This is a genomic window from Agrobacterium sp. ST15.13.015, assembly GCF_027871645.1.
Classification (GTDB): domain Bacteria; phylum Pseudomonadota; class Alphaproteobacteria; order Rhizobiales; family Rhizobiaceae; genus Agrobacterium; species Agrobacterium leguminum.
The window spans coordinates 57,672-113,212 of the sequence record NZ_JAQAHF010000013.1 but is presented as its reverse complement, the minus strand read 5'-3'; the positions used below and the strand labels follow the sequence as shown (position 1 = coordinate 113,212).

Sequence of the window (55,541 nt, the reverse complement as noted above, 5' to 3'; positions counted from 1 at the left end):
GCTTGAATGTACGGGTCGACTCCGGGGCAAACGACACCGTCTTCGGCACGAAGCGGTTCGCTCGCCATGCGGTTCGGTTGCTCGACTCTGACGGTAAGCTGTCCTTCGAGATCGACACGTTGCGGGTTGCCGCCCGCTCGATGCTGGTCGATGTGCTCTCTTGCCGCCGCGGCATGTCGAACAGCGGGATCGTGTCACGTATCGCCGGCGAGGCCATCGGCGCCGATGGATATCTCCCGAACATGGGCACCGAAGATTTCCTGCTTTGCCTGTCGCGGGCGGCGCTTGAGGCGTCGTGCAAGGACACCCCGGTTCTGCCGCGCCCGAAGGTCCGCGAGACCCGCGCAGCACTCGTCGAGCACTTCAAGGAAGGGCACTTCGTCCACCCGGCAGCCCTGTTCGCGCCCGATCCGAAGGAACTTGCCGACCTGATCAAGAAAGGCGAGATCGTCGAAGAGGAGGACAGCGTCACCACTGAAGAAACGAGCGATGGTCTTGGCGAACTCGCGGACGACAGCGCCGCCGGCGAGGCCGCCGAACTTGACGCCCCCGATCCGGAGGCCGACGACGGGGCTCCTGACGAGGACGAAACCGCCTACGGCATTGCGGCCGAATAGCCTCCCTTCCCTTCTCATCCGATCGACAACCGCCGCCGGCCATCACCGGCGGCGGCTTCGTTTCCATGAACCGCAGAATTCCAAGGAGATGTCTTATGTCTGCGTCCCTGATCTACGACCTCGCCCCGATCGGCTCCATCGTCGCCTGGTCCGACGGCAGCCCTCGGCCGCCCGAGCGTTTCAAGAAGAAGCTGGCGGCCTGGCAAACCCGCAACAGCAAAGGCCGCCTGATCCGCAAGGAGGGTCCGCGCCAATCCGGAAATTACGCCTCGCCCGGGCATTTCACGCTGCATGAGGCTGATTTCGGCGGAAAGAATACCGTCGTCATGCGCATTCACCGAACCTTCGGTCTCGATTCCGATCTCGCCTTCAAGGTTCTCGAACGCCCCGCACTCGGTTCTATCCGCCTCTTCGATCGCGCCGGTGCGAACGCGGAGCTTGTCCATCTCGCCGGCAATCACGAGGCGGCGGTGGCCTGGCTGAAAGAGCATGGATACCCGAATGCCATCCTCGAAGAGGTGACCGCCGACGAGGTCGCGGCGGCTCATGTCGAAGGGAGGGTTGCCGCATGAGCACGCCCGATCTTCAACACGACAGGGTTCCTACCGCCGACGACTCCGCGGTGAAATTCGGCGTCAGCGCGGACGGCTTTCCGGTCGCCCGGATCGCCGATACCTTCCTGGCAATGGTGCCGGCGCGCGATGGCGCCAGCTTCCTCGCGAGCGCCTGGCGCCTCACTCGCCCGCTGTCAGAGCTGACGCGGGAGGATTTCCACGGTCACGAAGGGCGCCTCGAAGATGAGACAGCGTTCCGCGCGCGCGTGTTCGAGACCGCGCGGCACAGCCATGAACTATCCGCGCTCGGGCGGATCCAGAGCCGCATGGCAGCGACTACGCCATGGGGTCTGTCGCAGCTCGCGACGATCTACGCCGAGGGGATCGTCTCCCATATGACCGCCGGTCATGGCGGGTTTCATCTGTCGGCCGAACGGAATGCCCGCGTCCTTCCGATGCTGCGAAAGTCCTTGCCCTGGTACGAGGAGGACGCAGAATGGGCGATTGTCGCCCTCACCTTCCCAGATCTCTTCACGTCCTACGAGCGCAAATGTGCCGATGAGACGATCCGCAATAGCTGGCCGTCCGCCTGGGAGGCGATCCACGGCCGCGAACTCCAGCCCGGCCAATCCTGGACAAAGGACCGGGAAGCCTTCGAGCGCAAGCATGCCGGCGACTGGATCGTGATCTCCGCGATCTTTTCCAGCCGCCATGCCGACATGACGGAGGTCATCGCCACGCGAGGCGGCCGGCGCGATGGGCGGGTGGAGGAGATGCGCTTTCTCGTGCCCCGCGCCGAGTATGCCGCGCGCGACCGCTTCGGTTTCGTCATCGATCCTGACCGTCATAATCCCTGTGACGGTCCTTCCAGTTTTGTGGGGTGGCAAGGGAGGGATGCGTGATGGCTGCAATGCCAATCCACCATGCGCAACTGGCGCGTATGGAAGAAGCGCGGCGGCAGACGCAGCGCCAGCTCGAACTGATCGATCGCCAGGTCTTGCGCCGGATAACATCGATCCTGCCACAGCTCGCGCGCCGGCAAACCGGATATCGGCGCGGAAAGGCGCCGGATACGGGCTTCTTCCTCGAACGTTATCGCAACAATCTCGCCGCCCTGACAGCGGAGCGTCAGCCGGAAGTTGACGCGCTGACACGAAAGTTGGCTCGGCAGGATGCAGCGATAGCCGCCTTTCGCAAACGGTTCGAACCCGTTGGCGACGCGGCTCAGCCACGAGCGGAGGTCTAGCGACATGGGTACGATCGGAGACCTCGAACGGAGCGCCGGCATTGGGCCATCGTCCGCGGAACGCACCGCGTTCTGGCAGCAGTTCCACCACCTCAACGGAAAGGCGTGCCTCGACGCGGGCGTTGCGGAGCTTAAACGAATGATCGCCGCGAGGGAGGAACAGGCTGACGTTGCCTCGAGTAAGCAGCGCGCTGTTCCGAAGCGCGAAAGACTTCCTCCTTTGAGCGGTGAACAGGAAGCCGCGCTCCAGGCCTATGCCGCAAGACACGGGCGTCGCTGGAAGAGCATCCTGAACAACGTCTGGATGGGTGGCGCGCCCTATGACGATGGCGGGACACTCCGCGGTCTTCGAAACACGCACGGTCCGAGCTGGCTGCAATATTATCGGCTGCCCAAGCCGAAACCCTCGGCCGAGACCATCATCGCGCCAATTGAGCGTGCGGCGAGTTCGGGAAGTGACGACGTATAGCGTCCCGGCAGCCATCTTCCTTTCAGTACCTGGTTGGACCAGACCCCGTGCCGATTTGCCCTTCGGTTTTGCTGCGGTCTGAACCAGCGGCCGTTCGCTTCAAGGCCGCTATCCGCGCCGCCCGGCGGCCGGAGGCGCCGTCCCTCACGGAGCAGGCTTGCGGGCCTCGCAGGGCAGGATGCCCCGCTTGCCCGCAAACCGGCTCCGCTCAGCCTGTCGTCTCCGGACCTTGAAGCGCCCGTCTTCCGCCGGTTCGGGGCGACCGCACCGAAGGGCAAATCGGCACGGGGCCGGAGCCGCTTCGAGGTTGAAAGGAAGAAATCATGGCAAAGCCCGCTACCTCCCCTCGTCAATCCGCTCGCGTCGTGGCTCTGCGCAAAGGCGCAACCGTCGAAATGGTCCGGCTCACATGCCCCGACAGTGCCCAGGCGCTGAAGATCGCCGAGAGCTTCGGAACCGCGATCGTCGACAGCGACGGAATCCGCGATCTCCATGAGCGTCTGATCTCCGAGACGGCCGATGCTCTGAGCGATGGTCTCGGCGAAAAGGCCATGCAGATCCATCTGCAGCGGATCGTCGGCGCCTTCGTCGGCTCGGCGCACGGCGCAGGCCAATTCTATAGCCGCGCCGTCACCGAGGCACGCGATGCCACGGCCAAGGCTGCCAACGACGCCCGCGACGAGGACCTCGACGGCCCTGTCGGCTACGACAGTGCTGCCCAGCGCAGACGCGAGTTTGCCGCCGACATGGGCGTGCAGGCTCATGCGCTTCGGGTGGCCGCGGAGGGCGCCGTTGCAGCCTACAAGCAAATCGTCGGTGAGGCCTGGAAACCCTTCGATCGGCCCGTCGAAAACCCAGGTCACTCTCTTGATCGCAAGGCGGCCGAAGCACAGATGTCGGCCTTCGACTGAGCGCTTTCGGGCGGGGCTCCGGCCCCGCCTTTTTCCATGTCGGGAAGCAAGCGTGCCTACGGCCTTGGAAAAGGTCGCCCGATGATCTACATTATTTTCGAGATTTATCTACATGGAGACGACCCATGCCGATCAACGTCAACAATCCGGAAGCGGACGCGCTGACGCGCAAGTTCGCCGAAATGGCCGGCGTCGGCATTACCGACGCCATCGTCATTGCCATGCGGGAGGCGATCGAGCGTCGCAATCGCGCGGAGACGCCACTGCAGACTGCTGCGCGGCTGCGGGAAAAGCATGGGGTCGCGATGAGCGACGACGTCCGCAAGCCTCTTCCTCCTGAAGCCTTCGACGAAATGTGGGATGACGCCTGATGTTCGTCGATGCCTGCGCCATCATCGCGCTTCTCTCTGATGAGCCGGAAGCGGCGCGCGTCTCCGACGCCGTTGCTTCTGCCAGACATCCCTTCACATCTCCGGTCGCCATTCTCGAAACAGTCCTCGGCCTTGCACGGCCCGACAAGTTCAATCTTCCAGTGCCCGCGGTCGAAACGATCGTGATGGAATTCCTCGAAGCGCGGGAAATCGAGATTCGCGATCTTCCGCCCGCATCCGAGACGACGAGGCTCGCCCTTGTCGCTGCTCACCGCTATCGCAGCGGCCGCCATGGCCTGAACCTCGGCGATTGCCTGCATTATGCCTGTGCCAAATTCCATGGCGTGCCGATCCTCGCCACTGCGGATGAGTTCAGGTCGACCGACCTCGAAACAATTCCTTGAATCTCCTGAAGCAGTGACGCCGAGATCGGCCCGTCGCGAACCCGTCCGGCTTTTGGTCCTGGCGGAGCGAGGCGTTCGGGCAACGGCTTCGCCGTCCTCCACGTCCGTTCCGGCCTTTCGGTGCCCTCACCCCTTTCCGCTCCGCACTTTGGACCGCCGTGACGGGGTCGCGATCGGCGCGACCTCCTTGAATTGGAGGTTTGAAATGAGCAGGAAGGACGAAGGCCAGCGGGCCGACATCTACACGCGGATCACTGACAAGATCATCGAGGATCTGGAGAAAGGAGTTCGCCCATGGATGAAGCCATGGAACGCCGCGAACACGAACGGTCGTATCACCCGGCCGCTTCGCCACAACGGTCAGCCCTATTCCGGCATGAATGTGCTGCTGCTTTGGTCGGAGGGCCTGGCCCGTGGATATTCCTCGCCGATGTGGATGACATTCAAGCAGGCGCTTGAACTGGGATCGGCCGTGCGGAAGGGCGAGACCGGCTCGACCGTCGTGTTCGCGAGCCGCTTCACGAAGTCGGAGACCGACCGCAACGGCAACGATGTCGATCGGGAAATTCCCTTTCTGAAGGCGTACTTCGTCTTCAACGTTGACCAGATCGACGGTCTGCCGGACCACTATTACCATCGGCCGACACCGGTCCTCGATCCGATTGAGCGGATCGAGATTGCCGATCGCTTCTTCCGCGACACTGGCGCCGTCATCCGGCATGGCGGATCGCAGGCATATTATTCGCCGGTGACCGACCACATCCAGATGCCGCCGTTCGAGACCTTCCGGGATGTGGAGTCCTACTACGCGACCCTTGGACATGAGGAAATTCATTGGGTTGGAGCCAAAGATCGTCTTGATCGCGATCTGTCGCGCTACGCGAAGGACCGGACGGAGCGCGCCCGCGAGGAATTGATTGCCGAACTCGGCAGCTGCTTTCTCTGCGCGGACCTCGGGATTGCTCCAGAGCTGGAGCCGCGACCGGATCACGCCTCTTACCTTCAGTCGTGGCTCACCGTTCTCTCAAATGACAAGTGGGCGATCTTTCAGGCGGCAGCGCATGCGCAGCGTGCAGTCAGCTATCTTCACGGTCTGCAGCCGTCCGCGGAAGGTGCCGACAAGGCGGCGGCATAGGCGTGCTTTGAATCAGGGACGGTCGCCAGTACCGACGGCCGTCTCTCTGATTGGCTCTGGTTCGGTTTGCGGATGCTGGTTCAGGGTGAGGTCCAACGTGCCCCAGATCGATGACTTCGTGGCATCGGACTTGGGTTTGCGAGACGGCTTCCTCTCGACGATGAACGGTTTTGTCTGCTGACGCATAAATCCTCCTGGGCGACGAATCGCGCCTGAACGATATCGCGCACGCCACCGAACACAACAGGCTGTCATTCCAAGTTTCATACCGACGGTTTCGACGGCATGCCGTCGCCATTCGCGACAAAAGGATTCCCACCCTCCCCCGCCTGTCCAGGTTGTTTGTAAGGAAAACACTTCGCCACATGGGTTGTTGCGGAATGCTGCGTCGCACAAATATAGGATGCGAGGATATCAACTGGAAGGGGCAGGCTGTGGAAAAATACGTGGGCGCGAAGCTGCATGGCATTCGAGTGACCGACGCAAAGCTGAACTACCACGGCTCGATCACGATCGATGCGGACTTCTGCCGGGAGGTCGGTCTGAAACCGCTGGAATATGTGGAAATCTGGAACAAGATGTCCGGAGCAAGGATCAGCACTTACGTGCTCTACGGTGATCCGGGCTCCAGGTGCTGCATTCTTAACGGTGCGGCCGCTCGCACGTGCCAGCAAGGCGATGAGATTATCATCGCGTCCAGCGTCTTTTGCGAAATCGATGACATCATCAAGCTCAAGCCACGCGTGCTGGTCTTCGGAGAAAACAATGAAATCGTCGACAGGATCACCTACGAGGTCTTTCGCCGTGCAGACAATTCTCTCGACATGGCCGTGAGCTCCGAGCTGCCCGACAACAGCTACGGATTTCCGGCCTCCATTTCCGGATAGCCTGATGCAGTCGGACGGCGTCCCTGGACGTTTGCCGATGTGGATTGCCACGACACCGTTTTCGCCTATTGCCGTTGCCCTTCAGGGGAGCCATTGTCCCGTCCCTTTACCTGACGTTAGCGGCGCTCCATTTGCGGGCTCGATGAGGCATGTCTGACCGGAGAGCGGCGTCGCCTCGATCGTCCTCCCGCAACGGCCATTCGAAACTTTCTTCCCCTGCCGACTTCGTCGCCATTCCTCGCGCGACAACAAAGTTGCTCCCGGCCGCCCTCCATTTCATTTCGGCCCTCTGGGTGCGGTCCGATCGTCCCCGGTCCTTGCGACAGCCATCGAGGCCGCAATGGAGCGGCCCGAAACAGCAAAAGGAACTTGGACAATGGCTACCATCGGCACCTTCACCTCCACCGAAAACGGCTTCTCCGGCTCGATCCGCACCCTCGCCCTCAACGTCAAGGCCCGCATCGCCCGCGTCGAAAACCCCTCCGACAAGGGGCCGCACTTCCGCATCTACGCCGGCAACGTCGAGCTCGGCGCCGCCTGGCAGAAGACCTCCGAGCAGGGCCGCGACTATCTCTCGGTCAAGCTCGACGACCCGAGCTTCCCCGCCCCGATCTACGCAACGCTGGCCGAAGTCGAAGGCGAAGATGGCCTGCAGCTGATCTGGTCACGCCCCAACCGCGACTGAGGTTCTCGAGGCTCCGCCGATCCGGCGGAGCCTCTCCCGCCAAAGTGAGAAGCCGGCACCAGGCATCGAGCCAGGTTCCGGCTTTTTGGTGCCATGCGGAAACGGGGATAGCCGCTCAGATTTCCTGATGGTGCCGGGCCGGGCCGACGGCATCAAGGACGAGCGGTTAACCCCCAAATTTCAGGCCCGGTCCTGCGGCCCGATCCAGAAATTCGGCTCCCCCACTCGCCGCCTCCGGCGGTCGCTATCGCGATCCCTGACCCCGCCATCCCGTCCCGCCCTGCGAGCTCGTCTTTCACGAACTCAAGGAGATGAGATCATGACGATCGAACAGCACATCGAAGAACTGCGGGCCGAGCTGAACAACGCATGCGACGCGGCCGAGCGCCGCCAGATCGAGGGCGAGCTTGAACTTGCACGGGCCGAGCTCGCCGTGCAACTGGCCGAGCAGGTCGGCACCATCAAGGCCGAGCCGCCCTTCTGAGGCGGCTTCTCTTCTCATTTCAGAGCCGAGCTTCGTCGGCGATCACCGTCTCCGATTCCAGCGCTTTCCGCCCGAGGAACAACCGCGCCATCGCATCTCTCCTTTCGACACAGCTGTCATCTACGTCAGGGGATGTTGCAGTCCTCGCGTCACGCCGCAACCTTGCGCCACCAGAATTTTCCCCACCGCATGCGGCTCCTCGCCCAGTCAAAATTCAGGCGGCTCCAGGTTCTCCGCTCGCGCTTCGACCGTTCCGGTGCGGCCCTCCTCCGAGGTCTGCTTTCGATCCCCGCGATATCAGCAATTCGAAAGGAGAACCTACCATGCAACAACTCGCAAAGTTCCTTGCAGCCACCGGCCGCCGGCTCGGTAATCTCGGGAGAGTGATCTGTCACTTCTTCCGCAAGGGAAAGCTCGGGCTGAAGCTCGCGATCAAGATTCCGTTCTTCGTCGAGATCGAGCTCAACTTCGAGACCGACTGGAATAGGCGCGAATGACGCGCCATGGCCGCCCTCGGCGGCCCTTTTCCTTCGTTCCGGCTCGGGCGTCATCGTTGGTCAGCTGAGAGGACGCTGGGCAAAAGTCCTCGGTCGATAGCCGCGAGCTCGCTTCTGCCGCGTCAGGTCGAGGAACAGTCTGACCGCTTCTTCCTCCCGCCCGAAATGGTGCACCATCATTTGTCCAGAGGTCCCGATCCGCCCCCAGCGTCGCGTCAGGCAGGTTTCCCCGAAAAGCGATATGGAAATCTGCATGGCGTAAAAGCGGGCCATGTTCTTCGCCGTGTCGGTTCGCTCGATGTAGAGCTGGTAAGGTTGCGTGACCATGTTCGCAGAGTCGCCGATCCGTGCCCGAGCGTCCAACGACAGTTTTGAATCGTTCGAGGCCAACCGATTCATTGCGGTGATGTTTCTCAAAACCTGAGCGATTGTCTGGGCGAGTCGGCGCAGCCGCACGGCTCTAGTCGCTGTGGCTCCCGGAGCCCAGTCGGTCTCCGCGCATTCGCGTGACGATCCTCTCGCGGATGGCACAGGGCCAACCTCGCGCGATCAGTTGCAGTATCCCGAGCGCTCCGGACATGGCCGTGCAAGTCATCCGAGAGTGGATCCGACGACTTCATTCAAACTTTAATTTAATTTTCATTCTCTCTGAATAATTATTATTGCAATCAGGTTCAACTAGGCAAAGCACCTGCGGATCAGGCACTGCAGCGCAATGAGAGAAAGTCAGAGACATGGCAGAAATTATCGACTTCCCCTTGGAGCGCAGCCTCAGCACCGAACAACGTGCACTGATCGACCAGATGGAAGAAGAAGGCGGCCGCTTTCTCAAGGCGACGGAGAGCCTGCTTGGCGTCCTGCGGCAAGCTGAACGTACGCAGAAGGCAATTCTCGCCTACCAAGCCGAGATCAAAGGCCGGAGCGGAGGAACGGCGCAGGTAGCCAGTCGCGAAGCGGGCGACGGTTCCGCAGCTGGCGACTATCGCGGCAGCACTATCCGATATGCATCCGATGACTGAAGTTTTTCGAGTGGGTGACGATCGTCGCCATCGTGGCCATACGTGAGGGGACAGACCGTGCTTGGGTTCGCAAAACAAAAACAATATGCTCTCCTCTTGGGAGCAGCACTCCTCCTTGGCCACAGCGCAAGAGCGCAAGACATAGACTTGATGAACGGGGTGGTAGCCCGCCCTGGTGACAAGGACACAATACCCGCAGAAAAATTCAAGAAGGCGAGCCCCTGGAAAATCGGGATGAGCCACTTTGGCGTCAACGCCAACACATGGGCTGCCCAAATGGCCGCTGAATCGCAAGCCGCTGCCAAGAGTGATCCGCGCATTTCTCAGTTCGTGCTGCTCGACGCCAATCTCAGCCAGGCCAAGCAGATCGCCGATATCGATGAGCTGATCGCCCAGAAGGTCGATGCCATCATCGTGACACCGGTCTCTCCGACCTCCGCAGATGCTGGTATCGAAAAAGCGGTCAATGCCGGCATTCCCGTCATCGTCCATACGGGCCTTACCAAAACCGACAAATTCACCGTCGATATTCAAGGCGGCGGCGAGAACTTCGGAAAGGTCTCGGGAGAGTTCCTGGTCAAGGAACTCGGAGGCAAGGGCAATATCTGGGTCCTGCGCGGACTGCCGACTCATCCCGAAGACATCAACCGCTACAAGGGCCTGCTCGAAGCCATCAAGGGCACCGATATCAAGATCGTGGCCGAAGATGCCGGTCTCTGGTCGTATGATTACGGCCACAAGGTTTGCGAGACCTTCTATCTCGAAAACCCGAAGGTCGACGGCATCTGGTCATCGGGCGCCGACATGAGCCGCGCCTGCATGGATGTCTTCCAGCAATATGGCGCGAAGGTTCCGCCGATCACCGGTGAGGTGAACAACGGATTTCTCCAGAAATGGATCGACAGCGGGGTTGATGCCATCGCCACCGAATACGGGCCGGAACAAGGGGCCGCAGCTGTTCGCGCTGCCGTCGCGCTGCTCGATGGCAAAGCCATTCACAAACGCTATGTCTATGAGCCCGACGGCTGGGACATCCAGAAGGCAAAGGCGAATTACCGCGCTGACCTGTCGGAGAAGTTCTGGATGCCAAGCAGCCTGACCGACACCGATCTTAAGGCCCTGTACGGCAAGTAAGACAAATGCCTGCCCCGCGTTACCGCGGCTCGATGAACGTCAGAAGTCGATGTCATCACGAAACTATTCGAACCACCCCAGCGAGCGTGGCGTGATCAAAGCGCCCACTGTCGCCCCGAATCCAAGGAGCCGTCTTCGATGACACCAGCAACAGCGAAATCCAACGACCGACGTAATTTCGGGATCGCCGGACGCTTGACGGCGGCATTTGTCGGCATTGCTGCCCTCGCCGCCATCGCCGGCGCCTCCTCGTCCTGGTATTCGATGAAAAGTTCCGGCATCGTCAAGGAACTCGGCGATCGAACCCTCCCAACCGTCACCGAATCCCTCGCCTTCGCGCAAGAAAGCGCCATCCTTCTCGCAGAGGCGCCCAATCTCGTCTATGAGCCGGATCTCGCTTCGCTCGACGCAAGTTCGAAGCGCCTGGAAGCCATCCTCGCCGGTCAAAGCGGTCGACTGACGGCTTTGCGCGACCTTGGCGTGGCGCCGGAACTGCTCGATTCGGTCGAGAAGACGAGCCAAAGCCTCGAACCAAAGCTCAATCAGCTGACAGCCATATCTTCCGACCGGATCAAGGCGAAATTCCGCATGCAGGAGGGCGTGGCTCGCGCTCTGTCCCGTTACAAGTCCCTGGCGTCAATGCTCCGCAACGCGCAGGTCGGAGCGGTGGACAGCAGTATCGAGCGATCGCGTGCCCTGACCGATCTCCAGATGGCGGCCGCCGAGATATCGACACTGATATCGGCGATACCGGATGCGTCAGACACCGAACTGGCCGCAGTCAAGGATCAATATGATGCGACTGGCAAGGAGATTGACAGCATCCTCGCGCGGCTGAAAGCTTCAGGCGGTAGTGCTGCGATGCAACAGCTTGTCACGGCTCTCCAGAATGAGGGTGGAGGTCCTGAAGGCCTGTTTGCGCTTCGATCCGCCCAGGCCAAGGTCAACGGTCAGATCGCAGATATGCTGAATGATCTGACGGTGACCTCCATCATCCTTGGCGTCGACGTCAAATTGATCGCGGCGAAGGAAAAGCAGGCCGCCCGAAATGCTGCGGAATTGTCTCGGGGGATGACCCAGCAGACTGTCGCCGTCAATGCGGCAACGAGCTTTCTGGTGATTGCAGCCGCGCTTGCCGCCCTGTTCTACGTCCGGCGTTTCGTGACGCGGCGGCTGATCAGGCTTGCGACGGTCATGGGCCGTATCGCCTCCGGTGATCATTCCACTCAGGTTCCCATGTCCGGTCGCGACGAGATAACGGACATGGCCGGCGCTGTCGAAGTGTTCCGCGCCAATGCGGTCGCCAATATTCGCCTCGAGCAGGAAGCGGAAGAACAGCGAAACCTGACGGAAGACGATCGTCGCCGTAAGGCTGAAAGCGATCGCCTCCGGGCAGAAGCCATGGCCCAAGCCACCCAAGGTCTCGGCAAAGGGCTCAAGCACCTTTCTGCGGGTGATTTGACGTTCCGTCTCTCCGAGCCCTTCGCGGATGAATTCGAGACGCTGCGCGCCGATTTCAATGGCGCGGCCGGCCAGCTTGCCGAGACGCTGCGCTCCGTCGCCGACGCGGCCAACGCCATCGATAGCGGCAGCCGCGAGGTTAGCATCAGCGCCGATGATCTCTCCAAGCGCACCGAGCAGCAGGCCGCGTCGCTGGAAGAAACGGCGGCGGCGCTCGACCAGATCACCGTGAATGTCGCCAATTCTTCCAAGCGGGCCGACGAAGCCCGCAGGATCGCCGCCCAGGCCAATACCAGTGCCTCCCAATCCGGCCAAGTGGTGGCGAGTGCTGTCGACGCCATGGAGAAGATCGAGCAATCGTCGAAGCAGGTCTCCAACATCATCGGCGTCATCGACGAAATCGCGTTCCAGACCAATCTACTTGCGCTCAATGCCGGCGTCGAAGCGGCCCGTGCCGGCGAGGCCGGCAAAGGCTTCGCGGTTGTTGCACAGGAAGTGCGTGAACTCGCGCAACGCTCCGCCAAGGCCGCCAGAGAGATCAAGGAGCTGATCCGCAACTCCTCCGTCGAGGTGGAGAATGGCGTGAAGCTCGTCAGCGAGACCGGGACTGCCCTGAAAACCATCGAGGGCTACATCGTCACCGTCAACCAGCATATGGACTCGATCGCGACATCGGCCCGGGAACAATCGGTCGGTCTCGCGGAGGTGAATACCGCCGTCAACCAGATGGATCAGGTCACGCAGCAGAATGCGGCCATGGTCGAGGAGAGCAATGCGGCGAGCGCGACCCTTGCCGGTGAAGCAGGACGGCTTCGCGACCTGATCAGCCAGTTCCAGTTTGGCGAAGCCATGCGCCGGCCGGCGTCCCTCACCGAGGCGAGCCCATCCAGCCGGCCGGTCGCATCGCCCGCGCGCCGGATCGTCGGCGCCGTCGCCAAGGCCTTTTCCGGCAACGCCGCCGTCAAGCAGACCTGGGAAGAGTTCTGAGCGGAGCTGAAGGTGCACTGACTGAAGGTCTTTTGGCCATCAGAGCTGGCAAGCGGTCGCGTCCTTTTCAGGACGCGGTCCTATCTCTCTCTGACGTCCTATCTTGCACCCGCCGTTCCGGCGTCAATGACATCGCGGCCCCTCCAATTTTCCCCGCACCGCAAGCGGCACAGAGAAAGTCGGTTCCTCCGCTCGCCGCACGGCGGCCGCGTTCAGCGGTCCCTGACCCCTCACGGACTTCGGTGCGGACACTTTTCGCCAGAAAACGAAAAGGAGACCCTGATGACACAGCATCACATCACACAGCCGGTTAGCGAAGAGCGGAAACTTGCGGATCAGCAGCCGACCGGGCTTGAACATCTGCGCAGCAGTTTCGATGCTGAAGTGCACCTTCCCGCCGATATCTCGCGCGAGTTTCTGTCTGCGGCGCTGCTTTGGGCCATCGACAACAAGGTCGATTTCGGTTTGTTCCACGAGCCCGGAAAGATCATCATCGCGCACTTCGGTGGTGATGAGATCTACCTCCCCTCCCGGTGGTCCGACAAACGATGGCACATCGGCCTTGAGGACAAGGAGCCTTTCGACCCGGGCGATTGAAGCCCAGACCAGAGGCGGCTTACCGCCTCTGGTCTTTGCCTTTCGCTTGAGCCGTTCCTGCCGGATCGACCAGCCGAGCCGGCTATGATCCCAAGCCCCATCTCTCTCTCCTGACAGCGGACGATGATGATGGTTGTCATTTCCCCTGGCACCAGCCATGTCGCGCGCCATCCCATGGCCGGGCAAGGCCTTCCTTGATCAAAACATCGCCCAGAGAATTGCCCGCACGCGATACGGTTCGAAGTTTACGTCCATACTTGTCCTCGTCGCGGAAGCCGGCCGACAGCGAAAACTTTCCGGCGTTGAGCAGCGTTAGTAGTCGCGACTTTGCCGCTTCACCTTTGATCCGTTCAGCTTCGCAGCGGGGCGGGCTGAGTTCGGGCGTATCGATGTCGGCGATGCGGATTTTCTTGCCCTCGAACCAGAAGGTGTCGCCGTCGACGACGCAGTTCGTGCGATGGCTGTCGCCGCAGATCACGAACGACGCCGATTGGCTGTCTTGCGCAGGCGCTTTGACGAAAGCCGCAGCGATGTCGAGATGGCCATTGCGATCAAGATAGAGCCAGCCCGCGGCGCCGATCACCACGGCCCAGACAATCGCGGTCGGAAAGCCTCGGCCGCGATCGTGACCATGACGACGCGGCGTCGATCGCGAGTCATTAATGCCGGGACGGTCGTTGGCGACCTTCCGATTTTTCCTGAACGGGATGACGTTCTTTTGCGCCAAGCTTTTCATTCCTCTTCGGCGGCAGAGGTTACAGCCGGTTTGGTTTCATAGGCGTTTACCGCAGACGCCGAATTCGAACCTTCCTTCTCCCTTCCGCCCATCGAATGAAACCGGTTCTCGCCGACGCAGGCTCTCATATCGTTGCGCCGGAACCAGATGGCGCGCCCGCATCTGAGCGGTGCATTGCCGGCCGTGAACACGATCTGCTCGTCGGCCCGCATGCGCAGAACCTCATGCGGCTGGATAAGCGGTCTGGCGGCAAGCTGCTTCGAGCGTGTTCGCGATGATCCCCTTGCCTGGGAACTGCGGCTGACCTGGTCGATCTCGACCGTGGTCATGCCGCAACGTTTCGAGATGTAGTCGGCGGTCTCGGGATCGTTAATTGCGGCGAACGAGATCCAGCTGGCACTCTCGAACCACTTGCTTGCCGCGTCGCGGCCGCCATAGGTTTCGCGCATCTGGCCGATCGACTGATAGATCATCGTCAGCGTGATTCCGTATTTGCGGCCGGCGTCGCGCGCAGTCTCGAGGATCCGCATGTAACCGAGGCGGGCGACCTCATCGAGAAGAAACAGCGCGCGCCCTTCAAGCTTTCCGTCGCGATTATAGATCGCGTTGAGAAGCGAGCCGATGACGACACGCGCAAGACCGGAATGAGTCTCCAACGTCTTGAGGTCGATGTTGATGAAGACGTCGGTATTTCCCGCGGCGATGTCGCTGGTCGAGAATTTCCGTCCGGACACCAGGGCGGCATAATTCGGATAGGAAAGCCAATGCGTTTCCTTGACCGCATTGGCATAGACGCCGGAGAAGGTTTCCGGCGTCATATTGACGAAGGCAGCGACGTTCTCCTTCACGAAATCCGAACCCGAATTGTCGTAGATGTCCTGCAGGCGCTTGCGCAAGGTCGGTTCCGGCTCCGACAGGTTCATGCGCACCCGGCGAAGCGTCTGGTCCTTCTCGTCCATGTGACCGGACAGGCAGACATCGGCGATGAGCGCGGTGAGCAACTGCAGGGCTGACGCGCGAAAGAAGTCGTCACGGACACCGCGCGCGCCGCCGCTGTCGCTCATGATCCACGATGCGACAGAGGCAATATCCTCTTCCTTCGTTCCGCCGAAACGGCCGACCCAGTCCAGCACGTTGAAGCCCATGTCCGACTTCCTCGGGTCGAGGACGAACACGTCCCTTCCCGCTCCGCCGCGATGCGCGGAGACCATCGGGGCGACCTCGTTCGACGGATCGAGCACGATCAGCGTGCCGCCCCATTTGAGTGCCGTCGGGATGGTCACCGACGTCGTCTTGAAACCACCGGACCCCGCAAAGACGATCCCGTGCGACGAGCCGAATGAGCCATCGAAGCACAGCAACGGCGACTTGCCGCCGGCGCCCCAGGTCTCCGCGCTATCGGCTCGAAATGCCAATGCCGCGACGCTGTCCTTGTCGACCCGATAGCGCTCGCCGATGACGATGCCGCCGGAATCGGAAAACAGCTTCGCCGCCTCTGGCGGCTTCATCCAGTCGGCTTCGCCATGCAGTGCCCTCTTGCCCTGAATGCGCTTTGGCTCGGCCCTTGCGAATGCCGCATTGCCGATGAACGCAACGCGGAGTGCGAAGCAGGCACACATGAACGCTGCGCCTACTCCAATCGACGTTGCCGGATCGAGATAGGCGAAGACCGTCTTGCCGGTTGGCAGCGTCTTCGTGAAAGCGGCAAGGCGTATGGTTTCGCGGGTAGCCGCGATCAGGATCGTTCCACTGCATCCCGCAACGACGCCCCAGCCTGCCTGCTTGATGCTGATCGCGCCGGCACTTGCGAACAAGAACACGATACCGATCGCCGCGCTGGCGACATAGGGCAGCGCGATGCCCGCACGCCCCCATGCCAAGCGTGCGGCCTCGGTCTTCCCGAAGCCGGAAATCCACTGCTCGATCCCCGTCATCCCGATGACGACCAGGATCATCAGCGCCGCCGGCCCGACGACGAGCGCAATCCTATTGATCGTCATTGCCAAAGGCCTCCGCGCCGATTGCCGTGAGCCTGGATCGCTCGCCCTCATCACCCTTGATTCGGCGGGCGACATCGATCAGCGCGCCCAGCAACAGCGCGCGCTTCTCGTAACGCAGCCCGGCCTTGACGATCAGGCCGCCGAGCTCGATCTTTTCCCGCGTTTCCTTCTTGCGGGCGTCGGATGTCATCGTCCTCGCCATACGCTCAAGCCTCGCCAGTGCTGCCCGCGCCCGCACCAGAGGAGTCCGCCGGCGTCGACGTTGCGCCGCTGCTATCGCCGGCACCCTTTTTCCCTCCGTTCGTAGCGCCCTTCCCTCCCCCTTGGCCTCCGCGAAACCGCGTCGCCACTTCCTCGAAAGCGGCCTGCAGCTCCCCTTCCTCAATCTCGATCTCGCCAAGGCCGGCCTTGAGCGCGATCCGGCCGATCCGCTCGGCTTCTCTTGTCTCGGCGACCTTGAGCTGCTCCTGCAACTTGGCGATTTCGTCGCGGATTTTCGAGGCAGGTTTTTTCATGTCCGATCGTCTCCATGGCTGAGAAAGCTTGTCTTTCGAAGCCAGTCTTTCCGAACGGAGTGCGGAACGCACTACTGTGAATCCTACAATCGCCAAGGGCGATTCTTTGGTGAATGATCCCGGCCGTTCCGAAGGAGCGGCTTCCAAGGGCGCAATTATACGTCGCTCACGCGACGCCCTTGCTTGGTCCGGCCTCCCGCTCCCGACGAACCCGTTGATTTCGTTTGCAACCGGGAAAGAACTCCGCCGTGGCCGTCCCCCATTTCTCCGTCAGCGTCGTCGCCCGCGGCTCCGGCCGCAGCGCTGTCCTGTCGGCGGCCTACCGGCACTGCGCGAAAATGGAATACGAGCGGGAAGCGCGAACGATCGATTACACCCGCAAGCTGGGGCTGTTGCACGAAGAGTTTGTGATTCCGGCAGACTCGCCCGAATGGGTGCGCAGCATGATTGCAGATCGCTCAGTCGCGGGAGCATCCGAAGCCTTCTGGAACAAGGTGGAGGCATTCGAGAAGCGATCCGATGCGCAGCTCGCCAAGGATGTCACCATTGCCCTGCCGCTCGAGCTGACATCCGAGCAGAATATCGCTCTCATGCGCGACTTTGTGGAGAGGCACATCACGGCGAAGGGGATGGTCGCCGACTGGGTCTATCACGACGCCCCCGGCAATCCGCATGTCCACCTGATGACGACATTGCGGCCGCTCACCGAAGATGGGTTCGGTTCGAAGAAGGTCGCTGTGCTCGGTCGGGACGGCAAACCGATCCGCAATGATGCAGGCAAGATCGTCTATGACCTGTGGGCCGGTAGCACTGAGGACTTCAACGCTTTCCGCGACGGCTGGTTTGCCTGCCAGAACAAACATCTGGCGCTCGCCGGCCTCGATATTCGCATCGATGGCCGCTCCTTCGAAAAGCAGGGTATCGACCTCGAGCCGACCATTCACCTCGGCGTCGGCGCCAAAGCCATCGAGCGCAAGGCCGAGCAATCCGACGGGAAGCAGGAGACCGCGCCTCCCAAACTCGAACGCATCGAGCTTCAGGAAGCTCGTCGTAGCGAGAATGCACGCCGCATCCAGCGCCGCCCCGAGATCGTGCTTGAGCTGATCACGCGGGAGAAGAGCGTCTTCGACGAACGTGATGTTGCGAAGGTGTTGTATCGCTATATCGACGATGCCCGTCTCTTCCAAAGCCTGATGGTGAGGATTCTGCAGAGCCCGGAAGCGCTCAGGCTCGAGCGCGAGCGAATGAATCTTGCGACCGGGGTCCGAGAGCTGGCGAAATACACGACCCGGGAGATGATCCGGCTTGAAGCCGAGATGGCCAACCGCGCTATCTGGCTTTCCGCTCGCGCCTCCCATGGTGTCCGTGAGGCGGTGCTGCAGGCGACCTTTGCACGCCATTCTCGTCTATCGGATGAGCAGCGGACGGCGATCGAACATGTCGCCGGCGGAGAGAGGATCGCCGCCGTGATTGGTCGTGCCGGCGCCGGCAAGACGACGATGATGAAGGCTGCCCGTGAGGCGTGGGAAGCAGCCGGCTATCGTGTGGTCGGCATAGCACTGGCCGGCAAAGCAGCCGAGGGATTGGAGAAGGAAGCGGGCATCCCATCGCGCACGCTGTCGTCGTGGGAGCTTCGCTGGAACCAGGGTCGCAACCAGCTCGACAACAAGACTGTCATCGTACTCGACGAGGCCGGCATGGTGTCGTCACGGCAGATGGCGCTGTTGGTCGAGACGGTGACCAAGGCCGGCGCCAAACTTGTCCTCGTCGGCGATCCCGAACAACTCCAGCCGATCGAAGCGGGTGCCGCCTTTCGCGCCATTGCCGCTCGCATCGGCTATGCCGAACTCGAAACGATCTACCGTCAGCGCCAGCAATGGATGCGCGATGCCTCGCTCGATCTCGCTCGTGGCAATATCCGCAAGGCTGTCGACGCCTATACCGCTCATGGTCGAATGATTGGCTTGAGACTGAAGGACGAGGCGGTCGAGAGCCTGATCGCAGCGTGGGACCGCGACTACGACCCCTCGAAGACCAGCCTGATCCTCGCGCACCTTCGCCGTGATGTGCGAATGCTCAACGATATGGCGCGCGCCAAGTTGGTCGAACGCGGTGTCGTCGCAGAAGGATTTGCATTCAAGACGGAGGACGGACACCGCAAATTTGCGCCGGGAGATCAGATCGTGTTCCTCAAGAACGAGGGCAGCCTCGGCGTTAAGAACGGCATGCTCGCAAAGGTGCTCAAAGCCGCTCCTGGCCGGGTCGTCGCCGAGGTTGGTGAAGGAGAGCACCGCCGTCAGGTTACTATCGAGCAGCGCTTCTACAACAATCTCGATCACGGTTATGCCACGACGATCCACAAGAGCCAGGGGGCGACCGTCGACCGGGTGAAGGTGCTTGCGTCACTGTCGCTCGACCGGCATCTGACCTACGTCGCGATGACCCGCCATCGTGAAGATCTCGCCGTCTACTACGGCAGTCGCTCCTTCGCGAAATCCGGCGGCCTCATCCCGATCCTATCGCGCCGAAACGCCAAGGAGACGACCCTCGATTACGAGCAGGCGTCGTTCTATCGCCAGGCGCTGCGCTTCGCGGAAGCCCGGGGCCTGCACCTCATGAATGTCGCCCGGGCGGTCGCGCGCGATCGCCTGGAATGGACCATTCGGCAGAAACAGAAGCTGGTCGGCCTCGGCGCCCGTCTTGCCGCAATTGCAACGAAACTCGGTTTCGTCGGCAACTTCAAAAACTCCCCAATCCAGAACCCGATCAAGGAGGCCAAGCCCATGGTGTCAGGCATCACCACCTTCCCTAAATCGTTCGAGCAGGCTGTCGAGGACAAGCTCGCCGCCGACCCCGGCCTCAAGAAACAATGGGAGGACGTCTCGACCCGCTTCCACCTCGTCTACGCGCAGCCGGAGGCTGCCTTCAAGGCAATCAATGTCGACGCGATGGTCAAGGACCAATCGGTCGCGAAGTCCACTCTCGCGAAGGTCGCCGACGCCCCCGAAAGTTTCGGTACGCTAAAGGGCAAGCCCGGTCTTCTTGCCAGCCGTGCCGAGAAGCAGGACCGGGAAAAAGCCATCGCCAATGTCCCGGCACTTGGCCGCAATCTTGAACGCTATCTTCGTGAGCGGGCCGAGGCCGAATTGAAGCATGAGACGGAGGAGCGCGCGGTCCGGCTCAAGGTTTCGGTCGACATCCCTGCGCTCTCGCCAGCGGCCAAGCAGATGCTCGAACGCGTCCGCGATGCCATCGATCGCAACGATCTCCCTGCCGGCCTTGAATATGCGTTGGCCGACAAAATGGTGAAAGCTGAACTCGAAGGTTTCGCGAAGGCTGTGTCCGAGCGTTTCGGAGAACGGACCTTCCTGCCTCTCGCCGCGAAAGACACCAACGGCAAGGCCTTCGAGACCGTTACAGCGGGCATGACGGCTGGCCAGAAGGCTGAGGTCCAGTCTGCGTGGAATTCCATGCGGACGGTCCAGCAGCTTGCCGCTCATGAACGAACGACGGAGGCGCTTAAGCAGGCTGAGACACTGCGCCAGACGAAGAGCCAAGGGCTCTCCCTGAAATGACGGCGGCAGCTAGAGCGCGCCAGGCGATAACCGCGCAACAACGACGAGCGGCCGTGATCCTCTCGGCCACGACGTTGGCCGCTATCGTGCTGGTGGCGACTGCCCTCGCCGGCGGTTATCGCATCAATCTGACCCCGAGCGAGCCACTCGGCCTGTGGCGTATCGTTCCGCTCGGTCGCCCCGTTGCTGTCAGTGACCTAGTGTTCGTTTGCCCACCGGCAACCGCGGAAATGCGGGAGGCGCGAGCGCGCGACTATCTCCGTTCCGGTTCCTGCCCGGGTGGCGTCGCCCCGTTGATCAAGACGGTGATCGCCGTCGCAGGCCAGCATGTCGAAATCGGCGCCAGCGTGATTGTCGATGGGCGGGTGGTTGCCTCTTCCAGCCTCGCGCCACGAGACGGAAAGGGGCGGCCGCTGGCGCCGTTTCCGAGTGGCATCGTTCCGCCAGGACATCTCTTCCTGCATTCGGCGTTCCCGGGCTCCTTCGACTCCCGGTACTTCGGTCCGGTGCCCGCTTCAGGCATTCTCGGCCTAGCGCAGGAGATCCTCACCTATGCGCCGTGAGTTTCTTCGGGCGACGCAGCTGATAGTCGCTTCGATCGCGATCGGCGTGGTGGGCTGGAGCGGCCACGCGTTGCTTCTGCCCGTCGCCCTGGCGTTTCCCGTTCTTTGGTCGATGGCGCAAACGAGGGCGGTCGCGGCCCTTGTCTCGGCCAGCTATTTTCTGGCCGCATCTCGTGGCCTGCCGCAAGGCGTCGCTGCCTTCTATTCGTCTGATATCTGGCCGGGGCTGCTCCTCTGGCTGTGCGCGTCCTCGAGCTTCGTCGCCGTGCATACGGTCCTGTGGACCGGGATCGCCGGCATTCGTCCGTTCCGCTATCTCCTTGCGGCCGTCATCATGGCCGTCCCGCCGTTCGGCATCACGGGCTGGGCGCATCCTGTCACGGCCGCTGGAGTTTTGTTTCCGGGATGGGGATGGTGGGGACTGGGCTGGATGACAGCTGGCCTTGCGGGCCTCGTAACCCGCATATGGCCAGCTGTCGCCATCGCCTTGACCGGCTTTTGGCTATGGTCCGCCGCAATCTGGACCGACCCGAGACTACCGGAAGCCTGGCGCGGCGTCGATCTGGAAATGGGCGCTTCGCTTGGCCGCGACACCGGTCTTCGACGCCAGCATGACCTGATCGCAACGGTGCGCGACGCTGCCGGCGATGGCACCCGCTTTGTGGTGTTGCCAGAAAGTGCGCTCGGCTTCTGGACGCCGACCGTGGAGCGTCTATGGACGGGCGCACTTGCCGATGGCGATGCCACCGTCATCGCCGGCGCCGTGGTAGTCGACGCAGACGGCTACGACAATGTCCTCGTCTCGATCGACGGCAAGGGTCGCCGCATCCTTTATCGCGAACGCATGCCGGTTCCCGGCTCGATGTGGCAGCCATGGCGATCCTGGTTTGGGGAGAGCGGCGGCGCCCGGGCGGATTTCTTCGCGAACCCAATCGTCACTATCGGTGCCGGCCGGGCCGCACCACTGATCTGCTACGAGCAACTGATCGTTTGGCCGGTCCTGCAGTCGATGCTGCACGATCCGGACGCCATCCTCGCCGTCGGAAACGGCTGGTGGACCGAAGGCACGTCGATCATTGCCATACAGCGCGCCGCGACTACCGCCTGGGTAAAACTCTTCGCAAAGCCGCTCGTCATTGCCTTTAACACCTGAAAGGAGACACTATGCTGGACGCCGCCCTGATCAAAGAATGCGCCGACCCTTCCCTAAAACCCGCGATCGTCGAACGGTTCGTGGTATCAGCAGGCTCGGCTGATCCCCTCGCCGTCACCGTCAAATCCGGTGGCCGTTTGATCCTCGTGCCAAAAGCTGCGTCGGCTGACGAGGCGATGGTGATCGTGCGGCAATATGCTGGTCAGGCGGTGGTCCGCGTCGGTCTCACGCAGTTTCCCGCCGGCGTTGGCGTCAAGGAAGCGAGTGATCTCAAACCGGACCTCGTCGATGCCTGCCAGAACCTCCGCAAAGGCACGGCGATGTTCGCCAAGGTGCTCCGGATCGTCGCGAAATGGTATGGCAACCCGACGAGCAAAGATGTCTTCCCGCAGATCTTCGAGGATGCGGTCTACGCATGGAAGACCGGCGAGTTCGAGGGCGTCAGTGTGTTTCAGGCGGAGGATCCGGGAACGGCAGTTGAAGTGCCGCAGCAAAGCGAGGAGAAGATCCCCGACGAGGAAGAGAGCGCCGAACCGAAACCAGGAGAGCAAGAGCCTGAGACGGTGCAGGATGTTGGCCGAGCGGGGATGCGGATCGACCTCTCACACATTGGAGGCCAAAAATAGATTGACTTCGTTTCGCCGGGGGCAGCGAGGCGAGTATTGAGGTTCAAAGCAGAAAATTAGTGTAACTCAAATGCATGATATTAGTGTTTGTCGGAACGCCCCGCACGAACGTGGTGTTCGAGTTGATCAAAGCACCAGCACAGCCATCCACGAAAGAACGGCCGCGCGGAAATACGATTAGAGCAGATTCATGCCCGGCTGCGTCATAACGGGGCCTCAAGGGCAGCAACTAGCAGTCAGCACGCGCGCGTCTACTCATCTCGTCACAAGCACGGCAGGTTCGACGCCCAGTGCCTCTGCGATTTGGCCAAGGACGGTGACGGTCGCCGACATCTCGGCACGCTCGATTGCTCCGACATGGCGGACACTGAGGCCCGTACGGTGGGCCACTTCCTCCTGCGTCAATTGTTTGCCATGACGGATTCGACGCATATTGATCGCCATGACCTCCTTGAGATCCATGACGCGAGCGGAACCTGAATCGGAACTATTATTCCAGGAACTATAGTTCCGATTCGTCACGGCGCGTGATATTGCTCGTCCAGGCCGTCACAAGTTACCTTGGGATATAGGGTATATGAACTTCTGAAAGACAGGCCGTGCAGTTATGGCCTATGCGGTATAATGCTCACCAGGATTTGGCTTTCGAGCGGCAAATGAAGAAATTAAGGGGAAGCGGATGAAGGACGTGAACTTATCCGAGACAAAACACGAAACCAAACCGATGGGATCCTGTTTACGTTCAATGGAAAAATCAGAACTAGAGGCGCTTGCTATATCTGCAATCCGAGAGCACCGCCGGCTTATAGTCGCCGACGAAGCTGTTTATGAGGAATGGACCCGCGCGTCCGCCGACCCCTCGGTTTCGAGCGCCGTGCTCGAAAGCTTGCAGCAAGAGTATGCCGCGCGGCAAAGGAAATCCGAAGCCCAGCAGGAAGAGCTTTCGGAGATCATCGATGTGCTCGGCTACATCCCCGAGGTTCCGCTCGATGGCGATGAATGACCCCTCAAACCAAGCCGTGATCTTTAGCGATCGCGACTAGATGTGGAACGGTCGCCGCGTCAAGTTTCTCGCGCGCTTTATCGAGGTAGTGCTGCACCGTCCTCGCGTTGATCCCCGTCAACATTGCGGTTTCCGGGGCACTTTTGCCCTTTGCTGCCCACATGAGGCACATCGCTTCCCTTGGCGAGAGTAGCCGCTTCGGAGCGATTATCGTCGTCGAAGCGATAATCTTCAGGCGGTAATGGATTGCAAGGACCGTCCGGACGGCTTTCTGGGCGTCCAGCAGTTTGGCTTTCTCGACTTTCTTCTCCGACGAGGCAAAGGTCAGCATCATCGTCGACCCGAAACTCCCTTCGACCGGAATCGTCAGCCCACTGCGAATGCCGTGCTCGATCGCCTGGTCGCGAAACCGTCTCAGCTCCGAGGTGCCACGAGCCGGCCAATCATCGGCCGTCCAGTAGAACATCTCCATGCGACGCTTGGCTTCCGTGATGACGGGGTCGATGCGCGAATATTGGCCGCCAAGATAGATATCCTGCCATTCCTCCGGATAGGAGTTGAATGTGCGGATTTCCAGGCCCTCGGTCTGAAGATACGCAAAACGTTCGAAGCCATGGGAGTTTGCGAAGCTTTTCAGGGCGCCCTTGATCATGCGTTCATCGTGCGCAGCTTCCGTCATATCGATTAAAGAGCGAAGGTCTCCGTCCACGGACTTGTCTCCTCTTGCGCAGCTGCGAGCCTCCCACCCGTCGCGCCTACCACGCGCCGCGAGTTACCTGGTGCCACCGTTCGGCCAGCCGGAGCCATACGGAACATCGGACCGTGGCTGCGAATTCCGTGTCCCCATTCGTTTCCGATGAAAACGCAGTTGCCTTCTGCCGAAGCATATCCACGGCCGTTGCAACTGGTTTTCTACTCACCTCTACCGAGTATTCAAGGCCTCTTCATCTAAAATATGACAATTTGAGAGAAGATTTTGGCGAGCGCTGATTTCTGAGCGCGGATGGATCGCTCCACCCGACGAAACGACGGGCGGAGCAGCGTTCGAGATGGGTTAGCGCCCGCTATAAATGGATGGAAAGATGATATCCTGGTCCGCGAGAACGTTGAACTTATAGCCAGGACGGATGCGAATCGTCGGCTGAACGTTGAGGTTCTTCGAGATTGTCTGTTCTGTGACGCGACCGAAGCTTTCGGCAAAATTCCGCCGTGCTGCATCCGATGCCGTGTCCTGGGTGGCCAATGTTGAACTCTCCGGCATCGACATGTCGATCCCCGTCCCGATGATTGCCACCAGAGCTGCGGAACCGAACGTCCTCCAGAGATGGCGGTCAACCTTGTCCTGGAAGCCGCCATACCCCTCGGCGTCCGTGCCGGCCATGCCGCCGATCTGCAGGGTGGATCCATTGGGAAAAATAAGGTCAGTCCAGACGACGAGAACACGCTCCTGGCCGAATGAGACCTTGGAATCATAGCGACCGAACAGCTTTGCGCCCTGCGGGATAAGGAGGCGATAGCCGCTCGCGCTGTCGTAGACATTCTGGCTGACCTGCGCGGTAATCCGCCCTGGCAGGTCGGAATTGAGGCCGGTGATCAAGGTGGCGGGAATGACCGAGCCGCGCTTCAGTTCGTAGGGTGACATCTGCGGCACGACCTGGTTTGGCAGGTAGCCGAGATCCTTGATGTCCTGATTGAAAAAATCCTCCTTCGACGGCTGTCCGTTCTGATCGACGTTTTGGCCCATCAGGCCGGATTTCATGGCGGCGGCATAAAGGTCCGACGCACTGTTGACGGCTGCATTTGTCGGCTGGCGGCCGCTGTCATTGGTGGAGGTTGCCTTCTCGAAGTCTCCGATGTCTACCTTCAGCGGCGAATCGAGCGCCGTAGCGCGAGCCTGGAGGCGAGCCATCCGCTGGCGCTGCGCTTCCCGGATATACTGCTCGTCCTGCTCCCGCTTCAGGCGAGCCTTCCACTCCTCCTCGGATTCGAGCGAGCGTCTCTCCTGTCGGTCATTCGGCCGGCGTTCAACGGCGGTCTCCTGTTTCTCGACCTTCTGCTCGACGACAGGGGTCGGTTGAAACACTTCCTGCTTCTCCGGCTCGCCGATGATGCCGTCGGTGACACCCCGTTTGAGCTGGTCGCCGAAGCTGGTCGCCGGGGTGTTGGAAGCCCCCTCGATGTCGCCTCGATGGAAGGACAGCCCCCGCAGCGACAGGCCGATCACGACGACGCCAACGAAGAGCGCGACGACGATGATGGCGATGATGATCGGCAGGCGGTTGAGCCGGCGCATGCCATTCTGATCGTCGGACTGGGCTGGCGCGCCAAGTTGGAGCGACTGGACCATATTGCTCTCCGTCAGTTGCGCTGCATGATCGAAAGTGGACTGGTCGGCGTGGCGCCGGCCGCCGTCGGCGTATAGGCGCGGCCAAGAGCGATGGAAGGCGTCGAAACGCGCGCAAAAACCTGCCCGTCGAAGCCCTCGACGGCAAAAGCAAGCTCGACCGGCTTGATGTCTTTGGCGACCTTGCCGTCCGTGACGACCGTATAACCCCAGCCCTTCAGGGCCGCCTCGAGGGCGGTCGCGAATTCCGACTGGTCCTTTTCCATTTTGATGGTCGTCGCAGCGCTGGCCGGACCGATTTGTTCGGCGAGACGACTTGCCATGTCACCGGCGATCGCGCTTGCGGCCGGTCCGGTGACGGCAACCGGGGTTGCATTGGTGGTCATCGCGTCGTCGGCCGTTTGGCAACCGGAGAGTAGTTTGGCCGCGATGAAGAGTGCGAGGAGCTTGCGCATGGTTCAGCCTCCCCGCCGGATGGTGATCTTCTGCTGCCGCCACCCGACCCCTGATACGAGGATCGCCTTGTCGATCGCATAGTCGACGGTCATCATGTTGTTCTTCATCCGGTAGTTGACGATGCGGTTCTGACCGCCGGAGACGACGAAGAGCACCGGCGCATCCTGACCTGAGATCGACTTCGGGAATTGGATGTAGGTCTTGACCCCGTCCGAATAGACCCGCTTCGGTTTCCACGAAGCCCCGCCGCTGATCGAATAGGAGAAGTTCAGCTTATCCGGCGCCGTGCCCGGAATGCCGCCGGTTTCGAGACGGGCATTGATGTCGGCGAGCTTGGTGGAGGTGTCCTCGGGGTACTCGAAACCAACGCGCGCCATGTACTGGCTGGGATGGGACTTGAGCTGGATATGATAGGTTCGCCGTGAGGTGGTGACGACCATCGAGGTGAGAAGACCTGGCTCCGACGGTTTGACAATCAGATGGATGGCCTGCCCGCCTGTCGCCCCCGAGGTGGCCGGCTCCACTTTCCACCGCACCGTATCGCCGACGAGCACGTCGCGAACGATCTCACCGCCCTGAAGCTCGATGTCGCAGACCTGCAGCGGCGAGCAGACGACGGACGGCTGGGTCTCGCCGAACAGAAAAATCACTTTGCCGTCCGGTCCCGTTGTGACCAGGCCCGGTGTGCCGCGCCATTTGCGGGAGATATTCGTACCCTTGACCTCGTTGCTCGTCATGCTTTGCGCCTGCGCGCCCACCACAAAGGCGAGTCCGGCCATGCAGCCGGCGGCTGCGATCAATCCTGTCTTTTGCATTGAGAAATCCCTGCCCTTAAAGCTGTGCCGTCCAGTCGAAATCCCGGACATAGAGGCCGATCGGATTGAGGCGGATCGTCGCCTCATCCTGTGGCGCGGTGAGCGCCACCGTTGCGATGCCGCGGAAGCGGCGTGTGCCGGTTTCCTTGCCCTTGCGGTCTCGCTCGTATTCCGTCCAGTCGATCTGATAGGTCTGGTTCGAGAGCGCCACGATGTTGTTGACCTCGATGGCGACGGTCGAGGACTTCGCTTTCTCGAAAGGTGAATTGCCTCGGAACCAGGCGTTGACCTTCTCCGTCGACGGATCGGAGGTGCGAAGAAGAGCGTATGTGCGGTCGATATATTGCTTCTGCACCACGGCATCCGGCGTGATCGAGCGAAAGCTTGTCACGAAGTTGCCGAGTGTGGCGCGAACCACGCGGACATCGGCATATTCGATCTGCTCCGGGAAGCCTGCCGTGACTGCCGTCCCCAGCTTGTCGACCTCAACGATATAAGGCACGAGCTTGACCTGGGTACTGAGATACATCGCGTAGCTGAAGCCGATGACGGCCATCGTCAGGCCGAGAATGCCGACGATCCGCCATGCGGAAGCAGCCTTCACATATGTGCCGTAGCGCTCGTTCCATTCCTGGCGGGCGGCAAGATACGGATTATCAGGGGCGCGGTTCGCTGCCATTTATTCTTCCCTTGTCTCGATTATGGTTTGTCGTTGCGTTCGGGAGGAGGCGTCGGGCCGCTGTGACCGCTGCGCTGTTCATCGAGCTTGGCGTTGGCTAGTCCGAGGATGGACCCCGCATAAGCACCGGGAGATCCGATTGCCTTTTCCTTCGCGGCCGAGCCTGCGGCTTGTGCCCCGGAACTGAAGCTTGCGCCTATCCCCCGCAGGGCAGCACCAGCGACGGATGAACCGCCAGCTCGTGCGGCTTGGGCCGCCGCAAAACCCGCGCCGGCAGCGCCGGCGGCCAAGAATCCAGCGCCCGCGGCGAAGGACGCCGCTTGCCCGCCGTGGCGGATTGTCTCCATACCGCCGGTGACGGAGGCTCCCTGGACGACACCCTGGATGATGTTCGGCACGTACATGGCGATGATGAAGACCACGACGGAAATACCGGCGATCGCCAGGGTGGTGACAAACTGGTCGGAGGATGCGGTCGGGGCATTGGCCAGACCCAAGAGGACCTGTGACCCAATCTTTGCGATCATCACCAGCGCCATCAGTTTCATGCCAACGCCGAAGGCGTAGACAAGATAGCGAACAGCAAAGTCTTTGGTGAAGGAGGAACCGCCCAGGCCAAGCATGATCATGCCGGCGAGCAGGCCGACATACATCTCAACCATCACCGAAACAAAAATCGCGGCAACCAGCGAAAAGCAGATGACGACGACACCCATTGCCAGCACCGCGGCAATCGCCAGCGCATTGTCCTCGAATACGCCGAACTGCGCCTGTTGCGACATTTGCGAGGCGACGCGAATGCCGGCATCGAACACTTCAGCGGGCGAGGCTGAACCGCCGCCGGCACCAATTTGGAAAAGACTGTCAACCACCGCCCGGGCAAAGGTCGGACCTTGGGTCAGAACGAATGCGAAGAACCCGACGAACATGATCCGGCGCACCAGCTCCGCAAACCAGCTATCCAGCGAGGCTGACTGGATCGCCAGCCAGACGGCGGCAATGCCGATCTCGATCGTTGCGAGGATCCAGAACAGCGATTTCGCCGCATCCATGATGGTGGTCTCCCAGCCCTTCGCGGCAGAGGAGACCTGGTTTTCCAGTTCCGTGAGGACCTGCCCCTCCTGCGCAAATGCGGGAGCAGCATAGGCGAGGAAGAACAGACCAGTTATCAGGAGTGAACGTGTGACAGCGGGCTTCACCATCTCGGCCGTATCTCCTGACCATCCTTGATCGGCGGCAGCTCCTTATTCGAGCCGAAGAACTTCTCCCGGGCTGAGCGCTGCTCCTCGGTAAGCGCAGGTCTTCCGCCGTCGCTGGATTTTACGATCAGCACTGTGGCCGCGGCGGATGCAGCGGCGACAGCAAGCACCAAAGCAATTAGGACGGATCGGCTCACCAGCGTGGCTCCATTCTCTGACCTTCCGGAATGCTCTTGACCTCAGCGTTGAAGAACTTTTCCCGCCGGGCCTGCGCCAGGTCCTTGTCGGTCTGCTCCGTCTGTAGCCAGGTTCCCATCATCGTCATCTGTTGCGAGACGAGACCGCGAAGCTTCTGCATCTGGGCAACCTGCTGAGCGGCGATCTCGTGGCCGACCTGCAACGCTTTCATCTGCCCGTCCGCCGTTTCGGACATCGACCGCAGCGAGGACATCGTATCTTCCTCGCTATCGAACTGGTCGGCCGTTAGGCTCGCAGCCTTCAGCGAGCTGGCGATCGTGTCGCGGTTGGTCGTCGACCAGGACTGATAAGTCGAGGAGAACGTCGCGTTATCCGGCAGGTTGGTTTTGAGGTCGGCGTAGCTCTGAAAGCGCTGCTGAAGAACGTCGTCGGCGTTGCCCATGGAGAATGAGATACTCTGACCCTGGTCGACAATACTGCGGAGCTGATTGAGATCGCTTTCGACCTGCCCCCAGACATGGTCAGGCAGCTGCGCGGTGTTTTGCAGCATGTTTTGGTAGATCTTAAGCTGGTTCTGGATCTGCTCCGCAAGCTGGCTGATCTGCGTCAGCTGATTGTCGACCTGGAGGCCCGAGCTCTTGAGAAGGTCCACCAATTGCGCATTGTTGGCGAGCTGCGTCCACTCCGTCGCAGCACCGGTGGCGGTCCCCGCCCGTGCTGAAGGTACGGCTCCGATCGTCAGGGCCGCGGCCGCCAGGCAGGCTAACCATCTATTCGAACTTGAGTAGCGATGCGGCATCGTGAACTCCTCTCGTTTCAAGCCAGCGGATTGGCCACTCGCGGCCATGTCCGGATTTCAGTGCGCGGATGCGCTTGAGGTCGTCCTTGCCCGACGCGCCGACAAAGCTCAGCGCAACCGGCCCCAGCGACATGTCGAAGAGCCGCCGGCCTTCCGGCGTGGCGACGTAGTATTCGCGTTTGGGGACTGCGTTCGAGACGATCTCAATCTGGCGCTCGTTGAAACCGATACGCTCGTAAAATTCACGTGTTCCTGGCTCTCTGGCGGCGCCATTCGGAAGGCAAATCTTGGTTGGGCAAGACTCCTTCAGCACATCGATAATCCCGGACCGTTCGGCATCCGAGATCGATTGGGTCGCAAGGACAACGGCGCAGTTCGCCTTGCGCAAGACCTTGAGCCATTCCCTGATCTTGCTGCGGAAAACTGGGTGGCCAAGCATCAGCCACGCCTCATCGAGCACGATCAGGCTCGGCGATCCATCCAGACGCTTCTCAATCCGCCGGAACAAGTAGGTCAGCACCGGCACGAGATTGCGCTCGCCCATGTTCATCAGCTGCTCGATTTCGAAGGTCTGGAAGGCCCCGAGTGTCAGGCCGTCCTCCTCCGCATCGAGGAGCTGGCCCATCGGCCCGTCAACGGTGTAGTGATGCAGCGCATCCTTGATCTCGCGCAGCTGCACGCCGCTGACGAAATCCGAGAGTGAGCGACCGGATGCGCTCGCCATCAGTCCGACCTGCCGAGAAATGGCGTTACGATGATCGGGGGTGATTGTGACGCCCTGCAGACCGACCAGCATCTCGATCCACTCGGTCGCCCAGGCCCGGTTGGCATCACTTTCGAGATCAGAAAGCGGGCAGAAGGCCAAGGCCCTCCCCTCTTCCGCATTGTCGCCGCCGATCTCATAGTGATCACCACCGGCAGCGAGCGTCAGGGGAAGAAGTGAACTGCCTTTGTCAAAGGCGAAGATCTGCGCATTTTCGTACCGGCGAAACTGTGCGGCGATCAGAGCAAGCAGCGTCGACTTACCAGAACCTGTCGGACCGAAGATCAACGTGTGGCCGACATCATCGACATGCAGGTTCAGACGGAACGCTGTCGAGCCGGTCGCAACCTGCATCAAGGGAGGGGAATTCGGTGGGTAAAAGGGGCATGGCGCGATCGGGTTTCCGGCCCAGACCGAATTCAGCGGAATCAAGTCGGCGAGATTGCTGGTGTTGATCAGTGGCTCACGGATGTTGCAGTACCAGTTGCCCGGCAGGCTGCCGAGATAGGCATCGGTGGCGTTCAGCGTTTCGATCCGCGCCCCAAACCCTTCCGCCTGGATCAGCCGCCGGATCGCTTCGGCCTTCTCCTGCAGGGCTTCGCGATCGTTGTCGAATAGCACGACGACCGGTGTGTAATATCCATAGGCAACCAGCTGCGATGAGGCCTGCGCGATGGCGTCCTCGGTCTCGGCGACCATGGTCATCGCGTCTTGGTCGACGGATCGACTTTGTGTCTGAAATATCTGGTCGAAGAACGGCCGGACCTTCTGCTGCCATTTCCTGCGTGTGCGTTCGAGCTTCTGTCGGGCCTCCTCGGCATCAAGGAAGATGAAACGTGATGACCACCGATAGGTGAGCGGCATCAGGTCAAGACTATTCAGAATGCCCGGCCAGCTTTCAGCCGGCAGACCGTCGATCGCGACGACGCCGAGAAAGCGATTTTCGACCTTCGGCGTCAGTCCGTGTTCAAGCTCCGCCGTGGCGATCCAGTCGAGATACATCGGAACATCGGGAAGCCTGATTGGATGGTTCTCGCCGGTAATGCAGAAGCGGGCGAACTGAAGCAGTTCGTCATATCGGGCAATTCGCTCCCCTCCCCTTCCGACCGTTTCTCGGGTTTCCATTCGCCGGATCGAAAGTGTGTTGGCAAAATACTGCTCAAGCTCTCGCACCGCGTTCTTGAACACGAAGAGCACCGTGTCCGCGTAGGATTTCTTCCGGCTCTCCTCGTCCGAATAGATGTACTTGCTGAGAGCTGTTTTCTTGGACTCGAGCGGCCGGTAAGTCAGGATCAGCGCATGCTTGCTCTCGAAATGCCCCTGCTCGCGCGCGAAATGCGCCCGGCGCTCCCCGTCGATTGCGCGGGTTACCGGATCGGGGAAATGGCAACGGTCTTCTGTGGGATAGTCGACCGTCGGAATGCGAATGGCGTCGACCTGGATCATCCAGCCGCTTCCAAGCCGCGACAGAACGGCGTTGATCTGCCTCGACAGGTCGTTGCGTTCGAGGTCAGTCGCACTTTCGGAATCTGGTCCCGCGAAATACCAGCCGGCCATCAGGCTTCCGTCCTTCAAGAGGAGGACACCATTGTCGACCAGGCCGGCATAGGGAACGAGATCAGCAAAGGAAGGGCCGGTCGCCCGGAAGCGTTTGAGAGCTACCATGGCCGCCTCCTCAATACCGGCGCCAAGGCGATGTCGTCGCCTTGTAGGTGGGCTTGTAGGAAATGTGCCTGATATAGACTTGCCGCATGAACGGGTCGGACTTCGCCATCATTCTGAGGAGCCCGACGATCACGACCCAGACGGCGATTCCGAAGAGCGCCGAATAAACCGTCAGCACCACGAAGATCAGGATGACGGCGGCGAGACCGGTCAGCAACACAAGCTCCCTGTCGGCGCCCATCAGCAGGTTTGGACGCGACAGTGCACGGTGGATGCGGTTGCGCTGCAGGCCGGATGGGGAATTAGCCATGAGTTCCCTCCCCGCCTCCGGCCGATCCAATCGTGGTGAGCTGTTCGCTCGTCAGTCCTATCGAGGCGCCGGTTGCGCCAAACAGGCCGACGATGTTGGTGGCGCCGAGGAGGATGCCGGCGACGAGAACGACGTATACAAGTCGCCGCGCGAAATCATTCAGTTCGCCGCCGAAGATGAGCATGCCGCCGGCGATGGCGACTGCTGCAAGCGCGATCGCACCCGCGACCGGGCCGGTGATCGACTCCTGGATCTGCTGCAGCGGCCCTTCCCACGGGAGACTGCCGCCGGAGCTGGCAAGGGTCGGCGCGACCGAGGCGAGAACGATGGGCGCCGCCAAGAGCGCGACGGCGATGAATGATTTCCTATGCGACATGGCGCGCTTCCTGTTCTTCTGTGAGCTGATCGGATTCGACCTCGTATTGACCGTTGACGAACCGCTCGACCTGGATGACGTCGCGAACGCGCCGTCCGCGCGGCGTCCGCTCAATGGAGATCACGAGATCGACGGCTTCCCCGATCACCTCTTGCATCGGCTGCTGGCTTGCCTCGGCCGTCAGCTGTTCAAGACGGCGCAGCGCCGACATGGCGGTGTTCGAGTGGATGGTCGCCACGCCGCCCGGATGACCGGTGTTCCAAGCCTTGAGCAGGGTCAGGGCAGCGCCGTCGCGGACCTCGCCCACAACTATCCGATCAGGACGCAGGCGCATCGTGCTCTTTAGAAGCCGTGCCATGTCGATCGTATCGCTGGTATGGAGCAGAACTGCGTTCTCGGCAGTGCATTGAATTTCGGCGGTGTCTTCCAGAATGACGAGCCGATCTTCTGGCGCGCTTTTCACGATCTCGTCGATCACAGCATTCGCAAGCGTCGTCTTGCCCGAGCCCGTTCCCCCGGAAATGATGATGTTGAGCCTCGCGGAAATCGCGCTGCGGATCGTCGCGGCCTGGTATTCGGTCATCACTCCGGTCCGGACGTAATCTTCGAGCGGGATGAGGCGCGATGCCCTGCGCCGGATCGTGAAAGCAGGCCTGGCGACCACGGGAGGCAACAGTCCCTCGAAGCGGTGACCGCCGATCGGCAGCTCTCCGGAGATGATCGGCTGTTCGGTATCGACCTCCGACTGCAGTGCATGCGCGACAGTACCGATCACCATTTCGGCCGCGGCCGGGGACATTTCGCCGGCGGGCGCAACGCCATGTCCGAGGCGTTCGATAAACAGCTTTCCATCCGGATTGAGCATGATCTCGACGACTGTTGCATCGTCCAGCGCCACGCAGAGCTGGTCACCGAGTGCTTCCTGAAGTTTACGCACAAGCCGAGGGTGAGAGCGAAGCTGGTTCACGGATTTCTCCTACGCTGCCTTGCTGAGGGAGGTGAATTCAGAGCGATAGTTGGCGGGACGGAGCTTTTGAAATGTACTGGCGTCGGCGAGTAGGATTCCCGCGACCGCCATCGTCACCCCGAACTTCCTGGGCTCGCCCAAGCGCTGAAGGGGCCACCCGACGCGCGCGAGGATCCGCTCGAAACGCAGGTCAGTGACGGTGACGATTTCGGTGAAACCGTTCGACATGCACCATTCGATGATGCCGGCGAACATGGTCAGCGTCGCCTCATGGACGGATCCGTCTCCCCTGCCCTCGCCGAGCGCCGTATCGACGCAAAAACGGGAGCTCTCGATCATCGCGGAATGGGCGTTCAACCGGCCATTCGGAAGGAGTGAGTGAAAGACGTCGGCCACCATTGTGGGGCCAGGCGCCGGAAGCAGCCGCGCGCATCCTGCTACCTGGCGACTGTCGGAAATTGCGAGGATGTAAGTCGGTATCAGAGTGTCGAAAGCATCCAATTCCACGCCGTCGATAACTTCGACATCCCAGCCTAGCCGGTCGGCGAAGACCCGCGCGCGTAGCTCGTGATGGCGGTGGATAAGCTCAGCTTCCTGAATATTTTTCGGTGTTGAGATCGCGAGAACCTGCATGAATTTCTCCGTCGTCGTTGTTCGGCGGAGAACTCAGCACGGTTTGGACACGGTGAGTAGTTGTAGGATTCTACAAGGTAAGATCCAGCTGAGTCGCGGTGGTGAGTCTGCTTTAGCTGGACGACAATGCGGATTCCGTGTCGTCTCCTTTGGGTTACGATTGTAGGATTCACAGTAAGACAAATCATGAACATAGCTGACGGTCTGGTATGCTAACAGGTTGTATTAGATAATAAATCCGGATTTTGTGTGTTAGGTGGATCTGCGGTCGTTAACCTTCTGTTAACGCTATTTCCCTTGCGGCATTGCCAGAATCATGCGTTATCTTGAGACGGCAATAACGCGTCTGACGCTAATAAACCGTCTGAAACCTGAGGCCCAAGTGAACGTGATCGACCGGCACATTAATCGAGCATCAACTTCCGCACACATCACCCAGCGCGCGGAAGCGTTGTCTGCGAGACTCAGGGCGGTTGGTGAGCGCGCGTTTCCCCCTACCGCACAAAAGTCGCTTCGATCTTTCACTTCCGGCGAGGTCGCCGAAATTGTCGGCGTGTCAGACGGCTATCTTCGCCAGCTTTCGCTCGATGGACTCGGCCCTTCGCCAGATTTGGGAAGCGCCGGTCGCCGCTCTTACACTTTGGAGCAAATCAATCAACTCCGTGAGTATCTTGCCGGAGCTCGACCTAAGGAAGCAAGTAGATTTTGGCCACGTCGGCGCAGTGGCGAAAAACTTCAGGTGATCACGGTCGCAAATTTCAAAGGCGGCTCCGCGAAGACAACAACTGCTGTTTATCTCGCACAAGGACTTGCGTTGCAGGGCTACCGTGTCTTGGCGGTTGATCTTGATCCTCAGGCTTCCCTCTCCGCAATGTTCGGTTATCAGCCAGAGTTCGACGTTGCCGAAAACACGACCCTTTATGGTGCGATCCGCTACGACGACCAGAGGGTGACGATGAAGGACGTTATCCGGCGCACCTACTTTACCGGGATAAGCATTGTCCCGGGTAATCTCGAACTGATGGAGTTTGAACATCAGACCCCTCGATTCATGCTGCAGAATCGAGGGCGTCCGGAGGATCTATTTTTCAGACGTGTCGCAGGCGCAATCAATCAGGTCGAACAGGACTTCGACGTCGTTGTCGTCGATTGCCCCCCACAACTGGGCTTTTTGACCATGGGCGCCCTTAACGCAGCGAGTGGCATGATTGTGACTGTCCATCCCCAAATGGTCGATGTCGCATCCATGAGCCAGTTCCTCTTGATGACGTCCGATCTCGTGTCGGTAATTGAAGAAGCCGGCGGACGGCTCGACTACGACTTTCTACGGTTTCTTATTACGAGGCATGATCCGCGCGACGTCCCCGAGCAGGAAATCGTGGCGCTGCTTCGTGACGTCTTCGGAATCGACGTCATGGCGGCATCCGCATGGAAGTCGACGGCAATCGCCAATGCCGGTCTTACCAAGCAGTCGCTCTATGAACTCTCGCGCGGCGCGGTAGGACGGACGACGTATGATCGAGCAATGGAATCCATCAATGCCGTGAATCTGGAAATTATCGACCAGATAAACAAGGTCTGGGGTCGATGATGGCGGCTCAATCGCTGATAAATCAAAACCTTAGTGTGTTGTCAGCTGACTACACGGTCTTACTAGAACTGTTGTTTGGATAGGGTCGGAACGATGAGCAAACGTACACAATCCATTCGCTCAATGTTTGCCGGGGGCAACGATCAGACCGCTTCTAATGACGCACAGCAGCCTGTGCAGCGAGTTGCCTCGGGTGCGGTCCGGTCGTTGAAAGACACGTTCTCAGAGGTGGAAAGACATTACGAAGAGCTCAAGCAGCAAGTTGCTGACGGAGCTGTTCCAGTCGAAATAGACCCAGAATTGGTCGACCCCTCGCCCTTCGCGGACCGGTTTGAGGACCAAGACATGGCTGTCTTGGAGGTCCTTAAGACTTCGATCAAAGATCATGGACAAGAAATTCCGATCCTTGTTCGACCGCATCCAGCTGAGATCGGACGATATCAGGTTGCCTACGGCCACCGCAGACTACGTGCGACTGCCGAACTCGGCTTGAAAGTCAAAGCCTATGTCCGCGAACTGGATGACGATCGTCTTGTCGTCGCGCAGGGCATTGAGAATTCCGCTCGTGAAGACCTGACTTTCATCGAACGGGCGGCGTTTGCACTCAAACTGGACGAGGGTGGTTTTCAACGGTCGCTAATACAAATGGCTTTGTCTGTTGACCGACACGAAGCTCAAAAGCTGGTAACAGTTGCTCGGGCAGTTCCGCAGTGGTTGATTGATTCCATTGGCCGTGCGCCGAAGATCGGTCGACCGAGGTGGCAGGAGCTCGCAGAACTTTTGAAAGTCCCGGGCGCAGAGAAGAAGGCCCGCAAAGCCACCCAGGACAAATCCTTCTCACATAGGGATTCTGACAATCGTTTCCTGGTCGTCCTAAGAGCGTCCAAGATAGATGATGTGACGGCGCCGTCTGTAGCCCCCACCCGCTTGGTCGCAAAATCTGCTGACGGGCTTCAAATCGCGACGCTCGCCATCGGCGGCAAGCAGTGCAAAATCGAAATGAACCGAGATAGAGACGAGACTTTTGCAAAGTTTGTTATGGAGCAGCTTCCTGCGCTCTACGCGAACTTCAGAAAGGAAAATCCGTCATCTGAAGGATAAATAAGGATAGGAACAGCAAAAGAAAGGCCCCCAAACGTCGCCGTCGTGGAAGCCTCTCTCAATGGTCTAAGCAGCCTGAGAATCGCATTTCCATGAATCGCAGTCAAGAGTCTTTGGCACCGTTTTTGGTGAGCAGATTTCTTTTGCCTATTGAAGGGTGAAAGACATGCAGAGTGGAAATGTGACGACGCCGTTTGGGCGGCGGCCGATGACGCTTGCCTTAGTGGCGGCACAGTTCAAATCCGCCGACATCAGGCAGGGTAAATCGGCCGACAAGTGGAAGATCTATCGCGATGCTTGTGACGCGCGATCATTGTTGGGTTTGCGCGATCGGGCACTTGCAGTGCTCAACGCGCTTCTATCATTCTACCCTGAGGCTGAACTCAAGGAGGAAGCGAATCTTATCGTGTTTCCGTCCAATGCCCAACTCGCGGCACGGGCAAACGGTATCGCCGGCACGACGCTACGCGAGAACTTGGCCCTCTTGGTCGATGCAGGTCTCATCCAACGGAATGATAGCCCGAACGGGAAACGCTATGCGCGCAAGAGCTCAGATGGGTCCATCGAGACAGCCTTTGGCTTCAGTCTTGCGCCGCTTCTGGCCCGATCAGAAGAACTTGCGGTTATGGCCCAGCAGGTCGCAGAGGGTAATCGCAAGCTCAAAATCGTCAAAGAGCGCATCACAATTGCCCGACGGGATGTCCGGAAATTGATCTCTGCGGCAATGGAAGATCACGTTCCCGGGGATTGGGCCAAGGTCGAGGAGCTTTATGTTGAAGCCATGGCACGGCTGCGGCGGGCAAAAGGGGCGGACGAATTAATCGGAATTCTCGACGAAGTCGAGATGCTGAAGGAAGAAGTAGTCAATCTATTGGAACGGCACGTCAATCTTGGAAAATCCGACGCCAATGATGACGGATTCCGTCAGCACATACAGAATTCAAATACCGAATCCAGCAATGAACTTGAACCTTGCTCTGAAAACGAGCAGGGCGCGAAGCAGAGTAAAAACGTTGAACTAAGAGCCGAATCGATAAAATCATTCCCGCTTGGTATGGTCCTTCGGGCATGCCCGGAGATTTCCATGTATGGTCCGGGCGGAGCAATCGGCAGCTGGCGGGACCTTATGATGGCCGCCGTGGTCGTGCGATCAATGCTGGGGGTAAGCCCGTCGGCCTACCAGGACGCCTGCGAAGTAATAGGGGCTGAAAACGCGGCCGCAATGATGGCTGCAATCCTGGAGCGGGCGGGGCACATCACATCGGCCGGTGGATATCTTCGCGATTTGACGTCGAGGGCGAAACGCGGCGAGTTTTCTCTCGGACCAATGTTGATGGCGTTGCTGCGGGCCAATGGCGGCGAACAAAGGCGGGCTTAATCGCGGTTCCAAATTATATCCCTTGAAAAACATTAGTGCCCTTTGAACCGCCGCTTTGTTTTGTTGTCAGCTGACCACAAGCTAAATTGTTGTTTTTGCTACTTGGTTGCAATAATAGCATTCTAAGGTGCGATTTTACTTCGCAGATCCATTCAGAATGGCGGCCCGTTCAGGTGCGTGAGCGAATGCGAGACCTTATATCCATGCGGACGCTCCGCGACCACATATTTGGATGCGTTGCACAGTGGGGAGTCATATGTTGGCGAAGCTTGGATGCGATCGCCGAAAGCAGCCTTCTGCATGCAGCCATCCCAGCCAGTACCTTATGGCGTTTTTCCCGGAGACCGGTGTTGCCAGGCGGTGGGCCTTTTGCTTGCGCAGCTTTGATGCCTGGTTTCGTTCGCACGGAGATCGGTACGCGCTCAACTTGTGCTGTGGCGGCTAGTACCTAGAGAGAAAGACGCTCCGCTGCGTCGATATCCCGATCGGACCTCGCAGCGAATGAAATAGAACCTCTTCAAGTCGATCCTTCGATCACTCGGAAGATGGCTGACGGAGTGGCGAGTTCTCGCTTAGACCAATATTGATGGCTTTGATGCGTTCTCATGTCCAGCAGCGTCGTGTTGGCTAGCAAAACCACCGAACCCGGGCACTACAGGATTCGAACACATGAGAACTGGTTTCTAGATTGGAGAAGCCCGACGACTATGTGTTCAGATCGATTGTATTATCACGGGTCGTGCCATCTGATTCATGGAATTAGTCCGTACAGGTGGCAAGAACAATTGACTCTTGGATCGCGCTGGCAAACAAAGCAGCGATGTACAGAGGATGAATAATTGCTGACCAAGAAATCCAGACCCAGGATGGCGCCGTAGCGGCAGAAGCTGAGCCCGCTGCTCCGAAAAAGACTTCAAAAAGGAAATAACACGAAGGCTGAAAAAATTCGTGCGAATGCGTCGAAACTGGCGAAGCAGAAGGTCCGCGGCCTTACCGGGGAGGAAAAGCTGGAAAAGATTGGTCAGATTGAAGCTACGGTCGCTGGCGGCGCAACCTTGAAGATGCCGTGAAAAGCGCTGGTATTTCGGATCAGACTCATTATCAGTGGAAGAAGGCTTTGGCTCAACCGGCGCCACCCGTTTCCGCAGCATCTCTTTCGGTGGATGACGAACTCGCCGAATTCATCCAGCTCGAGGAAGAAAATCGGCGCCTCAGAAAGCTGCTCTCAGAGAAGCTGCGCGCCGAAAACGCTGATCTGCGCAAGAGACATGGTATGAGTTAGCGGTCTTTCGGTGTCCATCCCTCGATCACCTTGACGTGCAATCCTCGGGATTGGCCGGTTTCAAAAATTCCCGTGCATCCTGATCATTCTGCGCCCTCACTCATTCCATTTCTTAGGAACATGCGAACACCACGATCCAATTTCATCGTCGAATATAAGACGAACAGGCGCCAGACACTTCGCCGAACCTCAATCTGGGGCGATCTGGATTTGCAGGCTGTTGCCCGCGCGGTAGAGGCTGACGATGTGATGCCAAAGCTTGATCTGCCTCAAGCAGCATCAGTTCAGGAGGACGTTGTCGCGGTGAAGTTCGAGGTGGTAGACTACTCGGATGTTCCGATTGACGGCGAAGTCCCTCCGGATAGTCCTGCCGCAACGTCGTCGTCGAAAGAGTTTTCCATCGAGTCTGAAGCTGTGGAAGACGATGCGTCCGACCCCACGCGCTCGGTGCATCAGCAGCGTAGCCCGGGTTCAGGATGGACTCCGAAGTCTGGAGCGAAAGCACGGAGTAAGAAGACGCCGTCAGCGAGCCCCGCAAGTGCACCAATTCTCAATCTTCGCCGCGATCCCCCGCTGCTGTGCGGCTTGGATGAAGAGCTCGCCGCTCTCGAGGCTGAAAACCGCCATCTGAGAAGCCTCATGGTCGTGAAGCTCCGGAAGGAGAACGAAAGGCTGAAGTTCATGCTTCGGCGATTTGGTCAAAGTCGCTAAGTTTGATTACTAGCACGAACGAGTATGCGCATCGGTCGGCGACCGCTGAACCCGCAGTAGCAGGCGTCTAAGGCGGGAATCTCGTAAATTCGGTGGTTGATGGTGTCGTTTGGCATTTAATCGTAAGAACGCGGCCGTTCCGGCAGGTGGTGGCATTTAATTTGAGATTTTCGGTGCGATTTTCGGCGTCTGGCACCTTCCGATTTGGCAATAACCGTTTGTGACGGTTTAGCATTTTCTGAGGACGATTGGCCGACGGCATTCATCTTTTCCATGGCGACGAATCTCACCTTAAGTGCCAATCGAAGCCTGAATCTCAAAATTAACTGCTCAATCTCAATTTAAGTGCCACGCTATCTTGTTGAAATTATCGCATGCGGAGTCTTGCGATTAAATGCAAAACGACACAAGACTCCCATTATGTTGTCGTCCATTCGGGCGCCTCCCCGGCCATCTTTCCTACGCTGCGACCGCTCTGTCGACACGATCGCCTTGACTTGGTCTTGGCCACTGTGCTCGTAAGCAATGACGACGTGGCGAGCCCTGGACACGACTTAGCCGTTGTAACGCTCGATGAGGTCCCCGGTGGACGGCCCGAACATTCTATCGAATGTCCTGCTGCTGTCGATAGGCCATTCACTGCAGCCAAGGTCGGAACACGTTGAAAGGTGGGGGGGATCGTACTACTATATAGTTGGAACGAAAGGCGATCAGCTTCGATGCAGATAGTGTGGACATTTACAGCGCGGTCATACCTCGACCAACTCGCATCGGAAGAGAAAGCAAAGGTGGTCAACGCTGTTGAACGTCTGTCGCGCGGCGGACGATCCTCAGCTCTGGAGCAAACAAAGCTATTGCTCGGGACGAAAGATCTCTTTTCCCTTAGGGTGGGAGCCGAGTTGCGAGTCCTCGTTCGCTTCGAGGGCGAAAATCTAAAAATTGAGGACGTCGTTAGGCGTAGCCAGCTCGATGGATTGCGGAGAGTTGAGAGGTTGGCACAGGCCCACTCTGTATGAAATCCTTTGTTTCCTTAAATCTTGATACTTCGATCTTACGACAAAACCTGGACGAACTTGACGAGCTCCTTAAATCCGAGAGCCATCTCAAGGAACGGGATCAGATAGCGCCATTTTTTAAAGAGCGCCCGCATCTCTGCGCTGCTATTGGCTACGGAAACAATGCTGTCGAACTACCCAACTGCTGGGCAAGCGAACTCGACTTGTTTGGCGATTTCGTGTGCGACGCGGCTTCTGGCGATACTGAGGCGAATGCATTCACATTGATCGAGGTCGAGGACGCGCGAGAATACAGCATCTTTACAAAGCTCGAAGCCGGAAAATCAATGAAACACTGGTCCAACCGATTTGAGCACGGCTCGTCGCAGTTGGTTGATTGGGCGTGGCGGCTGTCGGAAGAAAAAAACTCTTCCGCATTCAGACGGATTTTCGGTACGAATAGCCCGACAATTCACCTGCTTCTGATTGTAGGGCGTGATGCGGATCTCGTGCCAGATGATCTTGATCGACTTCGCTGGCGTGCTAACAATGTTGCCTTTGGTGGTTATCGGATGTCGTGCTTCACCTTTGACGGAATACTAGCCTCAATCCGTCGTCGTCTTCTTCTGGCAAGCCAGCCGTCAGAGGTAACCTGAAACGTTTGCGAGATCCGGCTGAAGGCGCCAAGCCCGCGATCTTACAACGGCCCCGGCGTAACAATGAAAACGGTCATCATCTAAATTACAGAAGTGCTCACAAGCCCGAGCTAAGTTAGGCTGCTTCTCCTGAGTAGTGCCGTTTGAGATAGACTTCCATCCCCAACTGAATTTGCGCGAACCAAGGTCCTGACAGACTCATAACAAGCGCGCCGCGCGTCCACACCGTCTGGTGGCATTGCTGGATGCCTGTTGAATCGAGCGATGACGTGACTGCTCCATCGCCTCGGGTAGGGGAATGCCTCGGTTCGCCGCCTCGGCCAGATACCTGACCGCAACCCATGGGCCGAAAACTCCCCGCTCTCCAACCCGGCCATCTCCACCCTCTGCTTGATAACGGCGTTGACCGACTGCGGATCGAGCGCCCGCCGCGAAATTGTCCCCCAGCGCCCGCCCCCCCCCCCGAAACACGCTGCCCTTGTCGATCTTCCCCCGCCGCCAGCCAGGCATTCAACGCCTCGACAGGCCGGCCGGTGAGATAGACGACTCGTCCTCCTCGCCTGACGTCGTTTTGGTACGGCCAAGATGAATGGCGAGAGAGGGGAGGGGAGTGCCGCCTTCGGTCTCGATCGGAGCTTCCACGGTCAGTTGTTCCAGGCGAAGGCCTGCGATCTCGCTGCGCCGGCGGCCGCCGGAGGCAAAGGCGACCATCAGGATCGCCCGGTCGCGGAGATCACGCGGGCTTTCGGTCGCGCACGTCACCAACAGCTTGGCCAGCACGTCGCCGGTGACCGCCTTTGCGCTTTTGCGGCGGCGTTGCCGCAGGACGGCGCGCACATCCAGACGAACGGCGGATTCGAGGGCAGGGGAGCCGAAGGCGTCGGTAAGCCCGCGCCATCTGGTCAGTGTCGACCAGTTCGCCAGCCGACGGAGCACGGTCGCCGGCGCATGTGGGCCGGCGGACTTGAGGAATCCCTGGTGCCGGAGGTTTTCGGCCACGTCTGCCGGGATGCCGTGATCTGAATCGGCAGTACGTTTCTCCGGATCCCACAGGTGATGGGTGACGAATTTCAGGAGCAGCGCTTCGGGCGCCGGCCAGGGTAGAGATTTTCCGGAGGCCGCCAGACCCCAGGCTTCGAAATAGGCGAGATCGGAGGTCAGCGCCCGGAGCGTATTGTCGCCCATGCGCTGTGTGGCTTTTAGCTAACAATTTCAATTGAAGCGGAAAGCTAAAAATCCGACACGCAATTTGCCCCAACGAGTTCATAGTGAGCAGGGGAGGGGCCTCAAAGCCCTGTGGCTTTGGTGAGATTGACGCGAAAGCGGTCACGCCGGCGCTGGTATTTCCGCGTCATTTCCGCACTGGCATGGCCGAGCTGCTTCTGGACATAGCGCTCGTCGACCTCCGCGGAGGAGGCCAGACCGGCGCGCAGCGAGTGACCGGAGAATTTTGCCGCGCGTTCGGCCTCGTTGAGGTCGCCCCTGACGCCGGCGGCCAGTGCCGCCTTTTTGACGAGACGGGCGACCTCGCGATCGTTCAGCCGGTCCGGTCCGACATCCTTGCCCTGGCCGCGGACGCGGCGGAACAGCGGACCCTTGGCAATCCGGGCGAACTTGATCCAGGTTTCGATAGCGAGAACCGGACAGGTCGCATCGGACGAGCCGCGGCCGACTTCCACCTCCCGCCATCCGGTCTTGCCGCGCAGGGTGACGAGCAGGCCCTTCTCGAGGATCTCGATCCAGCCGCGCGCGTCCTCGCTCTGGTCGCGGCCGATATCGAGCCCAACGATCTCGGAACGGCGCAGACCGCCGGCAAAGCCGATCAGCAGCATGGCGCGATCGCGCAGGCCGCGCAGGGTTCCCCTGTCGAGCGTTTCCAGCATGCCGATCAGGTCTTCGGGCAGGAGGGCTTCCTTCTGCCGCGGCGGGGCGGCGTGCGTGTTGCAAATGCCAGCCATTACGGTGGCGATATGACGGTCCTTGCGGTCGAGCGGCGTGCCGCGCTGGGCGTAGCTCCAGGTCAGCGCCGAAAGGCGGCGCTCGATCGTCGTGACGGAGCTGGGCTTGCGATCGGCCGCAGCAGTGCCGGACGCGAGCGCCGTAATGTACAGGCCGACGGTGTGCGGATCGGGCGGTAGGGGCGCGAGACCCTGGCGGCGGCACCAAGCGGAAAAGTGCTTCCAGTCGGAGGCGTAGGCCTTGCGGGTGTTGGCGGCGCTCGCCGCCTCGACATAGGTACGGGCGCGTTCGGCGAGCTGCTCGAGGTGCGCCGGCAAGGTCCGCGCCTCCGGAAGAGGGGAGGGGAGGCCAGCGCTGGCCGTCGAGATGCCGACCGCCATCTGCGGCGCGGCAATAGCGTCGCGAGCGGTCGTGCTCTCAGACGGAGAGGAGGTCTCTGTGGCGTGATTTTCGTCGTTTTGCTCGATGATATGGGCCATTCTTTATATAAAGAGCAAAACGTCCGATAATGCAAGATTATCGGACGTTATATATCCGCGACAAGCGGTGCGGTTTAGGCGGATAATGCTGGACTAAACCGCTCACCTAATCTACACTCCGTCGCATGGATTCGTTCGACCCCTCCGCTCCAACCGCCCCCGCCTGGTCGCCCCGCATGCCGGGATGGGCACTGCCGCGTGGTCGCGACATCACTGAATCCGACGCCGCCTTCGCCGCCGGTATCGCCCTGAAATCGCTCGATGATCTGATCCGCGCCGATCCGCCGTGGCTCGGCTGCTGGCGCGATCGCCTTGCTCTCAAATCAGCTGCCGTCGCCGCCAGAATGCTTGGCCGCAATGAAGAGGAAACCGCCATTCGCGACGCGATTTTGCTCACCGCGCCCGGCAACGATCCCGGGCCGGCCGGAAAGCTGTTTCTTGCCATACGAATGCTGACGCGCCAATCCGGGACGATTGCCACGCCATTCGTTAAGGAGCTCTGCGCGCTGCTGGGGATTGGCTGGGAGGATGCTCTTGTCTCCGTCCCGGATTTTGTCGATACGGCGATCCAGTCCGGGCGCGCGGCACCCCTCGCAGTTGCCGAGCTTGTATCGGCGATTACGACCATTCGCCCGGACACCGAGGTGCTGTCGCTTGGGCTCGCCGAGATCGTTCTGGCGCTAATGCTGAACTGGCCGAAACCCGTACCGCTGCTAATCCCCGAGCGGTTTGGCGAGGCGTTCCGCACCATCGGCGGCCGTGGTCGCGTCCGGTCTGGCGAAGCGGCTTATCCGAGGGCGATCTGCCTGGCTTTGATGGATGGTGTGGCGGCGGCGCTGCGATCTGCCGTGGAGATCGATCGAAGGGCAGCGCGGTTGCTGGCTGTGGCACCAAAGCTCCGTACCAGGGGCGCCGAGCCGGTGATCCGGCGTTTGCTGTCCGACGACGCTATTCTGGCGTCGGTCCCAGGAAGCGAGCTGTCGCGCTGGGCAGCGAACCGGCTGTTCGATCGGCTCGAGAGTTTTGAAGCGGTGCGCGAGCTGTCCGGCCGCTCCTCCTTCCGCATCTTTGGATTATGATGATGAGGGGAGCGAGCGCGACAAAAACCACACTGCGTCGGGCAAAAGACCGACAGCAAGATGTCCTGTATGATCGCGAGCTCGAGGACTTACCGCAAGAACTTCGTTGGCGGGAATGGATGCTGCGGATTGAGGCGGTGATCTTTGCCTCGGCTGAGCCGGTCAGCCGCGAGACGCTGGCGCGTGTGGTGGGAAAGGATTGTAGCATTGATCTGTTGATCGACGATCTCGTCGAGGAGTTGCGGGATCGGCCTTACGAGCTGGTGTCGGTCGCCGGCGGCTGGCAGCATCGCACCCGGCCGCGGTTTGCCGAGACGATTCGCGCGTCTTCGGCCCCGACAAGGGGAGGGGCGGCGGCACTCTCCGAGTTCGAGGCGATGGTGCTGATGGCGGTGGGATATTTACAGCCGATTACCCGCGGCGAGCTGTCAAAGATCTTTGGGAAGGAGGTCAGCCGTGACGTCGTTGGTAATCTGCGCGGGGCGGGTTTTATCGGCTCCGGGCCACGCAGTCCGACGCCAGGCGCGCCCTATACTTACATAACGACCTCACACTTTCTTTCGGTCTTTGGTATGGAGACGTTGCGTGACCTTCCCAATATCGAAGCGCTCGAGGACGCCGGCTTGCTGAGCAGACGTGCCGTTCAAGATGATGTCGCCTTCGATCCAACTGAAGGGGAGGCAATGTTCATTGAATGAATGAGGGCAGCGTACTTCTGCATTTGCGACCCGGACGAAGGCGCTGTGACGGGAGCAAACTGCAGAATTTCGTCTTGGACAACCGTGCTGTCTTCCAATGGTCCGTCCGAGAGACCTTCTAAGGCGAAGTCCGAATGGGAAACAGGTCCCCGCCGTAGTGGTGAAGCCTGGTGTGATGGCGACGGCATAGCCATCGGACGTTCAATGGCTCGTCGTATTGATCGTGATGAGCATCGACGTCTTCATCACCACAGACCTCACACGTGTTCTTTCTCAGCTCGCCCGCCTTCACGGCACGCTGCACCAAGAGGTGAGCCTCATATTTTGCAGGATTAGCACGCCGCCAATTCGCTTGGCGGGTATCTGTCTTTAGCATCTATCTAGTCTTCCCGATCAGTTCAGGGTGTAGCGCTTCCAGGGTATCGCCTGCATTGGCACCCGCGACAGAAAATTAACAAGATCACGTCGGCCACGATATGTCGGTACGCCCCTGCTGTTTTGTGCCATGAGAACAATCGGCACGCCCGGGAATGCTGGCTGGAAGCTATATGCAACGTCGTCGGCCTGATGGCCGCTGTTCAAAACGTGCGGCTTGACGATGACTATGGCGAAGGTGACGCCCTGCTCGCGAACTAATGCGCCTTCAAACTGCATTTCTTCTCTCCTTTGATGAAGAGGCCGCCTCACTCCAGGCGGCCTCAGGTTTTAGCCACGCGGCGGGAACGGGTCGCGACCGTAGGAATCCTTGTCCCGGATTTGTCCGTTGGGACGGTGGATGACGACTTCGCTCTGCTGGTTGATCGCAATTTTGCGAGCAGCGGCAGCCGCGTCGGCCTGCGTTCCATGGGTGGAGGTCACTCGCTGATTTCCAGCGCCCCGCACGGCCCATTCGCCGTTATGGGGAACCACATGCTGATTCTTCCTTGTCATTGCATCAGAATCTTTTTTCTTGAGTGCCGTAAGAGTTTACATTAAGGAAAATTTAATTGTCAATATGGCTATTGTGGTTTACGAATGGATGACGAATTTTTACGCATGGAGTGATCATGACCATTGAGATGAAAAATGTGCTGGAGTTGGCCGACGCGGCACTTTCCGCTGACTACACGCGCGTACGCAGAGCTGCGAATGCGCTTGCGCGAGATCTCGACAAGAATGGTGAGACTTCCATTGCCAAGGAGCTGAAGGCCCTGGTGCGCAAGAGGGGGGTGCCTTTGAAGGCGTCTGGCTACGTGGAATCGCTGCCCGTGGACTCGAAATCCCGCTTGCCGCTTGTCGAGGAGCAGACCTGGCCCGATACGCCTATTTTTCTCAACGAAGGCGGGTGGCATGTGTTCAGCGATTTCATCGCGGATGCTCGGCGCATTGATGACTTGAGCGCCAAAGGATTGGCCTCACGTCTTGGGCTTCTGCTCTCTGGCCCGCCAGGAACAGGCAAGTCTCTCCTTGCCGGCCATATCGCTGCGCAACTGTCTCGTCCGCTATATGTCGTCCGGCTCGACTCGGTCATCTCCTCTTTGCTCGGGGACACCGCCAAAAATATCCGCTCGGTGTTTGATTTCGTGCCGGCGCGAAACGCCGTTCTTTTTCTCGATGAGATGGATGCAGTCGCAAAGCTGCGTGACGATCGTCACGAGTTGGGCGAGCTCAAACGCGTTGTCAATACCGTCATTCAAGCGTTGGACGGGCTAGACCCGAGCTCGATCGTGGTTGCTGCAACCAATCATGCGCATCTTCTTGATCCTGCAATATGGAGGCGGTTTCCTTATAAAATTGAACTCGGTCTTCCGGATGAAAGCGTTCGCGCTGACCTTTGGCGCCATTTTCTCTTCGAGGACAAAGATGAGGAGAGGCGCGCCGAGCTATTCGCCGTCGTGTCCGAAGGGTTGTCGGGGGCCGATATCGAAACGATGAGTCTGTCGGCGCGGCGTCATGCCGTTCATGAGTCGCGTGATATTGATTTTGGAGCCGTCGTTGTGGCTCTGCTGGAGCCGCGGTCAGGCCGTACTGTCCCTGTACAGCGGCAGCCATTGGATGCGGAGCAGAAACGCCAGGTTGCAATAGCCCTCAAGGAGAAGTACGCCATTGGGGGCGCGGATACCGCCCGCATTCTCGGAGTGTCGCGGCAAGCCATTTACGCTTACCTGAAGCAACAGGAAGGGGAGGTGTAGTATGGTGGAGCCTAGAGACCAACCTCTTCTCTATCCCGTTCTGAGCCTTCAGATGGATCCGGCGCTGCGGAGTCCGACGGGGCGTGGCAAAGGCATCGACAGCATCGTCAAGGAGCGGCTCGGCCGGCAGCAGGACGTGCTCGCGAGCGAAACACGCGACATTTATGAACACCGTACAGAGTTGCCCACATACTCGGGTTTGACGCACCTAGTCGTTCGGATGTTCAGTGAGGATTCCCTTGCTCCAACGCACACCCCCGATGACTTGTTCTCGCAGCGTCATGGATGCAGGCTAGTTGCTCCTCTTCCTGGCGGCTATTTGATCGAGGCTGAAGTCAAAGAATTGCCTCGCCTCCTTCGCGCAATCGAACATCCAATCGGCTATGCGGTGCAAGCCGACATATCCCGTGTTTCGTCTCTCGGACAATTTGATGCGAAAAGTCGTCTGCGCGGTCGATCGTTCAATGAGCTCTGGAATTCCGCACCGGAAGATGATGACGGACGCTTGTTCGTTGTTTGGCTTGCGCCGTTCCGCGATCGAGATGCCAAGGCCGAAGTCCTCGAGCGTATCCAGCGCTTTGCCAATGAGAGGCTGGTCATGCCGACATTTACCAGCGTGCGGCTCACGCTCGGAACATCTGAGGAATCGGAAGAACCGCGTTCTCTCACGACACCACGACAATCCAGCATTGCAAGGGCAATGCGAGATTATCGAAACACCGGCGTCGGACGCGCTGCAGTTCGAATTCCGAATAAAGAAGGGTTGAGACAGCTCATTGCGTCAGGCGCTTCTTATCGCATTGATCCTGTGCGGCCGATCAGAGTGGCAGCACCTGGCGAAGGAGCGGAGCCTCCTGCACCAGTAATCGATGAGAATGCTCCAATCGTTGCCGTCGTCGATGGCGGTCTGCATGCGCGAAGCTACACCGCAGCTGAAGCTTTCAGGGCGACACCTTTCGTCACGAACGCCCAAGCCGACAAGCCTCACGGAAATAGCGTTAGCTCCCTCGTTATCCATGGGCACGCCTGGAACAAAAATCGCTCGCTGCCTCAACTAAACTGCCGTATCGGAACTGTTCAGGCCGTCCCCCATCGGAACGCCAATCGGCGCTTTGATGAGCGGGAGTTGGTCGACTATCTGGCGGAGGTTGCGCGTCTTTATCCAGAAGCGCGCGTCTGGAACATCTCTGCCAATCAGGACGGCGCCGGTTTGGATCCCACCGAGGTCAGCGTTCTCGGCCATGAAATCAGCCTTCTCGCGAGATCGGCGGGCTTCCTCCCCGTCATCTCTGTCGGAAATGTCACCCCAGATAACAATTCAAGACCTAATCCCCCAGCAGATTGCGAGGCGGCGATTGTCGTGGGGGGCCGTCAGGCGCTTGCTGACGGTACGCCGGGTGACAGTTGCCCCGCATGCCTGCCAGGTCCCGGTCCTGACGGGATGATGAAACCGGACCTGTCGTGGTTTTCGAATCTCAGGATGCTGGGTGGGGTCGTGGATACGGGAAGCAGTTACGCAACGCCGTTGGTATCGTCTTTGGCAGCCCACACCTTCGATAGCTTACGGGAACCAACGCCGGATCTGGTTAAGGCTCTCCTCATCAATTCAGCCGAGCGAAGTGAGCACGATCCCAACCTCGGTTGGGGAACCCCGTATCAAGGGCACCTCCCTTGGACCTGCGCGCCCGGCAGTGTCACGCTTGCGTGGCGGGCACAACTCGAGCCAGGAACCGCATACTACTGGAACGATATTCCCATCCCTCCCGAGCTGGTGCGTGACGGAAAATTGTTCGGACGCGCCAGCTTGACCGCTGTTTTGCGGCCTCTCGTGTCGCCGTTTGGCGGCGCTAACTACTTCGCTTCCCGCTTGGAGACATCTCTGGCGTATCAGTCGGGAGCGGATAGGTGGCCGTCGCTACTTGGCTCAATGAAAGAGTCGACGCTTCCGGAAAACGACGCTCGCGATGAACTTCGCAAATGGCAGCCTATCAGACGGCACTGCAGAGACTTTTCAAAAGGGAGCGGACTTGGCTTTTCCGGACCATACCTGCGGCTTTACGCCCGCGTGTTCATGCGTGACCTCTACCAATTTGGGTGGACGCATCACAGCCAAGCGGGCGCGCAAGAAGTTGCGTTCGTGCTCACCCTTTCAAGCGCGGACGGAGAGAAGTCGATTTATGATTCAACAGCTCGTGCGCTCGGAAACTTCGTTGAAAGCGCCGTCTTGAACCAAGACATCGAGGTCTCGAATGAGATCTAGCTGGTCGGTGTCCTCCGGATTTGCGATTGGGCCCTTGCAAGCGAGGCAGATGCGTGAGGCGTAGCCGCATTTCCATCGGTTTTTCCGAGAAGGAATTTGCCGAAGCGTTGGCACCCAGGGTCGCTACCGTGGGCACGAGGCCGGTGGATGCCGTTGAACAACTGCTCACACAAATTCTCGTCGAAAATCTTCGGCAGCAAACAGCTTTGGCGCTCCGGAAGATCCCCTCGGTGAAGCTTCACTCGATGTATTTCAAGGAGCGCTGTGCATCCTTAGCGCGGCTTGCGGACATCGGGTACGACACCTGGTATGCCGAACTGGCCTTTTCCACAACCAGAGAGAACATGGTTGACGGCGTTGAGATTGACACACAGGGTTTGCACCTAAGTCCCATAAATTGTGGCCCTGCAGGGCTGATCACACACCGACTTTGGTCGAAGCAGCTAAAAACGCAAACCAATCACATCCTGCGTTTGAACCACGTGACGATTCCGCCCAGCACGTTTCTTGAAACCAAGAAAATGATGGAGGCGATTTGCCTTGAGCAGCCGCTGGTCGCGAACCCTCGACCTGGTCCGCGTACGCAAGGCTATGAGTTTGGGATCGAGGGCTTTGAGTTTGTTGCATTCGATCATTTAGTTACCGGGAAGCGTTGTTTCTGTTCATGCGCTCGCCTAGCTCATGAAAAGATGATGTCAGAGGCTATAAGGATTGCATCTCATTCAGGCGCATGGACCCATCAGGTTGTTCGATTGTTGTCGGATGCGACCTACATCGACGAAATATGCCACCTGTGTATCGCCCGTCGCTCGGGACCGGAGGCTGCTGCCAGCTTCTACGGTGATGATATTGGGGAATTTATCACGCCGTATATCGATCAGCTGATGTTGATGTCTGGAATGGACAAGTCCACTGCGCGTTCCGAAGTCCAGTACACTCTTGGTGTTCGCCGATGGATGAGGGAGGCAGAAATGTACAGTCTGGTGAAAAAGCTATTTCCCGACCAAGTTATCCTGAGGGAGGCGTCGCCCCCATGGCTGGGGCGCCAACGATTTGACGTGTATCTGCCCGCCATCGGCCTTGCTCTGGAACACCATGGTGAGCAGCACTACAGAGCCATTACTGCATTTGGAGGAGAAGTGGCGCTAAAACGTAACATGGAACGCGACGCCTTAAAGAGAAGTCTCTGTGAACAAAATGCCGTCCAACTTGTCGAGATTCGATTTGATGAGCAAATGACACTACCGCTTCTTCGCCGAAAGCTGCGGCGTTTCATTATGGCCTAAATGTATCAATGACGGCCGCCTTCACGGCGATAATGTGAGATATTGATTTCAGTCGCAGCCTGGGGTGTAAAATGTTCTACGAACGCGGATGTAACAGAATATCTCGATTATCATCTTGCTTCGGAACTGGAGACCGATTTCGCGATTATGTTGATCGGCCCTTGGGGAGCTGTAACGATGCCAGTCACGAGAGTTGAGCGAATTGTCGGCGGCCTGGTCATCGGACGTGTCGAACGCGGCTCCGACGGCTACTACGCCTGTCATCATTTCGGATCAAACGTGGATCCCTTACCCCTTAATACCTTGGACGATGTTGCGGACTTCCTTCGAGCTCATCCTCGCGGCGGCGTGCGAATGTATCCAGGTCGGAAGAAGATTTCTCGCAACATCTATATCGATGGAATTTTCCTTCGGTGACAGGTGCGCGACCGCCGTTGTCCTGATAGTTTTGGAGGTCGCTACTCCCGATGCTGACGCATTGAATGTATCAGGCTTTCATGCATTACGGATCTCCTAGGAACGGTGGGCATTATGCGAAGAGACGAGGTTGGGGAGGACCTAGTGTCTCTCGCCTTTGACTTTCTCTATTTTTTTGCGCGTTTCGAATATGCGCTCAAGGCCAACGGTTACCTAAAGAAAACAGAGCCAGGTCAGCCCGCGGAGGCTGGGTGGAGACAATTTCGAGAGCGCTGGGAAGGAGATTATAAAAGCAGCGAAGCCGCTGTGGCGTTGATCGCGGCTAACCCGAAAAAGCAGATCATTGGCGACGATGGAATGCTGGCGTTTAGAGCTGTGGGTTTTCCCGCCAGTACTTGTGAGCTTGGGCAGGTTATCGGCTATTGCCAGACCGTCCGTAACAACCTCTTTCATGGTGGGAAGAGCAGTACCGACGGCTTCGATAGCCCGGAGCGTACGAAATGCTGCTTTCCATCGTTCTCGTCGTGCTCGAGGAACTGGCCAGCGCTTTCGATCTTGGTGCTGACTATACCGGCTACTACTAAAACGCTCATCGATGAAGAGTAGACGCAGGCGCTTGATAGGCAGAGGCGTGAACGTGGAATGTCGTTCAAGAACGCAGCAGGCGTGATTTTTTACTAGCCAACCTTGATGTGCATCAAAATGTGCATATATTGTGCATAAGATTGAGCGGAGATTAGGCATGGCGCAGGCTCAGACAGTACATTCATACACAGTTGTTTCCGGCTTTGTTGATAGCCTTCAGGAACCGCGGACGCCCTATATTTCGCCGTCTCGCTTGTCAAAGGCGCTCGGCGTCAAAGTCGCAAACCTTGCAGAATTGACCGGTGTCCATCGCAATACCCTGCGCAATCCCTCCTCCGAACGCTTGCAGGGCAGGATGCGGGAAATGATCAAGGCGATCTCTGCGGCCGCCGAGCTGACTGGTGATCTTGCGAAGGCAATCTACTGGTATCGAAATGAACCGATTGCCGATTATGGCCATCGCACGGCCGCGGAGCTTGTTGCCGATGGTGAGATAGAGGCTGTTCTTGCCTATATTCGGGACCTGGAGAATGGAGCGCGCGGGTGAAGATTACCCGCATCGGCCCGAACGCAGTCTTTCATCGGTATCTAACACCTAAATGGGCGTTTCTTCCAACCAGCGGCGCCGGGGCCGCTATTGACGGCGGTCGCTTCAATCGACCCGGCGTCGAGGCTCTCTATCTTTCCGAGGCCCCCCAAACCGCGCTCGAAGAATATCGACAGGGCGCGAGCATCACACCGCCGGCGACGCTTGCAGCGTACAAGATCACGCTCAGCGAAGTAGCCGATCTGTCGCAAGGTTTCGATCCGCTTCTTTGGGATGCAGCTTGGTCTCAATGGGATTGTGCATGGCGAAAAATCGCTCGCATCGACAAAAAGGTCCCTCCCTCCTGGAAGTTGGCAGACAAAGTCATTTCATCCGGCCTTCGGGGGCTGCTCTTTCCGTCACTAAGGCACGCTGGCGGAACTAATCTTGTAATTTTTTCTGCCAATCTCATCCCAGATGATGACGTGCATGTTCACGATCCAGACAATCGTTTGCCGCGCGATCAATTGTCCTGGCCGCACTAGCAGCAATAGATGCCGGCCGGCTTCGGGGGAGGGGAATGAAGCGCATTAGTATCAAAAGTGTTCAGCCTGGAGATATTCTCCTCACAGCTCGACCGGGAAAGATAAGCAAATCGATCCGCTTCAGCACGGGGGGCATCGTTTCACACGCGATGATCTGCGTGCAGCATGGTTCGTTTATCGATTCCACCGCGGACGGGGTACAGGCGCGCAACCTGCAGCGGGAGTTGTTCGAGGATGACGAGCAGGTTTTCCATTTCCGCCTGAAGGAAGCTCTCCCCCGCGAGGTACTTTCAAATGTAATCGATTTCGCGCGGGCCGAGATCGGTGCGCGTTATTCTGTGCCGGAGGCCATGCGGTCGGTCGCTGCTGTCCGAAAGCCGAGATCGAAGCGGCAATATTGCTCTCGTTTAGTGGCCCGCGTCTACAGAAACGCGGGCATCAATCTTGTGCCGGACGCAGACTATTGCTCGCCGGAGGATTTACGACGTAGTCGCTTGCTGGTGGAAATCCCGATAGAGACCGAAGCCGTGTCCGAGGAAGAATGGCGTTGGCTCGAAACCAATCGTAACCCGATCCGAGATACACATCAGGCCCACAAAGCCATTCTTGACGTCGCTCGTACGTTCGTTCCGGACTTGGAGAGCCTAAACGAACTCCATGCTTTACTCGTGGTTCGCCCTGAGGCTGATCCGGAGATTGCAGAGGTTCTGCGCGAGAGCGGCTACCTTGATCTGTGGCGCGGTGAAATAGCGGCTCACCCTTGGCGCTACGACCAGAGCCTAATCGCAACGATGTCCGCGCCCGAGCAGATGGCCGACATACGTGAATACTGCATAGGTACAGTGAGCGAGGCTTACAGCGGAGGCGTGCGGTTTTCCATTAACCTCATACAGTTGCAGATGCTAGAGACCCAGCACGGCGGTCAATCCCTCCGGCTGTTGGTGGACCTGTACGAAACTCTTGTGCTTAACGATCAGATCCGCAGGGAG

The 55,541-nt window shown here is 59.3% G+C and carries 62 protein-coding genes and 1 pseudogene (2 of these 63 cut by a window edge); 38 read left to right on the top strand and 25 right to left on the bottom strand.

Annotation, left to right across the window (positions count from 1 at the left end):
* The 9 genes from PIB16_RS20060 to PIB16_RS20020 all read left to right on the top strand — a co-directional run.
* A protein-coding gene (locus PIB16_RS20060) for a ParB/RepB/Spo0J family partition protein (RefSeq protein ID WP_012475976.1) crosses the window boundary here: on the top strand, positions 1-617 show its 3' end. It extends 1,135 nt beyond the left edge of the window; only the last 617 of its 1,752 coding nucleotides appear in the window; its start codon lies off the left edge, out of view; it ends in the stop codon at positions 615-617.
* A gap of 95 nt (positions 618-712) precedes the next feature.
* Entirely contained in the window at positions 713-1,189 is a 477-nt protein-coding gene (locus tag PIB16_RS20055) for a Nif11-like leader peptide family natural product precursor (RefSeq protein ID WP_077768134.1), read from the top strand.
* Positions 1,186-2,073: a DUF7007 domain-containing protein gene (locus tag PIB16_RS20050; RefSeq protein ID WP_012475978.1), complete on the top strand. Its 888-nt coding sequence runs from the start codon at positions 1,186-1,188 to the stop codon at positions 2,071-2,073. Before PIB16_RS20055 ends, PIB16_RS20050 begins: the two co-directional genes overlap by 4 nt.
* Positions 2,073-2,417: a hypothetical protein gene (locus PIB16_RS20045; protein WP_012475979.1), complete on the top strand. Its 345-nt coding sequence runs from the start codon at positions 2,073-2,075 to the stop codon at positions 2,415-2,417. The genes PIB16_RS20050 and PIB16_RS20045 overlap by 1 nt, the downstream gene beginning before the upstream one ends.
* A 4-nt stretch (positions 2,418-2,421) precedes the next feature.
* On the top strand, positions 2,422-2,886 hold the full coding sequence (locus PIB16_RS20040; protein ID WP_012475980.1) for a hypothetical protein: 465 nt from the start codon (positions 2,422-2,424) through the stop codon (positions 2,884-2,886).
* A 323-nt stretch (positions 2,887-3,209) separates the two neighbouring features.
* Positions 3,210-3,797, top strand: coding sequence for a hypothetical protein (locus PIB16_RS20035; RefSeq protein WP_012475981.1), 588 nt, complete (start codon positions 3,210-3,212; stop codon positions 3,795-3,797).
* Between the two features lie 125 nt (positions 3,798-3,922).
* Entirely contained in the window at positions 3,923-4,168 is a 246-nt protein-coding gene (locus PIB16_RS20030; RefSeq protein WP_077768133.1) for a type II toxin-antitoxin system VapB family antitoxin, read from the top strand.
* On the top strand, positions 4,168-4,572 hold the full coding sequence (locus PIB16_RS20025) for a type II toxin-antitoxin system VapC family toxin (RefSeq protein WP_077768132.1): 405 nt from the start codon (positions 4,168-4,170) through the stop codon (positions 4,570-4,572). The genes PIB16_RS20030 and PIB16_RS20025 overlap by 1 nt, the downstream gene beginning before the upstream one ends.
* Before the next feature lie 205 nt (positions 4,573-4,777).
* Positions 4,778-5,707 carry an ArdC family protein gene (locus PIB16_RS20020; protein ID WP_077768131.1) on the top strand — a complete coding sequence of 310 codons (930 nt, stop codon included), beginning with the start codon at positions 4,778-4,780 and terminating at the stop codon, positions 5,705-5,707.
* A 12-nt stretch (positions 5,708-5,719) separates the two neighbouring features.
* On the opposite strand, the gene PIB16_RS20015 is transcribed toward PIB16_RS20020, so the two are convergent.
* The gene (locus tag PIB16_RS20015; protein ID WP_162854300.1) at positions 5,720-5,893 is read right to left on the bottom strand and encodes a hypothetical protein; all 174 of its coding nucleotides are present in this window, start codon (positions 5,891-5,893) and stop codon (positions 5,720-5,722) included.
* A gap of 248 nt (positions 5,894-6,141) precedes the next feature.
* Here PIB16_RS20015 and panD point away from each other — a divergent pair, with 248 nt between their 5' ends.
* From panD to PIB16_RS19995, 4 genes are all read left to right on the top strand, one after another.
* Positions 6,142-6,594, top strand: a complete 453-nt coding sequence (gene panD, locus PIB16_RS20010) for an aspartate 1-decarboxylase (RefSeq protein ID WP_077768181.1) — start codon at positions 6,142-6,144, stop codon at positions 6,592-6,594.
* Positions 6,595-6,970: 376 nt separating this feature from the next.
* Complete coding sequence (locus PIB16_RS20005) at positions 6,971-7,279, top strand: DUF736 domain-containing protein (RefSeq protein ID WP_015084482.1); 309 nt, start codon at positions 6,971-6,973, stop codon at positions 7,277-7,279.
* Between the two features lie 319 nt (positions 7,280-7,598).
* Positions 7,599-7,763: a hypothetical protein gene (locus PIB16_RS20000; protein ID WP_162854301.1), complete on the top strand. Its 165-nt coding sequence runs from the start codon at positions 7,599-7,601 to the stop codon at positions 7,761-7,763.
* A 323-nt stretch (positions 7,764-8,086) separates the two neighbouring features.
* A complete protein-coding gene (locus PIB16_RS19995) occupies positions 8,087-8,260 on the top strand; it encodes a hypothetical protein (protein ID WP_162854302.1) in 174 nt (57 codons plus the stop codon).
* A gap of 60 nt (positions 8,261-8,320) precedes the next feature.
* Here PIB16_RS19995 and PIB16_RS19990 read toward each other — a convergent pair whose 3' ends face one another.
* A complete protein-coding gene (locus tag PIB16_RS19990) occupies positions 8,321-8,587 on the bottom strand; it encodes a WGR domain-containing protein (protein WP_306801661.1) in 267 nt (88 codons plus the stop codon).
* A gap of 407 nt (positions 8,588-8,994) precedes the next feature.
* On the opposite strand from PIB16_RS19990, the gene PIB16_RS19985 reads away from it, so the two are divergent.
* The 4 genes from PIB16_RS19985 to PIB16_RS19970 all read left to right on the top strand — a co-directional run bounded on the left by PIB16_RS19985 (position 8,995) and on the right by PIB16_RS19970 (position 13,458).
* A complete protein-coding gene (locus PIB16_RS19985) occupies positions 8,995-9,279 on the top strand; it encodes a hypothetical protein (protein ID WP_077768129.1) in 285 nt (94 codons plus the stop codon).
* 234 nt (positions 9,280-9,513) lie between these two features.
* Positions 9,514-10,413 (top strand): substrate-binding domain-containing protein, encoded by a 900-nt coding sequence (locus PIB16_RS19980; RefSeq protein ID WP_235675766.1) that lies wholly within the window; start codon positions 9,514-9,516, stop codon positions 10,411-10,413.
* A 138-nt stretch (positions 10,414-10,551) separates the two neighbouring features.
* Positions 10,552-12,861, top strand: a complete 2,310-nt coding sequence (locus PIB16_RS19975) for a methyl-accepting chemotaxis protein (RefSeq protein ID WP_012475985.1) — start codon at positions 10,552-10,554, stop codon at positions 12,859-12,861.
* Between the two features lie 282 nt (positions 12,862-13,143).
* Complete coding sequence (locus tag PIB16_RS19970; protein ID WP_077768127.1) at positions 13,144-13,458, top strand: hypothetical protein; 315 nt, start codon at positions 13,144-13,146, stop codon at positions 13,456-13,458.
* A 136-nt stretch (positions 13,459-13,594) separates the two neighbouring features.
* Here PIB16_RS19970 and PIB16_RS19965 read toward each other — a convergent pair whose 3' ends face one another.
* From PIB16_RS19965 to traC, 4 genes are all read right to left on the bottom strand, one after another.
* Positions 13,595-13,990, bottom strand: coding sequence for a thermonuclease family protein (locus tag PIB16_RS19965; protein ID WP_234888144.1), 396 nt, complete (start codon positions 13,988-13,990; stop codon positions 13,595-13,597).
* A 200-nt stretch (positions 13,991-14,190) separates the two neighbouring features.
* On the bottom strand, positions 14,191-16,194 hold the full coding sequence (traG, locus tag PIB16_RS19960) for a Ti-type conjugative transfer system protein TraG (RefSeq protein ID WP_012475987.1): 2,004 nt from the start codon (positions 16,192-16,194) through the stop codon (positions 14,191-14,193).
* The gene (gene traD, locus PIB16_RS19955; protein ID WP_012475988.1) at positions 16,181-16,396 is read right to left on the bottom strand and encodes a type IV conjugative transfer system coupling protein TraD; all 216 of its coding nucleotides are present in this window, start codon (positions 16,394-16,396) and stop codon (positions 16,181-16,183) included. The genes traG and traD overlap by 14 nt, the downstream gene beginning before the upstream one ends.
* Positions 16,397-16,400: 4 nt before the next feature.
* Positions 16,401-16,709, bottom strand: coding sequence for a conjugal transfer protein TraC (gene traC, locus PIB16_RS19950; protein WP_012475989.1), 309 nt, complete (start codon positions 16,707-16,709; stop codon positions 16,401-16,403).
* Positions 16,710-16,957: 248 nt separating this feature from the next.
* Here traC and traA point away from each other — a divergent pair, with 248 nt between their 5' ends.
* From traA to PIB16_RS19930, 4 genes are read left to right on the top strand one after another with little or no spacing between them, the layout of a single operon-like run.
* Positions 16,958-20,284, top strand: coding sequence for a Ti-type conjugative transfer relaxase TraA (traA, locus tag PIB16_RS19945; protein ID WP_012475990.1), 3,327 nt, complete (start codon positions 16,958-16,960; stop codon positions 20,282-20,284).
* The gene (gene traF / locus PIB16_RS19940) at positions 20,281-20,847 is read left to right on the top strand and encodes a conjugative transfer signal peptidase TraF (RefSeq protein WP_012475991.1); all 567 of its coding nucleotides are present in this window, start codon (positions 20,281-20,283) and stop codon (positions 20,845-20,847) included. Before traA ends, traF begins: the two co-directional genes overlap by 4 nt.
* On the top strand, positions 20,837-22,000 hold the full coding sequence (locus PIB16_RS19935; RefSeq protein ID WP_012475992.1) for a conjugal transfer protein TraB: 1,164 nt from the start codon (positions 20,837-20,839) through the stop codon (positions 21,998-22,000). The genes traF and PIB16_RS19935 overlap by 11 nt, the downstream gene beginning before the upstream one ends.
* A gap of 11 nt (positions 22,001-22,011) precedes the next feature.
* Positions 22,012-22,626, top strand: a complete 615-nt coding sequence (locus tag PIB16_RS19930) for a TraH family protein (RefSeq protein WP_012475993.1) — start codon at positions 22,012-22,014, stop codon at positions 22,624-22,626.
* A gap of 255 nt (positions 22,627-22,881) precedes the next feature.
* On the opposite strand, the gene PIB16_RS19925 is transcribed toward PIB16_RS19930, so the two are convergent.
* Positions 22,882-23,088 (bottom strand): helix-turn-helix domain-containing protein, encoded by a 207-nt coding sequence (locus PIB16_RS19925; protein WP_077768126.1) that lies wholly within the window; start codon positions 23,086-23,088, stop codon positions 22,882-22,884.
* Between the two features lie 217 nt (positions 23,089-23,305).
* Here PIB16_RS19925 and PIB16_RS19920 point away from each other — a divergent pair, with 217 nt between their 5' ends.
* Entirely contained in the window at positions 23,306-23,629 is a 324-nt protein-coding gene (locus PIB16_RS19920; RefSeq protein ID WP_012475995.1) for a transcriptional repressor TraM, read from the top strand.
* Positions 23,630-23,633: 4 nt separating this feature from the next.
* On the opposite strand, the gene PIB16_RS19915 is transcribed toward PIB16_RS19920, so the two are convergent.
* The 13 genes from PIB16_RS19915 to PIB16_RS19855 all read right to left on the bottom strand — a co-directional run bounded on the left by PIB16_RS19915 (position 23,634) and on the right by PIB16_RS19855 (position 34,833).
* On the bottom strand, positions 23,634-24,338 hold the full coding sequence (locus PIB16_RS19915) for an autoinducer binding domain-containing protein (protein WP_077768125.1): 705 nt from the start codon (positions 24,336-24,338) through the stop codon (positions 23,634-23,636).
* Positions 24,339-24,683: 345 nt separating this feature from the next.
* Positions 24,684-25,976: an IncP-type conjugal transfer protein TrbI gene (trbI, locus tag PIB16_RS19910; RefSeq protein WP_012475997.1), complete on the bottom strand. Its 1,293-nt coding sequence runs from the start codon at positions 25,974-25,976 to the stop codon at positions 24,684-24,686.
* An 11-nt stretch (positions 25,977-25,987) separates the two neighbouring features.
* Positions 25,988-26,428, bottom strand: coding sequence for a conjugal transfer protein TrbH (gene trbH, locus PIB16_RS19905; RefSeq protein WP_012475998.1), 441 nt, complete (start codon positions 26,426-26,428; stop codon positions 25,988-25,990).
* A gap of 3 nt (positions 26,429-26,431) precedes the next feature.
* On the bottom strand, positions 26,432-27,244 hold the full coding sequence (gene trbG / locus PIB16_RS19900) for a P-type conjugative transfer protein TrbG (RefSeq protein WP_012475999.1): 813 nt from the start codon (positions 27,242-27,244) through the stop codon (positions 26,432-26,434).
* Between the two features lie 16 nt (positions 27,245-27,260).
* Positions 27,261-27,923 (bottom strand): conjugal transfer protein TrbF, encoded by a 663-nt coding sequence (locus tag PIB16_RS19895; protein WP_012476000.1) that lies wholly within the window; start codon positions 27,921-27,923, stop codon positions 27,261-27,263.
* A 20-nt stretch (positions 27,924-27,943) separates the two neighbouring features.
* Positions 27,944-29,125, bottom strand: a complete 1,182-nt coding sequence (trbL, locus tag PIB16_RS19890) for a P-type conjugative transfer protein TrbL (protein WP_012476001.1) — start codon at positions 29,123-29,125, stop codon at positions 27,944-27,946.
* Positions 29,119-29,256 (bottom strand): entry exclusion protein TrbK, encoded by a 138-nt coding sequence (gene trbK / locus PIB16_RS19885; protein ID WP_404944684.1) that lies wholly within the window; start codon positions 29,254-29,256, stop codon positions 29,119-29,121. The genes trbL and trbK overlap by 7 nt, the downstream gene beginning before the upstream one ends.
* A 59-nt stretch (positions 29,257-29,315) precedes the next feature.
* On the bottom strand, positions 29,316-30,119 hold the full coding sequence (gene trbJ / locus PIB16_RS19880; RefSeq protein WP_077768124.1) for a P-type conjugative transfer protein TrbJ: 804 nt from the start codon (positions 30,117-30,119) through the stop codon (positions 29,316-29,318).
* Positions 30,091-32,547 carry a conjugal transfer protein TrbE gene (locus PIB16_RS19875; protein WP_012476004.1) on the bottom strand — a complete coding sequence of 819 codons (2,457 nt, stop codon included), beginning with the start codon at positions 32,545-32,547 and terminating at the stop codon, positions 30,091-30,093. The genes trbJ and PIB16_RS19875 overlap by 29 nt, the downstream gene beginning before the upstream one ends.
* Positions 32,548-32,557: 10 nt before the next feature.
* A complete protein-coding gene (locus PIB16_RS19870; RefSeq protein WP_012476005.1) occupies positions 32,558-32,857 on the bottom strand; it encodes a conjugal transfer protein TrbD in 300 nt (99 codons plus the stop codon).
* Positions 32,850-33,233 (bottom strand): TrbC/VirB2 family protein, encoded by a 384-nt coding sequence (locus tag PIB16_RS19865; RefSeq protein WP_012476006.1) that lies wholly within the window; start codon positions 33,231-33,233, stop codon positions 32,850-32,852. Before PIB16_RS19865 ends, PIB16_RS19870 begins: the two co-directional genes overlap by 8 nt.
* On the bottom strand, positions 33,223-34,200 hold the full coding sequence (trbB, locus tag PIB16_RS19860; RefSeq protein WP_077768123.1) for a P-type conjugative transfer ATPase TrbB: 978 nt from the start codon (positions 34,198-34,200) through the stop codon (positions 33,223-33,225). Before trbB ends, PIB16_RS19865 begins: the two co-directional genes overlap by 11 nt.
* 9 nt (positions 34,201-34,209) lie before the next feature.
* Positions 34,210-34,833: an acyl-homoserine-lactone synthase gene (locus PIB16_RS19855; protein ID WP_012476008.1), complete on the bottom strand. Its 624-nt coding sequence runs from the start codon at positions 34,831-34,833 to the stop codon at positions 34,210-34,212.
* Positions 34,834-35,215: 382 nt separating this feature from the next.
* Between PIB16_RS19855 and repA the strand changes: the two genes are divergently transcribed.
* The 6 genes from repA (at position 35,216) to PIB16_RS19825 (ending at position 42,547) form a co-directional block, all read left to right on the top strand.
* Complete coding sequence (gene repA / locus PIB16_RS19850) at positions 35,216-36,424, top strand: plasmid partitioning protein RepA (protein WP_234888145.1); 1,209 nt, start codon at positions 35,216-35,218, stop codon at positions 36,422-36,424.
* Positions 36,425-36,517: 93 nt separating this feature from the next.
* Positions 36,518-37,525, top strand: a complete 1,008-nt coding sequence (gene repB / locus PIB16_RS19845; RefSeq protein ID WP_012476010.1) for a plasmid partitioning protein RepB — start codon at positions 36,518-36,520, stop codon at positions 37,523-37,525.
* 166 nt (positions 37,526-37,691) lie between these two features.
* Positions 37,692-38,903 (top strand): plasmid replication protein RepC, encoded by a 1,212-nt coding sequence (repC, locus tag PIB16_RS19840; protein ID WP_012476011.1) that lies wholly within the window; start codon positions 37,692-37,694, stop codon positions 38,901-38,903.
* Between the two features lie 1,066 nt (positions 38,904-39,969).
* The gene (locus PIB16_RS19835) at positions 39,970-40,185 is read left to right on the top strand and encodes a hypothetical protein (RefSeq protein ID WP_116979320.1); all 216 of its coding nucleotides are present in this window, start codon (positions 39,970-39,972) and stop codon (positions 40,183-40,185) included.
* Positions 40,186-40,395: 210 nt separating this feature from the next.
* Positions 40,396-40,896, top strand: a complete 501-nt coding sequence (locus PIB16_RS19830; protein WP_077768122.1) for a hypothetical protein — start codon at positions 40,396-40,398, stop codon at positions 40,894-40,896.
* Between the two features lie 1,012 nt (positions 40,897-41,908).
* A complete protein-coding gene (locus PIB16_RS19825) occupies positions 41,909-42,547 on the top strand; it encodes a Shedu anti-phage system protein SduA domain-containing protein (RefSeq protein ID WP_077768120.1) in 639 nt (212 codons plus the stop codon).
* A 198-nt stretch (positions 42,548-42,745) separates the two neighbouring features.
* On the opposite strand, the pseudogene PIB16_RS19820 reads toward PIB16_RS19825, so the two are convergent.
* A pseudogene (locus PIB16_RS19820) lies at positions 42,746-43,732 on the bottom strand (tyrosine-type recombinase/integrase).
* A 101-nt stretch (positions 43,733-43,833) separates the two neighbouring features.
* The gene (locus PIB16_RS19815; RefSeq protein ID WP_012476015.1) at positions 43,834-44,985 is read right to left on the bottom strand and encodes a site-specific integrase; all 1,152 of its coding nucleotides are present in this window, start codon (positions 44,983-44,985) and stop codon (positions 43,834-43,836) included.
* A gap of 125 nt (positions 44,986-45,110) precedes the next feature.
* On the opposite strand from PIB16_RS19815, the gene PIB16_RS19810 reads away from it, so the two are divergent.
* Together PIB16_RS19810 and scpB are read left to right on the top strand one after the other, a co-directional pair.
* Positions 45,111-46,064, top strand: a complete 954-nt coding sequence (locus tag PIB16_RS19810) for a DUF1403 family protein (protein ID WP_012476016.1) — start codon at positions 45,111-45,113, stop codon at positions 46,062-46,064.
* A gap of 2 nt (positions 46,065-46,066) precedes the next feature.
* Positions 46,067-46,762, top strand: a complete 696-nt coding sequence (scpB, locus tag PIB16_RS19805; protein ID WP_077768119.1) for an SMC-Scp complex subunit ScpB — start codon at positions 46,067-46,069, stop codon at positions 46,760-46,762.
* A gap of 118 nt (positions 46,763-46,880) precedes the next feature.
* Here the strand turns inward: scpB and PIB16_RS19800 are convergent, their stop codons facing one another.
* Genes PIB16_RS19800 through PIB16_RS19790 form a run of 3 tightly spaced genes read right to left on the bottom strand, consistent with a single transcriptional unit; the run spans position 46,881 to position 47,692 of the window.
* Positions 46,881-47,138, bottom strand: a complete 258-nt coding sequence (locus tag PIB16_RS19800) for a hypothetical protein (protein WP_077768118.1) — start codon at positions 47,136-47,138, stop codon at positions 46,881-46,883.
* Positions 47,139-47,155: 17 nt separating this feature from the next.
* A complete protein-coding gene (locus PIB16_RS19795) occupies positions 47,156-47,416 on the bottom strand; it encodes a hypothetical protein (RefSeq protein ID WP_162854303.1) in 261 nt (86 codons plus the stop codon).
* Between the two features lie 51 nt (positions 47,417-47,467).
* A complete protein-coding gene (locus PIB16_RS19790; RefSeq protein ID WP_077768116.1) occupies positions 47,468-47,692 on the bottom strand; it encodes a DUF2188 domain-containing protein in 225 nt (74 codons plus the stop codon).
* Positions 47,693-47,808: 116 nt separating this feature from the next.
* On the opposite strand from PIB16_RS19790, the gene PIB16_RS19785 reads away from it, so the two are divergent.
* From PIB16_RS19785 to PIB16_RS19750, 8 genes are all read left to right on the top strand, one after another.
* A complete protein-coding gene (locus tag PIB16_RS19785; RefSeq protein WP_010900329.1) occupies positions 47,809-48,933 on the top strand; it encodes an AAA family ATPase in 1,125 nt (374 codons plus the stop codon).
* A gap of 1 nt (position 48,934) precedes the next feature.
* Positions 48,935-51,193 (top strand): S8 family peptidase, encoded by a 2,259-nt coding sequence (locus tag PIB16_RS19780; RefSeq protein WP_202048396.1) that lies wholly within the window; start codon positions 48,935-48,937, stop codon positions 51,191-51,193.
* 53 nt (positions 51,194-51,246) lie between these two features.
* Positions 51,247-52,479, top strand: a complete 1,233-nt coding sequence (locus tag PIB16_RS19775) for a hypothetical protein (RefSeq protein WP_077768115.1) — start codon at positions 51,247-51,249, stop codon at positions 52,477-52,479.
* 42 nt (positions 52,480-52,521) lie between these two features.
* A complete protein-coding gene (locus PIB16_RS19770; protein WP_142843416.1) occupies positions 52,522-52,896 on the top strand; it encodes a hypothetical protein in 375 nt (124 codons plus the stop codon).
* 144 nt (positions 52,897-53,040) lie between these two features.
* Positions 53,041-53,502: a hypothetical protein gene (locus tag PIB16_RS19765; protein ID WP_142843417.1), complete on the top strand. Its 462-nt coding sequence runs from the start codon at positions 53,041-53,043 to the stop codon at positions 53,500-53,502.
* A 136-nt stretch (positions 53,503-53,638) separates the two neighbouring features.
* Positions 53,639-54,028, top strand: coding sequence for a hypothetical protein (locus PIB16_RS19760; protein ID WP_010900332.1), 390 nt, complete (start codon positions 53,639-53,641; stop codon positions 54,026-54,028).
* Positions 54,025-54,552, top strand: a complete 528-nt coding sequence (locus tag PIB16_RS19755; protein WP_077768113.1) for an RES family NAD+ phosphorylase — start codon at positions 54,025-54,027, stop codon at positions 54,550-54,552. The genes PIB16_RS19760 and PIB16_RS19755 overlap by 4 nt, the downstream gene beginning before the upstream one ends.
* Before the next feature lie 35 nt (positions 54,553-54,587).
* Positions 54,588-55,541, top strand: partial view of a YiiX/YebB-like N1pC/P60 family cysteine hydrolase gene (locus PIB16_RS19750; protein ID WP_012476023.1) — the 5' portion only. The gene runs 315 nt beyond the window's last position; the window shows 954 of its 1,269 coding nt (coding positions 1-954); it begins with the start codon at positions 54,588-54,590; its stop codon lies off the right edge, out of view.

Excerpts from the sequence above, each read along its gene's own strand:
- PIB16_RS20005 (WP_015084482.1), top strand. The coding sequence starts at position 6,971 with ATGGCTACCATCGGCACCTTCACCTCCACCGAAAACGGCTTCTCCGGC.
- PIB16_RS20055 (WP_077768134.1), top strand. The coding sequence starts at position 713 with ATGTCTGCGTCCCTGATCTACGACCTCGCCCCGATCGGCTCCATCGTC.
- PIB16_RS19785 (WP_010900329.1), top strand. The coding sequence starts at position 47,809 with ATGACCATTGAGATGAAAAATGTGCTGGAGTTGGCCGACGCGGCACTT.
- PIB16_RS19815 (WP_012476015.1), bottom strand. The coding sequence starts at position 44,985 with ATGGCCCATATCATCGAGCAAAACGACGAAAATCACGCCACAGAGACC.
- trbL (WP_012476001.1), bottom strand. The coding sequence starts at position 29,125 with ATGGTGAAGCCCGCTGTCACACGTTCACTCCTGATAACTGGTCTGTTC.
- PIB16_RS20040 (WP_012475980.1), top strand. The coding sequence starts at position 2,422 with ATGGGTACGATCGGAGACCTCGAACGGAGCGCCGGCATTGGGCCATCG.
- PIB16_RS19810 (WP_012476016.1), top strand. The coding sequence starts at position 45,111 with ATGGATTCGTTCGACCCCTCCGCTCCAACCGCCCCCGCCTGGTCGCCC.
- traD (WP_012475988.1), bottom strand. The coding sequence starts at position 16,396 with ATGGCGAGGACGATGACATCCGACGCCCGCAAGAAGGAAACGCGGGAA.
- traG (WP_012475987.1), bottom strand. The coding sequence starts at position 16,194 with ATGACGATCAATAGGATTGCGCTCGTCGTCGGGCCGGCGGCGCTGATG.
- PIB16_RS19870 (WP_012476005.1), bottom strand. The coding sequence starts at position 32,857 with ATGGCTAATTCCCCATCCGGCCTGCAGCGCAACCGCATCCACCGTGCA.
- PIB16_RS19995 (WP_162854302.1), top strand. The coding sequence starts at position 8,087 with ATGCAACAACTCGCAAAGTTCCTTGCAGCCACCGGCCGCCGGCTCGGT.
- PIB16_RS19875 (WP_012476004.1), bottom strand. The coding sequence starts at position 32,547 with ATGGTAGCTCTCAAACGCTTCCGGGCGACCGGCCCTTCCTTTGCTGAT.
- traC (WP_012475989.1), bottom strand. The coding sequence starts at position 16,709 with ATGAAAAAACCTGCCTCGAAAATCCGCGACGAAATCGCCAAGTTGCAG.
- traF (WP_012475991.1), top strand. The coding sequence starts at position 20,281 with ATGACGGCGGCAGCTAGAGCGCGCCAGGCGATAACCGCGCAACAACGA.
- PIB16_RS19920 (WP_012475995.1), top strand. The coding sequence starts at position 23,306 with ATGAAGGACGTGAACTTATCCGAGACAAAACACGAAACCAAACCGATG.
- PIB16_RS19760 (WP_010900332.1), top strand. The coding sequence starts at position 53,639 with ATGGCGCAGGCTCAGACAGTACATTCATACACAGTTGTTTCCGGCTTT.
- trbH (WP_012475998.1), bottom strand. The coding sequence starts at position 26,428 with ATGCGCAAGCTCCTCGCACTCTTCATCGCGGCCAAACTACTCTCCGGT.
- PIB16_RS20015 (WP_162854300.1), bottom strand. The coding sequence starts at position 5,893 with ATGCGTCAGCAGACAAAACCGTTCATCGTCGAGAGGAAGCCGTCTCGC.
- PIB16_RS19855 (WP_012476008.1), bottom strand. The coding sequence starts at position 34,833 with ATGCAGGTTCTCGCGATCTCAACACCGAAAAATATTCAGGAAGCTGAG.
- PIB16_RS19825 (WP_077768120.1), top strand. The coding sequence starts at position 41,909 with ATGAAATCCTTTGTTTCCTTAAATCTTGATACTTCGATCTTACGACAA.
- PIB16_RS20025 (WP_077768132.1), top strand. The coding sequence starts at position 4,168 with ATGTTCGTCGATGCCTGCGCCATCATCGCGCTTCTCTCTGATGAGCCG.
- PIB16_RS19895 (WP_012476000.1), bottom strand. The coding sequence starts at position 27,923 with ATGGCAGCGAACCGCGCCCCTGATAATCCGTATCTTGCCGCCCGCCAG.
- PIB16_RS19975 (WP_012475985.1), top strand. The coding sequence starts at position 10,552 with ATGACACCAGCAACAGCGAAATCCAACGACCGACGTAATTTCGGGATC.
- repB (WP_012476010.1), top strand. The coding sequence starts at position 36,518 with ATGAGCAAACGTACACAATCCATTCGCTCAATGTTTGCCGGGGGCAAC.
- PIB16_RS19790 (WP_077768116.1), bottom strand. The coding sequence starts at position 47,692 with ATGACAAGGAAGAATCAGCATGTGGTTCCCCATAACGGCGAATGGGCC.
- PIB16_RS19865 (WP_012476006.1), bottom strand. The coding sequence starts at position 33,233 with ATGTCGCATAGGAAATCATTCATCGCCGTCGCGCTCTTGGCGGCGCCC.
- PIB16_RS19935 (WP_012475992.1), top strand. The coding sequence starts at position 20,837 with ATGCGCCGTGAGTTTCTTCGGGCGACGCAGCTGATAGTCGCTTCGATC.
- PIB16_RS19985 (WP_077768129.1), top strand. The coding sequence starts at position 8,995 with ATGGCAGAAATTATCGACTTCCCCTTGGAGCGCAGCCTCAGCACCGAA.
- PIB16_RS19980 (WP_235675766.1), top strand. The coding sequence starts at position 9,514 with ATGAGCCACTTTGGCGTCAACGCCAACACATGGGCTGCCCAAATGGCC.
- trbG (WP_012475999.1), bottom strand. The coding sequence starts at position 27,244 with ATGCAAAAGACAGGATTGATCGCAGCCGCCGGCTGCATGGCCGGACTC.
- PIB16_RS20050 (WP_012475978.1), top strand. The coding sequence starts at position 1,186 with ATGAGCACGCCCGATCTTCAACACGACAGGGTTCCTACCGCCGACGAC.
- trbJ (WP_077768124.1), bottom strand. The coding sequence starts at position 30,119 with ATGCCGCATCGCTACTCAAGTTCGAATAGATGGTTAGCCTGCCTGGCG.
- PIB16_RS20035 (WP_012475981.1), top strand. The coding sequence starts at position 3,210 with ATGGCAAAGCCCGCTACCTCCCCTCGTCAATCCGCTCGCGTCGTGGCT.
- repC (WP_012476011.1), top strand. The coding sequence starts at position 37,692 with ATGCAGAGTGGAAATGTGACGACGCCGTTTGGGCGGCGGCCGATGACG.
- PIB16_RS19990 (WP_306801661.1), bottom strand. The coding sequence starts at position 8,587 with ATGGTCACGCAACCTTACCAGCTCTACATCGAGCGAACCGACACGGCG.
- scpB (WP_077768119.1), top strand. The coding sequence starts at position 46,067 with ATGAGGGGAGCGAGCGCGACAAAAACCACACTGCGTCGGGCAAAAGAC.
- PIB16_RS19930 (WP_012475993.1), top strand. The coding sequence starts at position 22,012 with ATGCTGGACGCCGCCCTGATCAAAGAATGCGCCGACCCTTCCCTAAAA.
- PIB16_RS20030 (WP_077768133.1), top strand. The coding sequence starts at position 3,923 with ATGCCGATCAACGTCAACAATCCGGAAGCGGACGCGCTGACGCGCAAG.
- trbI (WP_012475997.1), bottom strand. The coding sequence starts at position 25,976 with ATGGTCCAGTCGCTCCAACTTGGCGCGCCAGCCCAGTCCGACGATCAG.
- PIB16_RS20045 (WP_012475979.1), top strand. The coding sequence starts at position 2,073 with ATGGCTGCAATGCCAATCCACCATGCGCAACTGGCGCGTATGGAAGAA.
- PIB16_RS20000 (WP_162854301.1), top strand. The coding sequence starts at position 7,599 with ATGACGATCGAACAGCACATCGAAGAACTGCGGGCCGAGCTGAACAAC.
- PIB16_RS19795 (WP_162854303.1), bottom strand. The coding sequence starts at position 47,416 with ATGCAGTTTGAAGGCGCATTAGTTCGCGAGCAGGGCGTCACCTTCGCC.
- PIB16_RS20020 (WP_077768131.1), top strand. The coding sequence starts at position 4,778 with ATGAGCAGGAAGGACGAAGGCCAGCGGGCCGACATCTACACGCGGATC.
- PIB16_RS19780 (WP_202048396.1), top strand. The coding sequence starts at position 48,935 with ATGGTGGAGCCTAGAGACCAACCTCTTCTCTATCCCGTTCTGAGCCTT.
- PIB16_RS19925 (WP_077768126.1), bottom strand. The coding sequence starts at position 23,088 with ATGGATCTCAAGGAGGTCATGGCGATCAATATGCGTCGAATCCGTCAT.
- PIB16_RS19800 (WP_077768118.1), bottom strand. The coding sequence starts at position 47,138 with ATGCTAAAGACAGATACCCGCCAAGCGAATTGGCGGCGTGCTAATCCT.
- PIB16_RS19970 (WP_077768127.1), top strand. The coding sequence starts at position 13,144 with ATGACACAGCATCACATCACACAGCCGGTTAGCGAAGAGCGGAAACTT.